General features: G+C 64.5%; 49 protein-coding genes and 2 pseudogenes (1 of these 51 running past the window's edge). 20 read left to right on the forward strand and 31 right to left on the reverse strand.

Annotated features, from left to right (window positions below):
• Positions 1-235 (forward strand): zinc-ribbon domain-containing protein (locus AC1DD3_RS12070; RefSeq protein WP_476881769.1); only part of this gene is annotated, 235 nt, incomplete at its 5' end.
• A 90-nt stretch (positions 236-325) separates the two neighbouring features.
• On the opposite strand, the gene AC1DD3_RS12075 is transcribed toward AC1DD3_RS12070, so the two are convergent.
• Entirely contained in the window at positions 326-1,411 is a 1,086-nt protein-coding gene (locus AC1DD3_RS12075; protein WP_476881770.1) for an SDR family oxidoreductase, read from the reverse strand.
• Between the two features lie 715 nt (positions 1,412-2,126).
• Positions 2,127-3,007 (reverse strand): annotated as a pseudogene (locus AC1DD3_RS12080) (helix-turn-helix transcriptional regulator).
• 101 nt (positions 3,008-3,108) lie between these two features.
• Between AC1DD3_RS12080 and AC1DD3_RS12085 the strand changes: the two are divergent.
• Complete coding sequence (locus AC1DD3_RS12085; protein ID WP_476881771.1) at positions 3,109-3,945, forward strand: cation:proton antiporter domain-containing protein; 837 nt, start codon at positions 3,109-3,111, stop codon at positions 3,943-3,945.
• Between the two features lie 230 nt (positions 3,946-4,175).
• On the opposite strand, the pseudogene AC1DD3_RS12090 reads toward AC1DD3_RS12085, so the two are convergent.
• The 3 genes and pseudogenes from AC1DD3_RS12090 to AC1DD3_RS12100 all read right to left on the reverse strand — a co-directional run bounded on the left by AC1DD3_RS12090 (position 4,176) and on the right by AC1DD3_RS12100 (position 7,696).
• Positions 4,176-4,989 (reverse strand): annotated as a pseudogene (locus AC1DD3_RS12090) (MBL fold metallo-hydrolase).
• A 126-nt stretch (positions 4,990-5,115) separates the two neighbouring features.
• Positions 5,116-6,564, reverse strand: coding sequence for an SLC13 family permease (locus AC1DD3_RS12095; RefSeq protein ID WP_476881772.1), 1,449 nt, complete (start codon positions 6,562-6,564; stop codon positions 5,116-5,118).
• Between the two features lie 13 nt (positions 6,565-6,577).
• A complete protein-coding gene (locus AC1DD3_RS12100) occupies positions 6,578-7,696 on the reverse strand; it encodes a PrpF domain-containing protein (RefSeq protein ID WP_476881773.1) in 1,119 nt (372 codons plus the stop codon).
• Positions 7,697-7,935: 239 nt separating this feature from the next.
• Here AC1DD3_RS12100 and AC1DD3_RS12105 point away from each other — a divergent pair, with 239 nt between their 5' ends.
• From AC1DD3_RS12105 to AC1DD3_RS12115, 3 genes are all read left to right on the forward strand, one after another.
• Positions 7,936-8,874, forward strand: coding sequence for a LysR substrate-binding domain-containing protein (locus AC1DD3_RS12105; RefSeq protein WP_476881774.1), 939 nt, complete (start codon positions 7,936-7,938; stop codon positions 8,872-8,874).
• 250 nt (positions 8,875-9,124) lie between these two features.
• A complete protein-coding gene (locus AC1DD3_RS12110) occupies positions 9,125-9,775 on the forward strand; it encodes an alpha/beta hydrolase (protein WP_476881775.1) in 651 nt (216 codons plus the stop codon).
• Positions 9,772-10,854 (forward strand): LLM class flavin-dependent oxidoreductase, encoded by a 1,083-nt coding sequence (locus AC1DD3_RS12115; RefSeq protein WP_476881776.1) that lies wholly within the window; start codon positions 9,772-9,774, stop codon positions 10,852-10,854. Before AC1DD3_RS12110 ends, AC1DD3_RS12115 begins: the two co-directional genes overlap by 4 nt.
• A gap of 23 nt (positions 10,855-10,877) precedes the next feature.
• On the opposite strand, the gene AC1DD3_RS12120 is transcribed toward AC1DD3_RS12115, so the two are convergent.
• Together AC1DD3_RS12120 and arfB are read right to left on the reverse strand one after the other, a co-directional pair.
• The gene (locus AC1DD3_RS12120; protein ID WP_230117304.1) at positions 10,878-11,501 is read right to left on the reverse strand and encodes a hypothetical protein; all 624 of its coding nucleotides are present in this window, start codon (positions 11,499-11,501) and stop codon (positions 10,878-10,880) included.
• A gap of 233 nt (positions 11,502-11,734) precedes the next feature.
• On the reverse strand, positions 11,735-12,157 hold the full coding sequence (gene arfB / locus AC1DD3_RS12125) for an alternative ribosome rescue aminoacyl-tRNA hydrolase ArfB (RefSeq protein WP_476881777.1): 423 nt from the start codon (positions 12,155-12,157) through the stop codon (positions 11,735-11,737).
• Between the two features lie 512 nt (positions 12,158-12,669).
• On the opposite strand from arfB, the gene AC1DD3_RS12130 reads away from it, so the two are divergent.
• Positions 12,670-13,305, forward strand: a complete 636-nt coding sequence (locus tag AC1DD3_RS12130) for a dihydrofolate reductase family protein (protein WP_476881778.1) — start codon at positions 12,670-12,672, stop codon at positions 13,303-13,305.
• A gap of 28 nt (positions 13,306-13,333) precedes the next feature.
• Here AC1DD3_RS12130 and AC1DD3_RS12135 read toward each other — a convergent pair whose 3' ends face one another.
• Positions 13,334-14,143 carry an AsnC family transcriptional regulator gene (locus AC1DD3_RS12135; protein ID WP_476881779.1) on the reverse strand — a complete coding sequence of 270 codons (810 nt, stop codon included), beginning with the start codon at positions 14,141-14,143 and terminating at the stop codon, positions 13,334-13,336.
• 83 nt (positions 14,144-14,226) lie between these two features.
• On the opposite strand from AC1DD3_RS12135, the gene AC1DD3_RS12140 reads away from it, so the two are divergent.
• Together AC1DD3_RS12140 and AC1DD3_RS12145 are read left to right on the forward strand one after the other, a co-directional pair.
• A complete protein-coding gene (locus tag AC1DD3_RS12140) occupies positions 14,227-15,645 on the forward strand; it encodes an MFS transporter (RefSeq protein WP_476881780.1) in 1,419 nt (472 codons plus the stop codon).
• Positions 15,642-16,850, forward strand: coding sequence for a M20 family metallopeptidase (locus AC1DD3_RS12145; RefSeq protein WP_476881781.1), 1,209 nt, complete (start codon positions 15,642-15,644; stop codon positions 16,848-16,850). The genes AC1DD3_RS12140 and AC1DD3_RS12145 overlap by 4 nt, the downstream gene beginning before the upstream one ends.
• A 49-nt stretch (positions 16,851-16,899) precedes the next feature.
• Here AC1DD3_RS12145 and AC1DD3_RS12150 read toward each other — a convergent pair whose 3' ends face one another.
• Genes AC1DD3_RS12150 through uriH form a run of 3 tightly spaced genes read right to left on the reverse strand, consistent with a single transcriptional unit; the run spans position 16,900 to position 20,360 of the window.
• Positions 16,900-17,886 carry a ribokinase gene (locus AC1DD3_RS12150; RefSeq protein ID WP_230117299.1) on the reverse strand — a complete coding sequence of 329 codons (987 nt, stop codon included), beginning with the start codon at positions 17,884-17,886 and terminating at the stop codon, positions 16,900-16,902.
• Positions 17,883-19,310, reverse strand: coding sequence for a uridine transporter UriT (uriT, locus tag AC1DD3_RS12155; protein WP_476881782.1), 1,428 nt, complete (start codon positions 19,308-19,310; stop codon positions 17,883-17,885). The genes AC1DD3_RS12150 and uriT overlap by 4 nt, the downstream gene beginning before the upstream one ends.
• Entirely contained in the window at positions 19,311-20,360 is a 1,050-nt protein-coding gene (gene uriH, locus AC1DD3_RS12160; RefSeq protein ID WP_230117297.1) for a uridine-preferring nucleoside hydrolase UriH, read from the reverse strand. It lies immediately after the preceding gene.
• A gap of 287 nt (positions 20,361-20,647) precedes the next feature.
• On the opposite strand from uriH, the gene AC1DD3_RS12165 reads away from it, so the two are divergent.
• Positions 20,648-21,625: a LacI family DNA-binding transcriptional regulator gene (locus AC1DD3_RS12165; RefSeq protein WP_476881830.1), complete on the forward strand. Its 978-nt coding sequence runs from the start codon at positions 20,648-20,650 to the stop codon at positions 21,623-21,625.
• 105 nt (positions 21,626-21,730) lie between these two features.
• On the opposite strand, the gene AC1DD3_RS12170 is transcribed toward AC1DD3_RS12165, so the two are convergent.
• The 12 genes from AC1DD3_RS12170 to AC1DD3_RS12225 form a co-directional block, all read right to left on the reverse strand.
• Positions 21,731-22,501, reverse strand: coding sequence for an MBL fold metallo-hydrolase (locus AC1DD3_RS12170; protein ID WP_476881783.1), 771 nt, complete (start codon positions 22,499-22,501; stop codon positions 21,731-21,733).
• A 3-nt stretch (positions 22,502-22,504) separates the two neighbouring features.
• Positions 22,505-23,341, reverse strand: a complete 837-nt coding sequence (locus AC1DD3_RS12175) for a CHAD domain-containing protein (RefSeq protein ID WP_476881784.1) — start codon at positions 23,339-23,341, stop codon at positions 22,505-22,507.
• Between the two features lie 117 nt (positions 23,342-23,458).
• Positions 23,459-23,893, reverse strand: coding sequence for a cupredoxin domain-containing protein (locus AC1DD3_RS12180; RefSeq protein WP_230117294.1), 435 nt, complete (start codon positions 23,891-23,893; stop codon positions 23,459-23,461).
• Between the two features lie 141 nt (positions 23,894-24,034).
• Positions 24,035-26,107 (reverse strand): RNA polymerase recycling motor ATPase HelR, encoded by a 2,073-nt coding sequence (gene helR, locus AC1DD3_RS12185; protein ID WP_476881831.1) that lies wholly within the window; start codon positions 26,105-26,107, stop codon positions 24,035-24,037.
• Positions 26,108-26,350: 243 nt separating this feature from the next.
• Positions 26,351-27,262 carry an alpha/beta fold hydrolase gene (locus tag AC1DD3_RS12190; RefSeq protein WP_476881785.1) on the reverse strand — a complete coding sequence of 304 codons (912 nt, stop codon included), beginning with the start codon at positions 27,260-27,262 and terminating at the stop codon, positions 26,351-26,353.
• Between the two features lie 80 nt (positions 27,263-27,342).
• The gene (locus AC1DD3_RS12195; protein ID WP_476881786.1) at positions 27,343-28,524 is read right to left on the reverse strand and encodes a cytochrome P450 family protein; all 1,182 of its coding nucleotides are present in this window, start codon (positions 28,522-28,524) and stop codon (positions 27,343-27,345) included.
• The gene (bioD, locus tag AC1DD3_RS12200) at positions 28,500-29,177 is read right to left on the reverse strand and encodes a dethiobiotin synthase (RefSeq protein WP_230117291.1); all 678 of its coding nucleotides are present in this window, start codon (positions 29,175-29,177) and stop codon (positions 28,500-28,502) included. The genes AC1DD3_RS12195 and bioD overlap by 25 nt, the downstream gene beginning before the upstream one ends.
• Entirely contained in the window at positions 29,174-30,331 is a 1,158-nt protein-coding gene (locus tag AC1DD3_RS12205; RefSeq protein ID WP_476881832.1) for an 8-amino-7-oxononanoate synthase, read from the reverse strand. Before AC1DD3_RS12205 ends, bioD begins: the two co-directional genes overlap by 4 nt.
• Before the next feature lie 8 nt (positions 30,332-30,339).
• Positions 30,340-31,698: an adenosylmethionine--8-amino-7-oxononanoate transaminase gene (locus AC1DD3_RS12210; protein WP_230117289.1), complete on the reverse strand. Its 1,359-nt coding sequence runs from the start codon at positions 31,696-31,698 to the stop codon at positions 30,340-30,342.
• A complete protein-coding gene (bsaP, locus tag AC1DD3_RS12215; RefSeq protein WP_476881787.1) occupies positions 31,695-31,952 on the reverse strand; it encodes a biotin synthase auxiliary protein BsaP in 258 nt (85 codons plus the stop codon). Before bsaP ends, AC1DD3_RS12210 begins: the two co-directional genes overlap by 4 nt.
• The gene (bioB, locus tag AC1DD3_RS12220) at positions 31,949-33,007 is read right to left on the reverse strand and encodes a biotin synthase BioB (protein ID WP_230117287.1); all 1,059 of its coding nucleotides are present in this window, start codon (positions 33,005-33,007) and stop codon (positions 31,949-31,951) included. Before bioB ends, bsaP begins: the two co-directional genes overlap by 4 nt.
• A gap of 152 nt (positions 33,008-33,159) precedes the next feature.
• Positions 33,160-33,981: an NmrA family NAD(P)-binding protein gene (locus tag AC1DD3_RS12225; RefSeq protein WP_476881788.1), complete on the reverse strand. Its 822-nt coding sequence runs from the start codon at positions 33,979-33,981 to the stop codon at positions 33,160-33,162.
• A gap of 374 nt (positions 33,982-34,355) precedes the next feature.
• Between AC1DD3_RS12225 and AC1DD3_RS12230 the strand changes: the two genes are divergently transcribed.
• From AC1DD3_RS12230 to AC1DD3_RS12250, 5 genes are all read left to right on the forward strand, one after another.
• On the forward strand, positions 34,356-34,637 hold the full coding sequence (locus AC1DD3_RS12230; protein WP_476881789.1) for a DUF3311 domain-containing protein: 282 nt from the start codon (positions 34,356-34,358) through the stop codon (positions 34,635-34,637).
• Complete coding sequence (gene mctP, locus AC1DD3_RS12235; protein ID WP_230117284.1) at positions 34,634-36,328, forward strand: monocarboxylate uptake permease MctP; 1,695 nt, start codon at positions 34,634-34,636, stop codon at positions 36,326-36,328. Before AC1DD3_RS12230 ends, mctP begins: the two co-directional genes overlap by 4 nt.
• A gap of 139 nt (positions 36,329-36,467) precedes the next feature.
• Entirely contained in the window at positions 36,468-37,340 is an 873-nt protein-coding gene (locus AC1DD3_RS12240; RefSeq protein ID WP_230117283.1) for an SAM-dependent methyltransferase, read from the forward strand.
• Positions 37,341-37,494: 154 nt separating this feature from the next.
• A complete protein-coding gene (locus AC1DD3_RS12245) occupies positions 37,495-37,797 on the forward strand; it encodes a DUF4193 domain-containing protein (protein ID WP_230117282.1) in 303 nt (100 codons plus the stop codon).
• 57 nt (positions 37,798-37,854) lie between these two features.
• A complete protein-coding gene (locus AC1DD3_RS12250) occupies positions 37,855-38,607 on the forward strand; it encodes a lytic transglycosylase domain-containing protein (RefSeq protein ID WP_476881790.1) in 753 nt (250 codons plus the stop codon).
• A 298-nt stretch (positions 38,608-38,905) separates the two neighbouring features.
• Here the strand turns inward: AC1DD3_RS12250 and AC1DD3_RS12255 are convergent, their stop codons facing one another.
• Complete coding sequence (locus AC1DD3_RS12255; RefSeq protein WP_230117280.1) at positions 38,906-39,529, reverse strand: PAS and ANTAR domain-containing protein; 624 nt, start codon at positions 39,527-39,529, stop codon at positions 38,906-38,908.
• Between the two features lie 219 nt (positions 39,530-39,748).
• On the opposite strand from AC1DD3_RS12255, the gene AC1DD3_RS12260 reads away from it, so the two are divergent.
• From AC1DD3_RS12260 to ggt, 4 genes are all read left to right on the forward strand, one after another.
• A complete protein-coding gene (locus AC1DD3_RS12260; RefSeq protein WP_230117279.1) occupies positions 39,749-40,141 on the forward strand; it encodes a VOC family protein in 393 nt (130 codons plus the stop codon).
• Positions 40,142-40,375: 234 nt separating this feature from the next.
• Positions 40,376-41,515 (forward strand): acyltransferase family protein, encoded by a 1,140-nt coding sequence (locus tag AC1DD3_RS12265; protein WP_230117278.1) that lies wholly within the window; start codon positions 40,376-40,378, stop codon positions 41,513-41,515.
• Positions 41,516-41,642: 127 nt separating this feature from the next.
• The gene (locus AC1DD3_RS12270) at positions 41,643-42,917 is read left to right on the forward strand and encodes an MFS transporter (RefSeq protein WP_230117321.1); all 1,275 of its coding nucleotides are present in this window, start codon (positions 41,643-41,645) and stop codon (positions 42,915-42,917) included.
• A 109-nt stretch (positions 42,918-43,026) separates the two neighbouring features.
• Positions 43,027-44,853: a gamma-glutamyltransferase gene (gene ggt, locus AC1DD3_RS12275; protein ID WP_476881791.1), complete on the forward strand. Its 1,827-nt coding sequence runs from the start codon at positions 43,027-43,029 to the stop codon at positions 44,851-44,853.
• A gap of 56 nt (positions 44,854-44,909) precedes the next feature.
• Here ggt and AC1DD3_RS12280 read toward each other — a convergent pair whose 3' ends face one another.
• On the reverse strand, positions 44,910-45,545 hold the full coding sequence (locus AC1DD3_RS12280) for a LysE family translocator (protein ID WP_476881792.1): 636 nt from the start codon (positions 45,543-45,545) through the stop codon (positions 44,910-44,912).
• Positions 45,546-45,859: 314 nt separating this feature from the next.
• Here AC1DD3_RS12280 and AC1DD3_RS12285 point away from each other — a divergent pair, with 314 nt between their 5' ends.
• Entirely contained in the window at positions 45,860-47,554 is a 1,695-nt protein-coding gene (locus AC1DD3_RS12285) for a multicopper oxidase family protein (RefSeq protein WP_476881793.1), read from the forward strand.
• Between the two features lie 74 nt (positions 47,555-47,628).
• Here the strand turns inward: AC1DD3_RS12285 and AC1DD3_RS12290 are convergent, their stop codons facing one another.
• The 6 genes from AC1DD3_RS12290 to AC1DD3_RS12315 form a co-directional block, all read right to left on the reverse strand.
• Positions 47,629-50,841: an efflux RND transporter permease subunit gene (locus AC1DD3_RS12290; RefSeq protein ID WP_290369709.1), complete on the reverse strand. Its 3,213-nt coding sequence runs from the start codon at positions 50,839-50,841 to the stop codon at positions 47,629-47,631.
• 1 nt (position 50,842) lies between these two features.
• Positions 50,843-51,202 carry a hypothetical protein gene (locus tag AC1DD3_RS12295; protein ID WP_476881794.1) on the reverse strand — a complete coding sequence of 120 codons (360 nt, stop codon included), beginning with the start codon at positions 51,200-51,202 and terminating at the stop codon, positions 50,843-50,845.
• 92 nt (positions 51,203-51,294) lie between these two features.
• The gene (locus AC1DD3_RS12300) at positions 51,295-54,450 is read right to left on the reverse strand and encodes an efflux RND transporter permease subunit (protein WP_476881833.1); all 3,156 of its coding nucleotides are present in this window, start codon (positions 54,448-54,450) and stop codon (positions 51,295-51,297) included.
• 371 nt (positions 54,451-54,821) lie between these two features.
• On the reverse strand, positions 54,822-54,962 hold the full coding sequence (locus AC1DD3_RS12305) for a hypothetical protein (RefSeq protein WP_230117273.1): 141 nt from the start codon (positions 54,960-54,962) through the stop codon (positions 54,822-54,824).
• Positions 54,963-55,311: 349 nt separating this feature from the next.
• Positions 55,312-56,319, reverse strand: coding sequence for a sugar phosphate isomerase/epimerase family protein (locus tag AC1DD3_RS12310; RefSeq protein ID WP_476881795.1), 1,008 nt, complete (start codon positions 56,317-56,319; stop codon positions 55,312-55,314).
• Positions 56,316-57,494 (reverse strand): Gfo/Idh/MocA family protein, encoded by a 1,179-nt coding sequence (locus tag AC1DD3_RS12315; RefSeq protein WP_476881796.1) that lies wholly within the window; start codon positions 57,492-57,494, stop codon positions 56,316-56,318. The genes AC1DD3_RS12310 and AC1DD3_RS12315 overlap by 4 nt, the downstream gene beginning before the upstream one ends.
• 153 nt (positions 57,495-57,647) lie before the next feature.
• Here AC1DD3_RS12315 and AC1DD3_RS12320 point away from each other — a divergent pair, with 153 nt between their 5' ends.
• A protein-coding gene (locus AC1DD3_RS12320) for a LacI family DNA-binding transcriptional regulator (protein WP_230117270.1) crosses the window boundary here: on the forward strand, positions 57,648-57,671 show its 5' portion. It continues 987 nt past the right edge of the window; 24 of the gene's 1,011 nt are visible here — the first part of the coding sequence; its start codon is at positions 57,648-57,650; its stop codon lies beyond the right edge, outside the window.

A 57,671-nucleotide genomic window follows, 5' to 3' on the forward strand; every position in this document is an offset into this window, starting at 1 on the left:
AACAATGCTTCTGCTCTTTGGTCTCAAAACCGTCCTGCGCTCCTTGCCTGGCCGGGTTGCCACCTGCCAGTCCTGCGGGCTCTCCGTCCACCACCACCTCGAAGAACGCGCCACCAAATTCACGCTGTTCTTCATACCCCTCTTCACCATGTCCAGGTCCTACCGCATCACCTGCTCGAACTGCGGACAGATGTCAACGATCAACTCCCGCCAGAAAAACGCGCTGACCCGCTGACAGCGGAAGCACCAGTCCGGAATTGCTGGCTATCGGTGGCCAACCACACGTGTGAGAAGGGTCAGCGACCCGGTGGTCTCATGGGGGCGGTCAGGGGATGATTTTTTCGCTGCGGTAGCGGTCAAACAGCTGGCGGAAGGAGTCATCCGTCCTCCGGTATCCGGTGAAACCAGCCACGCGGCTTTTGCCCATGTCCGCGAGCACCTCGAGGTGGCGTCCAAGATCGGCGTCCGTGTGCCACCACGATGCAATCTTTGATAAGTCTGCCTCCGCCAGGCCATGATTGGCGGCAATCTGGGACCACACGGATTCCATGCCTTGCATCTGTTCCTCCAGCGGACGCGGGGAGCCCTCAAAACCTTCTGCTTCGACGCCAAAATAGGCAGCTATTTGCGGCCACATCCAGCGCCATCGGAAGACGTCGCCGTTGACCACGTTGTAGGCCTGATTGTGTGCTTCATCGGTGGTGGCTGCCCATATCATGTGCTCGGCAAGGAGGTCAGCGTCGGTCATGTCCGTGAGGCTGTTCCATTGAGTCTCGGAGCCTGGAAACACGAAGGGGCGGCCCAGCTCTTTGCAGATGGAAGCTTGTGCCGCCAAAGTCAGTCCCATATTCATTGCGTTGCCGACGGCGTGGCCGATTACGGTGTGTGATCGGTGCACGGACCAACGGAATCCCTGCCTTTCTGCTGCCGCCCACAGCTCGTCTTCTTGCGCGTAGTAGAAGTTCGGGGCCGGGAGCCGTGGTGCTTCTTCACGAAAGGGGGTCTCCGGAATCGGGCCCGCTCCGTAGGTCTCAAACGGGCCCAGGTAGTGCTTCAGACCAGTCATCAGAGCCACGTGTTCGACCGGGGCGTGCTCCAGGGCAGCGAGAAGGTCTCGGAGCATGGCCGCATTGACGCGGATATTCTCTTGCTCGGTACTCTGCCTGGACCAGGCGGTGAAGAAGATGTGCGTTGGTTTCTCATCGCTGAGTGCCTGGGCGAGGCTGTCTGTGGATAGGAGATCGGCGGATACGTGTCTAGGCTGCCCACCGGAAACGGGGTTCCGGGACAACGTAAGGACGGTCCAGCCATCGTTTTCACCCAGTTTTTCGACGATTGCTGAACCGGCGATGCCGCTTGCACCTACAACCAGCGCTGTCTTGTTGTGGTTTTTGTCGGCGTTGAGGGCCACGGACGTCACTGTGCCTGACTTTCTTGGTGAGGGCCTCGTACCGGAATGGCCGGGGGCTCACCGGTTCGGCGGGTTTTATTGCCATCCTGCAGCCTATGGCGCCGGACGGGAACGCGCCGGGGAGGCCCCATGGTACTAGTGGGCTTCCTTCCGGAAAATAACGCTGCCTATGAAAGACTACGCCGCCTTAATTCCGGCGATGTGTGACTCTACGACAATAATCACGGTCCAGCTTTACGTAAGTTCAGGGCCAGCCGCCGGAAACCGCCGAGCAGCCGTGCGGACGCAGTCCGTCCGAGGCTTTCCTGCTGAGGGAACTCGATTCGGAGGAGACCACTGCACACCTGCGTTGGACACTTACAGCCTTGACCAGGGAGGAGGCGCTGGCTCCTTGACCTCTCGGCGGATTCTGCGGAACACCGGCCTTCACCTGTTGTGCAAGGCCGGTGCCGTGGCTCCTAGTACTTGCATGCTTGTGAACAGGCATCCGTCGGCAGCCCGGACCCGTCGAAGCTGTCGGGCGCTCAAGTGTTCACGCTCGCGGACGGGTCAGGTCGCCGATCACCAAGTCCACCCCTTCGGGAAGAATGCGGACTGCGGCCTGGTCACCTACGAGTGCCGGACCGCCTATCCCTGCTACCGTGCTTCGGCCACAGCGTAGCGGCCGATGCTGCCGGTGGCTCCGACGACCAGGACAGCGGAGGCACGGTCTCGTCTATTTCTTGTCCATGACTGCGGCCTCTGCGGTGTTCCGCTGGGTAACGGCCCAACTGGCGAGGACTTTCAACGCGTCCTCGGATGGTGTCCCGGGATCTGCTGTGTAGACGTTGATGCGCAGTCCCGGGTCTGCGGGCAGTTCAAGCGCTTCGAAGCTCAAGTCCAAGTCGCCAACAATCGGGTGGTGGAGCCGTTTGCGGCCAGCTCGGTGGTACTTCACGTCGTGACGGGCCTACCGGGTGCGGAACTCCTCGCTGCGGGTTGAGAGTTCACCGATCAGGTCCGTGAGGTCCTTGTCGTACGGGTTTTTCCCGGCCGTGGAGCGCAGGACTGCGACGACGTCGTCCGCTGCGCGTTCCCAATCGGCGAAGAACCCCCGCGCTTTCGGATTCAGGAAGGTGAAGCGAGCGCTGTTCGGCGGAGTAAGCCCCTCTGCCATCATGTCCAGATAAAGGGCACGGCCCAGTTCGTTGGCGGCGAGTACATCCCCGCGGTCGTTGCGGACCCAGGCCGGCGCCGTCGTGATCGCATCGATGACGCGTTGCACGCTCGGCCGTACCGTCTGCGGGCTGCGCTTGCGCCGCACCCGGGGGGAGGCGGTGGCGGCGCGGGCAAGGTCAAAAGGTGGGCCGTTTCGGCGTCGTCGAGCTTCAGGGCACGCCCGAGTGCTTCAAGGACGCTGTCCGAGGCGCCGGAGAGGTTTCCCCGCTCAAGGCGTATGTAGTAATCGATGCTCATCCCGGCGAGCATGGCGACTTCCTCGCGGCGCAGCCCGGTAACGCGCCGGTTGCCGCCATAGACCGGCAGGCCGGCCTCCTCGGGCGTGATCCTTGCACGCCGGGAGGTCAGGAATTTCCGCACGTCGTCGCTGTGTGTCATGGCGTCCACGCTACGCGCGGTCGGCGGGACGAGGGAGGCGCTGGCGTTACCCGAACGGCCGTGACTCCCGGCCCGTAAGGAATCACGGTTGCATTGAAAGCATGAAACCTGAACGCGCAACCGCTCCTCACCCGGCAGCGATCCTGGCGATCATCCTCGTCAGCTACTTCATGATCCTTCTGGACAACTCGGTCATCTTGCAGGCTGCCGTGCACGAAATCAACCCCCAGGACGTGGGACGGCTCCTGCTAACCACGGTTGCCGTTTGGCTGGTTCTCATCATCATCCGGTTCGTGTTCCAGACCGTGAGCGTCGCCGTCATCCGAATTCTGGACAGGCGCCCCTCCCAACGCCCGCGCCGGATGACCTACCGGGCCCGGGTCGTGAGCTCCATTGCTGGCTTCCGCGGGGCGGTTTCCCTCGCTATCGCGCTGTCCGTGCCATCGGCACTTAATGACGGCACCCCGCTCTCTGGACGCGAGGACATCATCTTCATCAGCGCCGCCGTCATAGTGCTGACCATGCTCGTCCAAGGCCCTCTGCTGCCCGCCGTAGTCCGCTGGGCCAAGCTTCCCGATGAACCTGAAGAGGAGGAACTCCGCCTGGCCGAACTGGGCATTGCTGCCGCCGCCGTCTCCGCCGTTGACGAACTCGCCCACGAACTCAGGACCAGCGCAGAAGTCCACGGCCGCGTCGCGGACGAATATCGATCCCATCTGTCGGTCATACAGGCTCTGAAAGGTGGTTCCGTTCCCGAGACCACCATGCAACCACATCAGGAAGAAATCACGCTCCGCCGAGCCCTACTCGACAGGAAACGCGAAGCACTTCTGGGGCTCCGCCTCGCTGGCACGGTCGATGACAGCGTCGCCCGGCGACTTCAGACCAGGCTTGATGTCGAAGAACAACGCCTGACCGGCGTCGAAACATACGACTGACAGTCCTCGGAACTGGTCGCAGCCTCATCACGGTAGCCGTGCTCACCGCTGGCGGAAACACCAGCAAGTAAGGAAATCATGAACATCGAACCCAATGCGCCGACAACCAAAAACCCGCCGGCCCAATTCGCTGGCGATGTGTGACGGGATCCAATCGCTGTGCCGCACGAGAGATTTGAGTCCTCCGCCGCCTTCGATCCCAAACTAACGCTCAAGGGGAAATGGACGGTTCAGGTCAAATGGTCGAAGTCTCCTCGCGCCCACGCAGCGTGCCGTTGGGCGGAATCGTGCAGAACGGCCTTGGCTACCGACGCGATTACATTGTTGAAGTTGCCGTAGATCCGGTCGAAGTTGAGCTCTTCCAGCTGCGCGGCGATTCGCAACGCCACTGCGCCGGAAAGCGGCAAGCGATTCGGGTAGCTGCGCATGAATGCGATGGAGCGACGGTCTGGGTTCGGAAACACGCTGTCACCGGTCAGCAGAACTCCTCTGCCGCCCGCTCCTGCAGCCCAGTGCACCACCGCGCTGCCCGGGAAGTGCCCTCCGGTTTGGTGCAGTGTCAACCCTTCGGCGATGGTTTGACTGCCGGACCAGTATTCGATGACCGGATCGTTGCGCCCCAGCCATCGCCGGTCTGCGTCCGCCACAAGTACAGGGACGCCACCGAGCCGATGCGACCATTCGACCTGCACACCGAACATGTGCGGATGGCTAGCGGCGATCGCCAGAACCGGGCCGCGCTCGAGCGCTGCCTGCACAGCGTTGTCATCGACATATCCGACCGGATCCCACAGCAGCGAACCCTCCTGTGTCACCACAAGCTGAGCGGTCTGGCCGATCCCAACTTTTGGCTCCGTCTCGATCCCGACAAGTCCCGGCTCATTCTGCTTCAACAATGTCTGCTGGCCCTCCTGCGCCAGCCCGTCCAGCGTGAGCCACTTTTGTCCGTCCTTGGGCCACATACTGCCGCTCATCGCTGCAGATCGGGCAGACCCCGGGGGCAGGTTCGTCGCGTTCGACACCGCAGGTTGCGCAGATCAGCATGGTCGATCCCTTCTAAGCGTCGTGTGCTTCCCGCCTTCGGCCGCAGGCTGGCGTGCCCAGACTATGGCACGCGAAAGTGTCCTAGGAAGAGAGGTCGTTGCGGTATCAATTGAGTTGGTGCACGGGTCACATGATTCCAGTCGGAACCAACAGGGCCCATGCCAGCGCGGGGGCAACCAGGACCACTCCACCCGCGTACATCATCAGCTGCTTGTAGACGCGTTGGCGGTCGTTCTCCCGGGCGTTGGCGACAACGAGGGCACCGTCGGTGGAGAAGGGAGAGACATCCACCACTGTCGCGGCGATTGCGAGCGCGGCGACGGTTCCCGAAGCGCTCAGCGAACTGGACGCCAAGAGGGGACCGGCCAGGGGGATGAATGCGGTCAGCAATGCCGTGGAGGAGGCGAAGGCTGAGCCGACGCCAATCACGTAGCAAAGGACCAGAGCGATCAGCAGGGGCGCACCCAGGGCGAGGGCTTGTTGGGCGAGGGTGTCGATGACGCCGACGTGCTGGAGCAGTGAGACGTAGGTGATCATGCCGGCCACCAGCAGGACGGTAGACCAGGAGATGCCGCTGATGAAGGTCCGGTGTTCTTTGATGTTGATCAGTGCCAGGAGGAGGCCGGCGGAGAGGGCGACAAAGCCGATCGGCATGTGGAAGCCCAGGGTGCAGACGAGCATCGCAGCGATCAGCACCAGCGTGAGGATTTGCTGGCCGTGCGGACGCGTGGTGCGGGGCGCGTCAGCGTCGACATGCTGGGTGCCTTCACCGTCGCGCAGTTTGCCCAGAAGGGCAAACAGTACGACCGTCAGGGCCGAAAGGATGAGATTGAGGGCGAAGCTGGCGGCAAAGAGTCCGCCCTGGGAGATGGGGAAGCCGTTTTTCAGCGCGATGTCGTGTACCAGCACGCCGGCAACGGACAGTGGGGAGAACCCGCCCGCGTGGGCTCCGTTGATGATGAACGCGCCCATGAGTACGGGGTGAATGCGCGATTCGTAGGCGAAGCCGATGGCTGCAGGTGCGAGAAGTGCGACGGCGGCGGGGGAGAAGGTGCCTAAAGAGGTCAGCGCAGCAGCCATAAGAAAGAACACCCATGGGAGCAGCAGTGTCTTGCCCCTGACGAGGCGCACACAGGTCTGCACGATGATGTCGATGGTCCCGTTCCGCTGGGCCATGCTGAAGAAGTAGGTGACGCCGATGATCGTCAGAACGATGCTGGCCGGGAATTCCTGAAGGATCTCCTTGTCGCTCATTCCGAGCATGAAGTAGCCGACGCCGAACGACGCCACCAGCCCCATCACCCCGATGTTCAGTGGCCATTTCGTGGCGACGACGAACATCACGACAAGTATGACGAGCGGGATGATCTGGGTAGCGGTCATGGGCGACTCCGATTCCGGGGTGGCCGCGGGGTTGAAAATGGCTCCCCCGAACACGAGGGCAACCAGACCGAGGATCGCGATCGCGGCTACCGATATCAGCAGGATACGGCGGCGACGGTTGGGGCGCTTGGGACGGTCTTCCCGGATTCTGCTCTCTGCCTCGGGAGCAGGCTCGTAAATAGTCTTAGTCATGATCGGTGGCTCCTCATTGAGTGGCTGATGCTAGTGAGGCTTCGGCAGCGCTGCCGAGAGCCTCCGGGAGGTGGATGATGGTGGTGGCAATGGTGCGGGCCGTTCGGTCGACGCCGACCAGCAGGGTCCCGTCGCGCTCCTCGCTCCAGGTCTCGATCACCCCTGCAGGAGTGCGTAGTCTCAGCGTGGGCCGCGGAGTGTCGCCCGTGATGCTGTTTAGTACGGTGCCCGGGGTGCCGGCGGCGAGGGTCAAGGCGATGCTGCCGGTGATGGCCAGCGCCGGGTGGGGCTTGCCCATCGAGAGCATCATGACGTTGACGTCGCTGTCCGCGTCCGGCTGGGTAGGGGAGGCGACAATCGCGAGCTTGGGGATGGCTCGGGCAGCTTCTGCCGTTGTTTGTACCAGCCCCATCCGGACGGCGGCCTGTCGACGGATATGCTCCAAAGTTTCCAGCTGCAATTCCACCCCGGCGACCCAGCTGTCGTACCGGGCGGGATCCAGGCCGAGCTCTTCAGCACGGACCATCACAACCGGCGCTCCGGCGTCGACCATTGAAACAGTCCAGCGTGTTCCACCAGCGGTTATCGTGTCTGTCGCTGCACCGGTGGGCAGCAATTCTCCTGTGGTCTTGCCCGCTGGATCCTGGAAGCCGAGACCGACCCGGTAGCCGGGAAACGCAACCCCGGGCATCTGAGCTTCCGGAACGATGGGCAGGGCCCCTGCGGGAGTGGCGACCCGCTGGACGATGATCTGGCCGGTGTTGGTGTTGCGGGTGACGATCCGGGTGACGTCTCCGTGGGGAATCACCCATCCCTTTTCGATCGCGTAAAGGCCGACAACCGCGGAGCAGTTCCCGCAGTTGCTCCCCCAGTCCACTGCCGCCTCTTCGATGCCGACCTGAGCGAAGGTGAACTCGACGTCAACATCCTTGTCGGACGGACGACGAAGGATCATCGCTTTGCTGGTTGTCGAAGTTGCTCCGCCGACACCGTCAATCTGTCTGGGGTCGGGACTTCCGAACAGCCGGGGAAGCAGATCGTCCAAGCTGGTGCGGGTTTCGTCCAGGTGCTCCGTTTCGAAGACCCAGCACTTGCTGGTGCCTCCGCGCATCCATTCAGCTTCTATCTTCATCGTGTTTCCTACATCTCTCCGTGCCGCGCTTTGGTCAGGGGCCTGATAAAAGAATGAGCCGGATCACAAATGAAGACAATGTTCAATTTTTGAGGGGGGATGTAGAGATACTTAACTCATTGGCATTCAACGCCCAAAGTTCCATTTTCCGGCCCTTCTTGGACGAGATGTGTCCCCGCTGTCACGCAGATTTCCTCGTGATTGCATAGAATGAACTAAACGAACAGAAGGGTGAACCATTGCTTAACGATGAAGGACACAATTTGTTCGACATCCGTCGTTTGGCCCTGCTGGTGGAGGTCGTCGAGCAGGGATCGATTACTGCTGCGGCTGAGTTGATGATGTACACCCCGTCGGCAGTTTCCCAGCAGCTGCGGAAACTCGAACAGGAGGTGGGGCAGCCGCTGCTCAACCGCCGCTCCCGTGGGGTTGTGCCTACCGAGGCTGGCCAGGTGCTGGCTGGGCACGCCCGCAAGATCGTTGGGCAGATGCGGGCGGCACAGTCCGACCTGGACCAGATCGCCGGTCTCAGACGCGGCTCTTTGACCGTCGGTACGTTTCCGACGTTGGCAGGGTCTTTCCTGCCCGTTGTTATCCGCGCCTTTAAGAAGAGATACCCGGCAATCGGACTCTCGGTGCGCAGCGCGCGCTTTGACGAACTTGTGTCGGACCTCGAGGCAGGAGTCACCGGACTGTGCCTGCTCTGGGACTATTCCTGGAATCGGTTCCAAGACGATTCCATCCGGGTAACGGAAGTCTTCCAGGAAAGCACTGTAATCCTGGTAGCCCGCGGGCACCCACTCGCCGACCGGGATGAGGTGAAGATGGAGGACCTGCGAAAGGAGTCGTGGATAGTTCGCGCGGAGGCCCACCCGGTGGTGGAGGTCCTTCAACGTTCCGCCCACGATGCCGGGTTCGAGCCGACCATTGGCTTCCTGGCCAACGATTACCAAGAGGCACAGGCCATGGTCAGCGTTGGAATGGGCGTGGCCATGGTGCCCAAAACTGCCGTGGCCCTCCAGCACCCTGACGTCAAGGTGCTCAGTCTCGGTCCTGCCGCCCCACTGCGACGGGTATTGCTGGCCCAACGCCAAGACAAGGTCTACGCCCCGTCAGAGGTCGCATTCCACACCACGCTCCTGGAAATTGCCCGCGAGCGAGCCAGCGATTATCTCTAATCGCATGGCATGGGGCTCGATGCCGGCAGACTGCTTGCCCCGTGGTTGCGGACAACCTGGACAGCCGTCCGATCCGGTTCATTTAGTTGAAGCTGCAAGTAATCGGGTGTATCGTTGAAGGCGGTCAACTGCCCGCTACCGTGCCTGTGGCCGGTGATGGCCGTTCGTTCCATACCTCCCGCGGATCCGGGCGGCGCCCGAGCCGCACGCCGATTCCGGATCCCCTTAGCCCCAGGAGCTGATCCTCAGAATGAACACCACACTGCGCGACGTGCGCTCGCACGGCTGGACCACCAATCCGGTTCCCGAAGCGGTCGCACTCTTTCTGCATGGATTCGGCTCCAACGAGCACGATTTGGGCTCGCTGGCGCCGGTGCTTGGGCTGAACCTGCCCTGGGCATCCCTGCGGGCACCGATTGAGCTCGGCAACGGCGGGGCGGCATGGTTCTCGATCACCACGCCCGGAAACCCCGAGTCCGGGCCGGTGGAGAAAGCAACCGACGCCATCTGGGCCTGGGTCGAGACAAACGTGGACCCCGGCACCCGCCTCGTGCCCATCGGGTTCTCGCAGGGAGGGCTCATGGCAAGCCAGCTGCTGCGCGCGCGGCCCGAACGGGTGGTGGCCCCCGTCGTGCTGGGCGGATTCGTGCTGGGCGCACCACAGCCGGGCGACGAGACGCTGCGCGGCAGTCGCCCGAGCCTGTTCTGGGGCCGAGGCTCCGAAGACAGGGTCATCGCCCCCGTGGCGATCACGCGCAGCAGCGAGTACCTTCCACAGCACACCTCGCTGATCGAGCGGGTCTATCCGGGACTGGCTCATGGCATCAACGCAACCGAGCTTGACGACGTGCGTGACTTCCTCGCCGCCGAGGTCGGTCCCCAGGCGGTGGCCCGAGCATGAGCGCCGCCACCCCGTTCGAGATCGGCATCTTCACCTTCGGCGAGCTCACCCGCAACGCCGAGGGAAAGCCGATGGATGCCGGTGCGCGCACCCGCGACATCCTTGAATGGGCGCGGGTCGCCGACCAGGCCGGGCTGGATGTCTTCGGCGTCGGCGAGCACCACCGGGAGGATTTCGCGGTGTCCTCGCCCCCGGTCCTGCTGGCCGCAGCGGCCGCGCAGACCACGCGAATCCGCCTGACCAGCACAGTCACCGTACTCTCAAGCGCCGATCCCGTCCGCGTCTTCGAAGACTTCGCGACGCTCGATCTCATCAGCGCCGGACGCGCCGAAATCACCGCCGGACGCGGCGCCTATCTGGAATCCTTCCCGCTCTTCGGCCAGCCGCTGGAGCGCTACGACGAGTACTTCGAGGACCGGCTCGAGCTGCTGCTGCGGATCCGCGACGAAAACCCCGTCACCTGGAACGGAACCACCCGTCCGCCGCTGAAAGATGCAGGAATCTGGCCGCGACCGGCCCAGGCAGCTCTGCCGATCTGGGCTGCGGTCGGCGGGACGCCTGCCTCGGCGGTGCGTGCCGGAAAGCTGGGGCTGCCGTTGTACCTGGCGATCCTCGGCGGACCGGAGCGGTTCGCACCCCTGGCCGAACTGTATCGGCGCTCCGCCGCAGAGGCAGGCCAGATGCCTGGTCAGATCGGAGTGACCTCGCACTTCTACGTCGAGGAGACCTCGCAGGGAGCGAAGGACACGTTCTTCCCGCACTATTCGTCATACATCGGCCAGAACATGCCGCGCAGGGGGCGGCTCGATCGTGCAGGCTTCGAGGCCTGGGCGGGCCCGCGCGGCGCGCTATTCGCTGGCAGCCCGGCCGAAATCATCGACAAGATCCTTTGGGAGCACGAGATTCTGGGCCATACTCGCTTCCTCGCGCAGGTCGGTCTGGGCGGCTTGTCGCAGGCGGCGACCCTGCGCTCCATCGGGCTGCTGGCGACCGAGGTGCTGCCCGCTGTCCGGGCGGCGCTGAAGCCCAAACCGTTAAGCAACGTTAAGCAGGGAATCCAGCCCTGTCCCCAGACATAGACCAGGCTGGCCAGTCACGGCGCTCAATTTACCAATTGGAGCTTCGATGTGAGATGTTCTTCTGCCTCCGGCGATAGGTCGGTGCTAACAATCACGTATAGGGCACGCGCCTTGTTCTCCGGTGAGATAAAAGCCATCACCTTAATGACGTCCGAGTCCAAAGTCGGAGGCCAGGTGATGACGAGCTTCCCGTTCTCGAAATCCAGCTTGCCCGATACAGCCCACGCGTCATTCCGTTGGAGCGAGACTGGCCCAGGGTTGTCCCAGTGGAAAACTCCGAAATGCTTGTCGCCCCCGACTTCAGTTGTGTAGTGGAGCTTTCCCTTTGTGCCAGTCAGTAGGCCGGAATCCTTTGTCAAACATCCGGCCAGCTGCCACGCGTCAATCTGGGCAGGGGGTAGGACATTGTGCCCGAGACCTGGGTCGTCCGCCCATTTGCCTTGCTTGTGCGCTTCTTTCGTCAGTAGGAACGAGTAGTTCGTCAAGTTCGCCATGCGTATCGCGACCGTGTCATCGGTGTCGACCGCCTCGTAGACCGCCTTCAATGTCTTTTCAACCTCTTGCGCGGCCGAAGCAACCTTCTTTGCGGTTTCATCGACGGCAGCAGCGATGTCTCCGACGTACTCAATTGCCTGAACGATTGCCATTGGGGATTCCTATCGAAGAGCTCAGGGGAGAGCTTGGCCAACAAGCAGGTGTGTGCGTATTGGCGGTCCGCATATCACCTCCGCGGGCCCGCCGGCTCGGCTCCTCAGGTGCGGTGACTCAATATTGGACTCAGGCCGGTGGCCGGTCAAGGTGCTTGCGTTCCCGTAAGGCTTAGGGCTCCTGGTAACACGCTCCCGCTGCCCCCGTGGCCGAAATTGTGAACTGGACGGTGCTATTCGGCGGACGGCCGCTGTCGTTGCCGTTTCGTCGCCGCACGCTGTTCCTTTGCAGCGAGGCGCCGACGGTTCGAGCCCCGGGTGGGTTTTGTTGCCCGGCGGAGGGCCGCTCCTGGAGCAAGACCCTCTGCCACGAGGTCTGAGAGCTTGGCCAGGGCGATCTCGCGATTGCGCAGCTGAGAGCGCTGCTCGGATGCGGTCACGGTGATCACGCCGGCGATGAGTCGTCGCCCGAGACGTGTGACCAGCAGCTGCCGTTTGTCGTCAGACAGCGCCACAGAGTTGCCGACGTCCCACGAGAGCTCGACGCGGCTGTCCGAGGTGTTGACATGTTGACCGCCTGGCCCGGACGAACGCGAGAACCGCCAGCGCAGTTCCGACGCGGGAATCATAAGCGCGGGCGACACTTTCAGATCCATGCAACCAGCGTTGCACAACTTGGGCGAATACACCGCCGTAGGGGTGTCCGTTGCGACGGCAAACCGGGGGAGCGGCGCCCGCGATTTGGAAACTAAGCCTACTGACGATAATTTGGTTGCAGTGTCTCCGCGTTCCCCCATTCGCAGAGGCATTGACCTAGAAGGACCCCGCATCGCTGACTCGTGCTGCGGGGTCCTTCGCTGTCCGGGCCCGGTTCCTGCGGAAGCCGCAGTCCTGACTCGTCAGTTCCGCCCGAGGATGGTGCTCTTGGGCGGGGATCGCGTGGGCAGCCTGTCCGTGGCGCTCCACAGACCTTCCCTGGGTCAACGCGGTCTCTTGAACGTCTGATCGCTGCAGGGATAGCATTACCGGCACGGGCGCGTCGAGGACGCACCTGGACAGCGTGGTGTCCGTGAGGGACTCGGCCTGGCTTGGTTAGACCCGGACGGGAACCGGCCGTCCTGGCCGGGGCCCAGCGGACATTGACGTCGATCAGATCGAGGAGCCGGCCATGGGCGAGACAACTGCGGAGGCGCCATCAGCGGAACTGATGGTCGACCTGATCATTTCCCTGGATGGGTATGCCTCGGCCGAGGGGTGGCCCGGCTGGTGGGGCCTGGAGGGGCCGGAATACCTGGCTTGGCTCGAGCAGGAGGGGGAGAAGGACTACACCTTCATTCTCGGGGCGAACACATATCGGCTGATGTCCGGCATGTCACAGGAGGCGGCGGCCGGGGGCTCCGGGTTCTCCAAGGATGAGGGCACCGCCTTGACTGGCCTTGCCGCCGTGCCGAAGGTCGTCTTCTCTTCCACCTTGCAGGGTCCCCTGACGTGGCCGAACTCGAAGCTGGTCACCGGTGACGCGGTGGAGGCCGTGACGGAGATGAAACGGGCCGGTGCCGGGCCCTTGAGCACCCTCGGCAGCCTCAGCCTCTCCCGGTCGATGCTGGCCGCTGGCCTCGTGGACAGGTTCCGGGTGGTCGTCTTCCCGGTGATCACGGGGCGCACCGGGCGGGAGCGGATCTACGACGGCTATCCGGACATTTCGCTCGAGATGGTGGACAGCCGGACCTTCGACGGCCGGCTCCAGCTGCTCGAGTACGTCCCCACCGTGCTCAGCGGTCCGCCGGGCGGCGGCAGCAAGTGACGGGGGAATCAACTCGAGTTGGTCCGCCTTAAAGACCTTCCGTCCACAGCGGCAGCGGCACCACGCTGCGGCTGCAGCCTGATTCATCCAGGACGTGGCCCATGCGCTTGAATGTCCGCACGACGGCCTGTCGGGAGATGACTGCACTTCCTGGAGCCCGATCGGCCAGTTCGCGCTCGTAGGCCTGGACCTCCAGGTAGTCACGGACCCACAGGGTAACCAGCAGATTCTGCGCGCCGAGAACTTGAGCGCTGAGGCGGCAGTCGCTGAGTGCCGCGAAGTAGCGGCCGACGTCGTCAACGTGGTGCGCGGGGACGTTCAGAACCAAGGTGACTTCCCGCAGTCCCTGTTGGGCCGCCGTCGACGTATCGCAGCGCAGCGCTATGTAACCTGTGGCCAGGAACCGTTCCACGCGTCGTCGTGCTGTTTGGGGCGAGACGCCGCATGCGGCACCCAGCTCCGCCCAACTGGCCCGCCCATCATTGGCGAGCTCTTCCAACAGTGCCGCATCCAGCCGGTCCGGAGAGTACGCGGGCTGCTCAGGCAGTGGTTCCGCCGACACGAGCCGGGCGCGTGCAGGTTCCAGCGTCCCGCTGCGCCATTCTGATGCTTGCCGGTACAGCTTTGTGACGAAAACAACCTCGCGATGCGTGACGCCAGGCAACCCCGGAAACGAACCGGTGACTAAGTCCATCAGTTCGTCGTGGCTGGACGCAAAGCAGTCCACAAAGAGGTCGTGCGAGCCAGTGACCAGCGAGACAGTGCCGAACGCCGGCTGGGCGAACAGGCGCTCGATGAGCGCCTCACCCTCGCTGGGCCTCAAGTGGGTTTCGAACAATCTCAAAGTCAGTGTAAACGGGAGGCATAGCGTTGTGACTCGCATCACCACTGGCGAATACGCCCTGGACCACAAGGAATCATATGGCAAGCAAGACAGCACCTCCTGCGGTGGCAGTCACAACGCGCAGGACCATTGCGGGAGTGATCCTGGCAATGGCACTCATTGAGTCGCTCAGCGGGGTCACACAGGGATACCTGAATCCCATCCTGCCCGCGCTGGGACCCGTCTTCGAAATTGACGACCCCACCATCAACGGCATCTTCCTCATCTCCAATGTCAGCTTTGCCGTCCTCACGCCGATCATTTCAAGGCTCGGCGACAGCTACGGATACCGGCTGGTGCTGCGCTGGTCCACCGGTGTTGTGACGGTCGGCGTGCTTCAAATGGCGCTCTGGCCGTCGCTGTGGACTGTGACGGCGGGCGTGGTCATGCTCACCTGTGTGGTGGGCTTCATTCCACTCATGATGGGAATCCTGCGGGTCAGCGCCCCGGCCCACACGCGTACCGGCGTGAGCGTCATGATCGGCATGCTGATGATCATGGTGGGAGCCGGCGGGCTGTTCGGCGGCATCATCGGTGTCACCGACCCGACGCTCGGCTTCTGGGTGGCGGTACCGTTCGCCGTGGTCGCCTTCGCGTGCTCGTTCGTACTGCCCGACGCCGGGATCCCGACGCGTGAGGGCATCGCCCTGGCGCCGCTCGCGGCTTGCTCGCTCGGGCTGATTGGTTTTGTCGTTGCGCTCTCGATGGCGCCTGAATGGGGTTGGCTCGACGCCAGGACTCCGGCGGCCGGCGTGGCAGGGATTGCCCTGCTGGCGTACTGGGCCAAGCGGGACTTCAGCGCCACCGAGGGCCGCAGGTTTATGGACCTGCGGATGCTGGTGAATCCGCGGATCCGCACCGTCTCGCTCGCCACATTTTTCTTCGGCTTCGCGTCCATCAGCTACTTCGGTACCAACGGCATTTTCCTGCATTCCAACCCGGACAAGACCGGTTACGGATTCGGCCTGAGCCCGCTGACGATAGCGATTGTCCTTGCATTGGCCTCGGTTCTTTCCCTGGCTTCCTCACTGCTGACGGCCAAGGCGCTCAGGAAGTTCGGCGAACGCGCCACCCTCGTCTTCGCCGGTGTCCTGCTGGCCGGTGGCTTCCTGGTGATGGTGGTGGCCCACGGATCGCTCCCGGGCTACTGCGTCGGCTTCGCCATGTTCAACCTGAGCCTGGGGATGTACCAGGCGGGAACCCGTGCGCTGTCCGTCGAAGGCGTCCCTGTGGGGGAGACCTCGACGGCGGCCGGGCTCAATGAGTTGGCATTGTCCGTCGGCATCGCGGTGGGGGCTGCGGTGGTCAAGCTGATCTCCTCAGCCTCGGCCGAGTCCGGGCACATCACAGAAACCGGACTATTGTCCATCTGGGGTGCCCTGGCAGCGGCGGCTTTGATCGCCGCCGCCGCGAGTGCACGCTACCCCAAGCGCCAGCCTGCCGGGGTGGCGTCATGACCACTGGACTTAACAGCGACAGGCGAGGGGCCGCCGTCGTTCCCGTATCCCGGGGCGACATCGAAACCGCCCTCGAGGCCGCCGTGAAGCGCCGGAAGCCGGAGATCCTGGATCTGAGCCACGCCATCCATGCGGATCCGGAGCTTGGTGCCCACGAATTCCGTGCTGCCAAGCGCGTGAGGCGTGTACTGCGGATGGCCGGGTTCAGCTTCGATGCCCCGCAGCCTGCGCAGCCCACGGCATTCAGCGCGCGTTTCGGATCCGGCGAGCTTGTGGTGGCACTCTGCGTTGAGTACGACGCGTTGCCCGCCATCGGTCATGCCTGCGGGCACAACGTGAACGCGGCCAGCGCGGTGGGGGCAGCGCTGGCGCTGGCGGCCGTGGCCGACGAACTGGGCCTCACCGTCAAAGTGCTCGGAACGCCCGCGGAAGAGACCACCGGCGGCAAAGTGGACTTGATAGACGAGGGCTTCTATGGCGACGTATCGCTGGCCATGATGGCGCACGCTGCGGCAACGGACGTGGTGGGTGGTTCGTCCTTGGCCATGTGCATGTGGGACGTGCTTTTCGAGGGTCGTCCCGCCCATGCCGCCGCGGCTCCTTCGGAAGGTGTCAATGCCCTCGATGCGCTCGTAGTCGCGCAGACCGCCATTGCCCTGGCCCGGCAGCAACTCCCTTATGGTTCGATCGTTTCGCTGATCGTGACGGAAGGCGGGAGCGCCGTCAATGTCATCCCAGAGCGGGCCCGGGCCAACATTGAAATGCGGGCCGCCAGCATCGACAACCTGCGGCTGATCCAGGACAAGGTGAGGCGCTGCCTTGAAGCCGGTGCCCATGCGAGCGGCAGCACCCTTCAGGTCACACCCACGGGCAACGACTACGCAGAACTCCGTCAGGACGCGTTCCTGTCAGAGGCCTACCGGGCGGCTATGACGGTCAAGGGCAGGGAAGTTGCATTCAACGCCCAGCCAGTGGCCTCCACGGACATGGGAAACGTGTCGCAGCTCGTGCCGAGCATTCACCCCATGATCCGCTACGACGTGCGGGGCGCCGCACACCACACCGCAGAGTTCGCCGCCTTCGGCGCTTCGGCGGGTGCGGATAAGGCTGTCATTGACGGCGCGTTCGGCCTGGCCGCTGCTGCGTGTGCTGCGGCCCTGGACCCGGAGCAGAGGGAGCGGCTGCTCCGACGAACGGAGGTGTAGGGATCTCTGGTCCAGTCACGGCCCAGGCCATTTGTACAGAGGCGGAGCATCAGCTCCTGCGGGCGTGGCTGCCGCGCCGGAGCTCTACCTCAGCGGTGTCCGGATAGGCGGCCTGGGTGCCCTTCTTGGTGGCGGCCAAGGCCGCAGCAACGGAGGCAAACGCGGCCGCCTCGGCCAATGATTCCCCGCCTGCCAGCCGCGCTGCTACTGCGCCCGTGAAAGCGTCGCCGGCTCCGGTGGTGTCAACGGCTACGACCTTGGTAGGCGGGATGAGCGTGATTTGTTGTGTGCAGGCGGCTAGGGAATCCAGCACGACGGAACCGTGGGCACCCAGCGTCACCAGTACCCGCTGCAAGCCACGGTCAGCAAACTGCTTGCGAACCGGCTCCCATTCAGCCGCGTCCAGGTTGGAACCGGGCATAGCCTCCTTCCCCAGGAACAAGGAAGCCTCATGCGCATTCACCAGCAACACATCGGTCAACCCGACAAGAGCTCCCGGTACCTCGGCATAGGGAGAGAGGTTCAGCAGAACCGTTGCGCCGGCGTCGTGACCTGCCTGGGCGGCGGCCGCAACAGTGTCGAGGCCGACCTCCAGGCAGAGGCAGACCACTGCGGCGTCGTTGAAAACGTCCGCGGCGCCCTGGACGTCTGCCGAGGTCAGGGTGCCGTTGGCGCCGGCCGAGATGATGATGCTGTTCTCGCCGACGGCATCGACCGAGATGACGGCGACGCCGGTGGCGGCATCGGCCGCGCGGCGGACGCGCGAGACGTCCACCCCGGCTCGTGCCGTCGACTCAAGGAGCATGGCGCCGTTCGGGTCGTCGCCAATGGCGCCCACCAGGCTGACCTGGCCGCCCAGTTTGCTGGCAGCCACCGCCTGGTTGGCGCTTTTGCCGCCCGGATTGACGGCGAAGCTGTTCCCGTGGACCGTCTCGCCCGGCTGGGGGAGACGGTCGCAGTAGATGGTGAGGTCGGCGTTGAGGGAACCAACGACGACGATCCTGGACGCCGCGCGCCCGCTGGCTTGTGTGCTCATTCGGTGACCTCGGCGTCGGCGGGCTTGGGGATCAGAAGGGACGCGGCGAAGGCTGCCGTGGTGATGGCAAGGCCCACGACCACAACGGTCAGGTATGACGCCCTCGCGTCCCCCACGGACGATGTCGCGACCAGGACTGCCGGGAGGACCAGGAAGCTCAGCCCCGCGCCGAGGTTGAAGGCGCCGGCGTTCATGCCAGGCAGGAAGCCGGGATTGCCGTGCGGCGAGAGAACCACGCCAAGCCCGTTCAGCATGATGTTGGCCGTACCGGCGTACATGATCCCCAGCAAAGCCGTGCCCAGCATCATCATCGGCAGGTTGTTCAGGCCGAGGAACGCGATGATCGCCAGGGCAGCGAGGCTGCCCAGCAGCCCGATGCGCAGGACCTTCGTGTAGCCCAGGACGGGAGCCAGACGGCCGCTGATCGGACCGAAGATCCAGCCCAGGAGGGCGTACGGCGTGAGGATGAGCAGGGCCATTTCGGTGGGGCCGACGCCGAAGCCCGGGTCGGCTGCCTGAACGTATGCCGGGACGATGCCGTTGATGACGGCGAAAATTCCGGTCATGGTGAGCGTGGTGGTGAGCAGCGGTGCCCAGGTTGAGCGCTGGCGAAGGTGCGCAGTTTCCACCATGGGCGACTTGGCACGTTTCTCCACCATCCAGAACGCGAAGAACGCGACGGCGGCCACCACGACCAGGCCGATGGCGAGTATCAAGGTACCCGCAGAGAAGGCCGCAGCGAGCCTGGAGCCTTCGTTCAGTGCAGTCAGGAGTGCTCCCACCGCGATCACGATGAAGAATACGCCCAGCCAGTCCATGGTGGTGCCTGCAGCCGGCTTGCTCTCGCCGGCCAGGACGGCAATCAGAACCGTCGCGGCAACAGCCAGGACAACCATGAGCCAGAAAATGCTGCGGAAACCGAAGTGCTCGGCAAAGTAGCCGCCAACAAACGAGTCAACGCCGGCCACGCCGCCGTTGACCGCAGTGATGAGGCCCATGAGGGCACCGTATTTACGCGGGTTGCTGACCGCAGAGCGGAGCATGATGAGGCAAAGGGGGACGGTCGGGCCACTGACGCCCTGGATGATGCGGCCCACGAAGAGCCACGTGACGTCGGGAGCGAGGGCGGCGATGACCGAGCCCGCGGCCATCAGCAGCATCATGCCCAGAAGGATCTTCTTTCGCCCCACGATGTCACTGAGGCGCGGCAGGAAGAGCGAGAACAAGGCCGCGGCCGTGAAGAACCAGGTTTGGGACAGCCCGATGACGGCCTGATCCGTGTGAAGCTCGTTGCCCATCGTGACCAGTGCCGGGCTGAGCATGGAGGCGTTGAGCTGGAAGGCCACGCAGGCGGCCAGCAATGCGACCACGAGCGCGGTGACGTTGCCGCGGGTGGACTTGGTGTCGGAGATGAGGGTGGTCATTTACTTGGCCCCTCCTGCAATGACACCTGCGGTAACGGCACCTGAAGCGGTGACGTCGCCTGCCAGGGTGGCCGGAGCGCCGCCGTCGGGCTCTCCGATCCGGACGATCGCGTCTGTGACGAGATCCCAGAACTTCTTATGGTCAAGGTCCACGGCAACGGACGTGTGGCAGTCGTCCGGGGCCGGCACGCGGAAGTCGGCGACGGTCATGCCGAGCGTCAGCTTGCCCTGCAACTCAATGTCCACCGGGACCTTGCGGGTGGACATCACGGTGGGGTCAATGACGTAGGCCACTGCGCACGGATCGTGGACGGGCGGGTAGTCGAAGCCCTGCGCGTCCTTGTAGGCCTTGGTGAAGAACTCCATCAGTTCCATGACGAACCTGGCCGGCTTGGTGCCGATGGCTGCGATCCGGTCGACAATCTCCGGGGTGGCCAACGCCTGGTGCGTGAGGTCGAGGCCAACCATCACCACCGGCCACTTTTCGTTGAACACGATGTGTGCGGCTTCGGGGTCGATGATGATGTTGAATTCAGCCACGGCACTCCAATTGCCCACGTGGTAACCGCCGCCCATGAGGACAACTTCCTTGACGCGCTCCACGATGCGCGGTTCCTTCCGGACCGCCATGGCGATGTTGGTCAGTCCGGCGGTGGGGACCAGGGTGACCGTGCCCGGCTCATGCGCCATCACGGTTTCGATGATCAGGTCGACGGCGTGGCGCGGGTCCAGGTCGATGGTGGACTGGGGCTGGTCGGGGCCGTCCATGCCGGTCTCGCCGTGGATGCTGGGGGCGGTTTCGATGGTGCGGACCAAGGGGCGGTCGCAGCCTGCGGCGAACGGAACGCCGGTGATGCCCGCAATCGTGCCTATCGAGAGTGCGTTGCGGGTGACCTTTTCCAGGGTCTGATTGCCCACCACGGTGGTGACGGCGAGCAGTTCGATATCCGGGTTGCCGTGAGCCAGCAGCAATGCCACGGCGTCGTCATGTCCAGGGTCGCAGTCAAGAATGATCTTCTTGCGCGCCGGTGTTATGGGCTGGGTTTCCATTGTTGTCTCCACGTCATTGGGGCCTGCCGGTGCCGGGCAACCGAGTCCGACGGCGGGCTGAACCTTTTTGGTGCTTTGCCGCGTGGGGATTGGGTGCCTCGCCCAAGCAGGGCGCTAAGCATTCACAGGAATTCTGACATCGTTCACTGCCATACGTCAAGCGCTTAACGTGAATTTCGTCAAGCGCTTGATGCCAAGTGATGCCTGAACCGTGAAACCTTGGCTACGATCGATACATGGACACCATCGACCGGCCCAGCGGCAGGGCACCCCGCGTCACGGCGGCGATGGTGGCCCAGCGCGCCGGCGTTTCCACCGCCACGGTGTCCCTGGTGGCCAACGGGAAAACCCGGGGGCGCGTGTCCGAGGACAACATTTCGCGCGTGCGGGAGGCCATCTCCGAGCTGGGCTATGTGGTGGACGGCATTGGGAGCTCGCTGGCCAAAGGCGTGAGTTCGATCGTCATCCTGGTGGCGCCGGACATCTCCAACCCCTTTTTCGCCAAGGTGATCGCCGGGGTCCGGGAGACCCTTGGCGCCGACTACCAGCTGCTGCTGTCCGTCACCGACGCCGGCGAGTTTCCCCAGGCCGAGGACGTCCGGAAGCTCATGGCGCTCCGGCCCGCCGGCCTCCTGGTGGATGCCCCCAACGCCGGCTTCCTCGAAGAACTGTCTGCAGCCGGGCCCCTGGTGCTGCTTGATGCACCCGGACTGGAGGCCTACGCCGCCTCCGTAAACCTGGACGTCGCGCACGGCGCACGTGAGCTGGCGACGCACCTGGCCGATTCAGGGCACACGCGTGCGGCATACGTCGACAGCGTGACAGGCACGGCCACCTTCGATGTGCGGCGCAACGCATTCCTCGAGGAGGCCAAGGCGCGCGGAATATCGGTGCCGCCCGACTGCATCATCAGCACCACGATCGATGTCGGCGCGGCCGCCGAGGCGTTCGCCCTGGCCTGGCCGCAGTGGCAGCGTTCCGGAGTCACCGCCGTCGTGTGCGGTACCGACACGCACGCCTACGGTGTTCTGCAGGAAGCGCGTGTGGCCGGAGTCCTCATTCCGCAGGAACTGGCCGTGGCAGGCTTCGACGACCTGCCTTATTCGGCAACCAGCAACCCCGGCCTGACCAGTGTGCATCTGCCGGCCATGCCGCTTGGGCGCAAAGCGGGCCAGCAGCTCCGCGGGCTCATGGCAGGACTGGAGCTCGAGGAACCGCATGTGACGCTTGACAGCTCGTTGGTGGTCCGGGGTTCGACCGGCTGACCGGCTTGCCCCTTCTGGACGCCTTCCACGCGTTCGCTTGACCAGCCTCTCGCGAAGGGTGCCGGGACCGGTTTTTTGCCCTGTCCCTGAGCCGGGAGTGGGAGCTCAGCTTCGGCTTCGCAACGCCGCCAAGGCCTCAGCCAAGGGCATGCGCAATGCGGGGCCATGGCCGGGAAGTATCACTGCGGCGTTAATCCCGTCCAGGCGGTGCGTTGCCGCCAGCGCCGCAGCGGGGTCGGTGTGATACATCCGGTGGAGCATCTGCGGCCCCGTCTTCCGGCTTAGCGGATGGCCACTGACAAACGAGTCCCCGACGGCGATTGCGCCGGCTTGGGGAAGAAGGATCGAGACGCTGCCTGGCGTGTGGCCCGGAATCAGGATGGCTTCCGGATGGCCGGGAAGTCCCAAGAGTTTCTCGGTGCTCCATGCTTGAGCTTGCGTCGCGGGCTTCGCCGTAAGGGACCCTGCCTTGATCACGTGAATCATCCAGCGGAGGACGCGGGGGCGCCATGCCCGGACGATGACCTGTCCGAAGGTGACTTGGTGCTTTTCTTTGCCCTGGACGTGGGCCAGCTCTTCCGGGGCGCACAGGACCGGCGTTCCGAAGGTGCTGGAGAAGTAGGCGGCGGAGCCGGTGTGATCGACATGGCCGTGCGTGATGAGCAGGGCCCGTGCGTCGGCTGGACGCAAGCACAAATGGCGGATGGACTCGAGGACAAGGGCACGGTCAGAGGGATAACCGCTGTCAATGAGCATGTAACCAGACTCGTCGCGGACCACGATCCAGTTGGAGGCCGGTCCTTGGACGAAAAAGACGCCCGGCGCCTGCTCTGATACAGCGGACCAGGGATGCCATTCATCGGATCGGGGGTGCACCCGCTACATAGTAGCCCTCGGCCCAGCGTCCACTCCCCACGTCGGGACGACACCGGGTCGTCCGTTGCTGCCGGGGCTCCTACGCCGTGCCTTTCTCACCGGCGGAGCGGAACAAAACAGCTGGAGATCGGCGATCAACCGGTAGTACCGGTCGGATTCGAGGGCAATAAGTGCCGTGTTGTACGCCGCAACGTAGGCGGTTTCCGGTGCGGTGCCCCGGCGTCCGTAGGCCTGGGCGGTTTCATTGGGCCACGGCTCTTGGACGTTCGGCCGGGCCTGTTCCTGCGCAGGCGTGGAGTGGCTGAGTGGGGTCATGGCCTCGGTGAGCCATGCTAGCTCTGCACGGAGCTCCTTCACGGCGGTCTTGTTGAACAGACGGCGGTGATTGCCGAGGGCTGAGTCGACCCGATGCGCTGCGGTTGTCATGGCGCGTGAGGCATCCTGTGCACCGGATCGGACGGCGGGGTCGTAACGGAGTAGCGCCGCCACCTGATCGAAAAGGAAGGATGACGGTATCGGCTCGAATTGGTGCTGCTGCAGCTTCCAGCTGCTGGACCGGTATCCCGGCAGTTGAGGGCTTCCGTGCTGAGCGTAGGGCCCAGGTTCCCGCCCTGAGCGGCCGGCGCCGTCGAAAATGTGGTGAGTTTTCTCTAGGGTTTTCAAGGTTACATCTCCCGCTGATGGACTGCAGGGTCGAGGGTGCTTGAAGCGCCGGTAGGGGCGGGAGTCATCAGCATCTCCTCTTCCGCTTGTCCTGATGCCGGGGTCCCTAAGAAGGGCCCGGATCATTTCGTCGTCTCGGACACCTTCCATGCTGGACTGCGGACCTGAGGCAGCCATGAGAAGCCTGTGAGGGTCTTCTCATGCGCGCTTTCGCTCCGGTTGAAGCTCAATTGAGGTTCAGGCGGATGAAGCATGACCACCATCGTGGCACGTCCACGGAGCGGGTCCCTTCGCTCATTTGACGGTCAGCGTCCCATGCATGTTCACGTGGTAGGTGCAGTGGAAGGGATAGGTGCCGGGTTTGGACGGCGCGGTGAACGTGGCGGTTCCGGAGCTCGTCACCTCGACATCGAACGCCGATCCTTCGTCGGCAGTCACGGTGTGTTCGGCGGTATCCGTGTTCGTCACCGTCACCGTGGCACCGGGGGACACGGACGGGGGCGTCTGATAGGCGAAATCCTTGATCGTGATCGCCGCAGGTGATGCCGCCGGAGCGGAGCCGGTGGCCGTGCCGGCTGAAGTCGTCGACGTCGGCGACGGTCCAACGGACGTAGTCGAAGCCGTCGGGTTCCCCGTCGCTGGGGGAGTGCTGCTGCCGGCGCCGCACCCCGCCGTTCCGGACAGAATCACCGCCAGTGCGAGAATGCCCAGCGTTGTACCTGTCCTCATGGGGGCACCATCCTCAACAGCACACGAATTCGTTGTGATCCATTGTGCTCCCGCACGGGAGCAAAAGCACCGCCCTGGTCAGCACCGAGCGAGCGCGCAAAAAGGACGCGTCCACTTGAACCAGCTATCGTCGAGTGGCGATCATGGTCTTTGGTCGACGCCAGGGGCTGCGAGGATGGCCAGTTGCTGGGTCGCTCGGGTCATGGCGACATAGCGGTGGACCGCTCCCTCGATGCCCGTGCCGAAAGCCTCCGGGTCGACGAGGACAGCCAGGTCGAACTCGAGCCCCTTCGACTGCTCCGGGGTCAGCGACCTGACGCGGGTCCCCTCCCGGAACGAGCCGTGCACCGTCTCAATCCTGCCGATGACGCAGGCGACTCCCTCGGCATGCGCGGCCAGCCAGGTGTCGAGGATCGAGCTCACCTCCGACGTGGATCCGTGGACGACGGGCATGCCGCTGCTCCGGATGGAGGTCGGGACGTTGGCGTCCGGGAGCACGGCCCTGATGACCGGTTCGGCTTCCGCCATGACCTCCTCCGGCGTTCGGTAATTGATGCTTAGGGTCGCCAAGTTCACGTTGCTCAATCCGACCCGCTCGAGCCGTTCCAGCCAGGACTCCGCGAACCCGTGCCTGGCCTGGGCGCGGTCCCCGACGATAGTGAAGCTCCGGGACGGGCAACGGAGCAGCAGCATCTGCCACTCGGCGTCGGTCAGCTCTTGCGCCTCGTCCACGACGACGTGGGCGAACGGGCCGGCAAGGTAGTCCGGGTCGGCGGTCGGCGCGGCACCCTCGTCACCCAACTTTTCCTGCAGGTCTTGCCCGCGCAGCATCGACATCACCAGCAGTTCGGAGTCGTCGGCCGCGATCAGATCGTCGACTACCCGGTCCATGAGCTCTCGCTCGGCGGCCAGCGCGGCGTCCTGCCTACGCTTGCGGCGTGACGTCTCGGGGTCGCCGAGGCGTTGCCGGGCCGCGTCCAGGAGCGGCAGGTCGGACACGGTCCAGGCCCGGGGATCCTGGCGCTGCAGCTTTTTGACGCCGTCAGGGTTGAGCCAGGGGGCGCACATGCGCAGGTAGGCGGGCACCGTCCAAAGGTCGCCGACAAGGTCGGTGTAATCGAGCAGCGGCCACGCTCGGCCGAACGCGTCCACCAACTCCGCGTTCCGCGCCAACGCCCTGTGGAGCAACTCCTCCGGGACGTCATCGCCGTCGAACTTGTCTACGAGAATTGTGAGCAGCTCCTCCCAGACCTCGTCCCGCGCCTCGTTGTGCGGAGTGCCAAGGCTCGGTGACTCGAACGCCTCGGCCCAGGCGTCGGCGCTCAGCCAGATATCGGCCCAGGGCGTCTCGACCTCCATCCCATTGGTGGGCGGCTGTTCGTAGAACCTGATTGCGGGCTCGATCGCTTTCACCATGGCCGCTGACGACTTCAGGAGGGCCACGTTCGGGTCGCTCTCAATCGCTGCTGTGGCTCCTTCGGGGAGGAGGTTCCGCAGGGTGCATGTTTGCACGCCCTCCTCACCGAGGCTGGGGAGGACGTCGGCGATGTAGTTCAGGTATGGCTGATGTGGGCCGATGAACAGCACACTGCTTTTGCTGTGGGCACCACGGTGACCAAGGCGGGGGTCGGAGTAGAGGAGGTAGGCGGAGCGGTGCAGTGCGACAACGGTCTTCCCCGTCCCTGGACCGCGGTCGACGACAAGAGCGCCGCGGGATCCCGCGCGGATGATTGCGTTTTGGTCGGCCTGGATGGTGCCGAGCACGTCCTGCATCCGGGCAGACCGGCTGCTGCCCAGACTGGCGATAAAGGCAGAAAGGTCCTCGAGGGCGGCGTGCCCTTCGTACGCGTCCGACGTGAACACCTCGTCCCAGTAGTCGCTAATCCGACCGCGGGTCCACCGATACCTGCGGCGGCTTGCCAGGCCCATCGGGTTGGCGTAGGTCGCCCCGAAGAACGGCTCAGCCGCAGGGGAACGCCAGTCAATGAGCAGGCGGCGCCCCTCGCTGTCCGTGAGGCCAAGCCGTCCGACGTACACCGGCTCGGAGTTGTCTGCGCGGACCATCTGTCCGAGGCACACGTCCAAACCGAAGCGACGCAGGGCGCGCAGGCGGGCGGTCAGCCTGCGGATCTCCACATCCTTCTCCAGCGCCTCCTGGCCTAAGCGGCCGGGTGCCCTGCGCGTAGCGTCGAACCGGTCGGACAGGTCGGTGATCGGCTGCTCGAGCTTTCCGCGATGGCCGCGAAGTGCAGCTCGTCATCACCTCCTTTCCGGGCTCCTGGCTTAGGTTCTCAATTTTGGCGCACAACCCGGAGCTTGCGGCAAGCCCCCCTGCGCGCTATAGATTGAAAGTAGGGAGGAGCGTGCCGCTTCCGTGTCCCGCCACCCCAGACCGTACTTCCCAACCCAGACCGTACTTCCCAACCCAGACCGTACTGGCCAACCGCCGTGGATACTTCACGGGCACCGCAGGTCATCGAGGAGCCCTTGCAATTGCTCCGGCCGCTCGATGTTGGCGAAGTGGCCGCAGCGCGGGATCGTCACCATCTGGACGTGCGGGACTATGCCAGCCAACCGGATCAGGTCCGACGGTGGCGTGAACACATCGTTGTCCCCGCGGATTGCCAGCACCGGGCAGAGGATGCCGCGCCACCGGTCAAAATCGTAGTGCGACGCCGCCCGGGCAGCAGCGGAGAAGCTGGCCGGCCGGGCGTCATTGCCGAGCCTGCGGACCTCACTCGGGGAAATGACTGCGGGTTCTGCGAAGAACGGGGACATCAGCGGTCCCATCACAGGGGTGGTCCCGATTGCTCGGATCAGCGCTGACCCCGCGGGACCGAGGGCCGCCATGGAGCGCATTACGAGCAGCATCCCCACGAACGCCGGGAACCTGAACAGCCGGCGCAGTGGCTGCCTGGTCGCCTCGGACACGCCGAATGTGGTGGCCGAAATGGCGGCTACGCTGGCGGTCCGCTCCGGCCACGCGGCGGCAATGTGCAATGCCAGGAAGCCCCCCATGGAGTGGCCCACCAGGTTCCACCGCCGGTAGCCGAGCGAGAGCAGTACACCAGTGACGGCCCGTGCCATCGCGTCGATGCTGAAATGTTCCAGCCGGGCATCCGTGGTGGATTCACCCCAGCCGGGCAGGTCAATCAGCACTCGGTCGTGGGCCGGCACCCCGGAAAGCAGCGTCTGGAAGGTAGTCCAGGTTCCCGCGGCGCCGTGAAGGTAGACATCCGGTGTGCCGGAGTCGGGAGACCGGCCTACGGTGCCTTTCTGGACACGCACCGTGCAGGCACCCAGCTCCGTGGGAAGCACCACCCGCCCCAGCGTGGCCCCTCCCGAGTTGGTTTCCTGCTGAACACTCATGGTCATCCTCTGCTCATGATCTCTGAAACTGATTCGGAGCCGCAGGGGTGCCGGATGGGCCACTGGAACAATCCGGAGTGTCAGCTGGGCCCAGGCATCACCATGACCGTTCCTGGGGCCTGGAAAGATAGAAGCCTGATCCATTCGGTCCCGTGGTCCAGCAGCTTGACTCGAGGAAGCGCCGCGGCGGTTTCCTGGACGGTGACGGCCGCCTCGAGTTCTGCGAGTTTGGCTCCGAGGCAGCGGTGGATGCCGGAGCCGAACACCAGGCCATGGCCGGTGGGTTGACCGTCCCGGGCCGGCTGCGCAGGTGCCGCCCGCGCAGGCAGGCTCTCGGGTCCGGCCGGTGACGTGATGCGGTTGCCGCTCAGTTCGAGGAGGATTTCGGTGCCGGCGGGGATCAGGCCGCCGGCGAGGTTTGTGTCGTACGCTGCGATGCGGCGCCAGGTGGGGACGGATGATTCGTTGGCAAGTACGTGCCGGACCACCTTCCTGGAGCCTGCTTCGGAGGCCGCGTCGTTCCAGCCCACGGGCGCGGACCTCTCCAGGAGGCGGAAGAGGGTGGTGCTGATTAGCTGGGTGGTTGTTTCCTGCCCGGCGATCAGCAGGAAGTAGCCGAGAGAGCATATTTCTGGCGTGGACAGGCCGTGTTCGGCAAGGGATTTGAACAGGTTGCGTCCGGGGGCCGTCCTGGAATCCGCCACGAGCTTGCGCAGCCAGACGTAGAAATCGGCGGCGCTGTGGGCCAGTTCGAGTTGCCGTTCCTCGTCCGGCCACCCCCAGAACAGTTCCATGGAGTTAAGGCCCCACCGCTTCAGGGCCGCAAGATCCCGGACGGGCAGCCCAAGGAGTTCGAGCATCACGACTGCCGGTGGAAACGCCGCCACGCACTGCACGAGGTCCGCTTGGCCGGATGAATCGAGCTGCTCCGCGGCGTTCCGTGCCGCTTCACGCGCCAGTTCCCGGATCCGCGGCTCCATGGCGGCGACCGTGGCGGGTGTGAAGAAGCCTGCCACGACCTTGCGGATCCCGGCGTGCGTGGCCGTGTCGTTGCTGGCCAGAACGGGAGGCAACGCGAAGCCCACGCGCTGCAGCACGCGCAGCGCTGGCCCCGCCAGGGTGGTCACGGCGACGAGCGCGTTCGCGGGGCTGAAGTCGGCAGGCCGGTGCAGGACATCACGGACCACGTCCGGGTCCCGCACCACAAGGTACGGGCAGCGCGCCGTCAACGCCGGGTTCATGCGGGCAAGCCGTTCAGCCATGCAGCTGCTTCGGCGCGGAAGGCAGCCGGGGACAGTTCCGATGCTTGCTCGGGCAGGGCGCCAAGGAAGGGCGCCGGCAGTGTTCCGAGCACCTGCCGGTTGCTGCGGTGCACCAATTCAGGGTTGCCGGGCCAGCTTCCCAGCACCACACCAAGAACCTGGAGATCCCGCGCAGCCAGCGCCTCGAGGGTCAGGGCGGTGTGGTTCAGCGTGCCGAGGGCCGGCCGGGCGACGAGCACGAATGCCGCCGCCAGGAGCGATCCGAGGTCCGCCAGGGTGCAGCCGGCGGAATCAAGCTCCACCAGCAGGCCTCCTGCACCCTCCACCAGGACGTGGTCGTGGGAGGCGGCGAGCTCGCGGACGCGGCCGGCGTGCGCCGCCACGCCGGGCAGCGGCGTTCCGTCGACGGCGGCAGCGGCGACGGGCGCCAGTGGCTCCTGCAGAACGACTCCGGTTGCTGCCGTCACGGGGCCGGCGAGACGGACAATCTCCGCCGCGTCGGAATCGCCGTCGGCGGCGCCTGACTGGCAGGGCTTGTACACCGCGACGCTGCGTCCCGTTCCGTGGAGGACGGCGGCGAAGGCCGCCGTCGTCATGGTTTTGCCGACGCCGGTGTCCGTTCCGGTGATCAGGATGATGCCGGGCAGGTTCATGGAAGTTCCTCCAAAATGCCGCGCAGCACTGCGCAGCTGTCTTCGATTTCCTCGGTGGTCAGGGTGGCGCGGGCGGTGAGCCGCAGCCGCGAAATCCCGTCTGGAACGGACGGCGGGCGGAAGCAGCCGATCCGGACGCCGGCGGTGCGCGCGGCCCCGGCGGCCGCCAGGGCCGATTCGGCGGAAGGCATGGCAATGGACTGCACGGCCCCCGCTGCCCGGTCGACGGCGGCGCCGCGGGCTGCAAGGGCCGGGGCGAGCCCGGCGGCCAGCGCCGCACCGTTGCTTTGGACGGATCCGGCCCGCCAGGGTTCGTCGCGGATGATCCGCACCCCGGCGAGGGCTGCCGCTGCGGACGCAGGTGCCAGACCGGTGTCGAAGATGAAGCTGCGGGCCCGGTTGATGAGGTGGTCGCGCAGCAGGAGGGACCCCAGGACGGCTCCGCCCTGGCTGCCCAGGGCCTTTGACAGCGTCGCGGTCACGATCACGTTGGGATGCCCGGCAAGGGCTGTCCCGGCCACCGAGCCGCGGCCCTGAAAGTCTCCGGTGCCGGTGACTCCGAGGCTGTGGGCCTCGTCGATGAGCAGCACGGCGTCGTATTCCTCGGCCAGGGCCAGCAGGCCAGCGAGCGGTGCCTCGTCGCCCAGGACGCTGTAGAGGGATTCGACGGCGATCAGCGCGCGCGGCTCCGGCCGGTCAGCGAGCAGCCGGCCGGCGTGCTCCACGCTGTTGTGGGGGAACGATTCGGTGCGGGAGCGGCTGAGCCGGAATCCGTCGATCATCGATGCGTGGCAGTGTTCATCCGCGACGATCAGGGTCCCGGGGCCGCCGAGCGCGGCGATCACGCCGATGTTGGCCAGGTAGCCGGAGGAGAACACCAGTGCCGTTTCCATGCCGGCCAGTCTGGCCAGTTCCTGCTCGAGGTCCAGGTGCAGCCTGGTGGTTCCGGCCACCAGGCGTGAGGACGTGGCACCCGCGCCCCACAGCGACGTCGCCGCCGCGGCTGCCTCGGCAACGCGCGGGTCCGCCGCGAGGCCCAGATAGTCGTTGCTGGCCAGGTCGATGAACTGTTCGTCCGCGGCGCGGGGGAGCGGGCGGCGGACCAATCCACGGCGGTCCCGGACGGCGGCCTGCCGCTCGAGCCACTGGGTCATGGAGTTGCTCATACCGCGCCTCCGGACCGTGCCGGGACTCGCTCGTGGACTTCGGCGACCGCAGCGATCATGCCCGCGGTGATCTGGTCAACATCCGCTGCCGTACTGATGTACGGGGGCATGGTGTAGACGAGGTTCCGGAATGGCCGGACCCAGACCCCGTGCCGGATGGCAGCGGTGGTAACGGCGGTGACGTCGACGGGGCCCTTCAGCTCGATGACTCCGACGGCGCCGATGGTGCGGACATCCCGGACGGCCTCCAATTCCAGGGCGGGCGTCAGCCCCGATTCCAGGCCCAGGCCGATCCGGGCGACGTCGGCCCGCCAGCAGCCGTCGGCGATGATGCCCAGGCTGGCATTGGCCACCGCACACGCCAGCGGGTTGCCCATGAAGGTGGGTCCGTGCAGCAGCGCCCCGGCCTGACCGCCCGAAACCGTCGACGCAATCTCCCCGGTGCAGAGCATGGCGGCGAGGGTCACGTATCCGCCGGTCAGGGCCTTGCCCACACACATGATGTCCGGCACGACGCCGGCGTGATCGGCTGCGAACAGTTCGCCGGTCCGCCCAAAACCGGTGGCGATCTCATCGAAGATGAGCAGCAGACCGTGCCGGTCAGCCACCTGCCGCAGCGCGGTCAGGCATTCGGCCGGGTAGGCGTGCATGCCGCCGGCACCCTGGAGGACCGGCTCGACGATGATCGCTGCCAGCTCCCCGGAATGATTGGCCGCAATGTCCTGGAGCTCCAATGCCCACGCCTGCACGGATTCGGGGGTGGCTGACGCCGCCGCCGGGGGACGGGGCGCAAACACGTTGCCGGCCAGCAGGCCCGGGAAGGCGGAGTGCATGCCGTCGACGGGATCGCAGACCCCCATCGCCGCGAAGGTGTCGCCGTGGTATCCGCCGCGGATGCTCAGGAACCGCTGCCTCGATGGCCTGCCGGAAGCGGTCTGGAACTGCACCGCCAGCTTCAGCGCAACCTCCACGGCCACCGAACCCGAGTCCGCGAGGAACACCCGCTCCAAACCCGGCCGCCCGGGCGCGGTGGGGGCCATCCCCACCAGCCACTCGGCCAGTTCCACGGCCGGGGCATGCGTGAGGCCGCCGAACATCACATGGCTGAAACTCTCCAACTGCCGCCTTGCAGCGGCGTCCAGCACCGGGTGCCGGTAGCCATGGATCGCTGACCACCACGAGGACATCGCATCAACTACCTCATGGCAGGTGCCGTCCTCGTCCCGGAGCCGCAGCCGCACGCCGTCGGCCGCCCCGACCTCCCACAGCGGAAGGTCCGGGGACGCCGGTGCGTACGGGTGCCACAACCGCGCGCGGTCCCGTTCGATCAGGCCCGTCGGCGCCACACCTGTCATGGAACAAGCACCCCGTGGCGGGAGCATTCAGCCGACCAGCCCAGCGGTGTGACCTGGACTTTCATCCGGCGCCGGCAGGCGGCGCAGTACCGCGGCGGTTCCATCGCGAAGCGTTCGCCGCAGCGGCGGTGAACGTCCGACGTCGGGCGGGCGCCGCCGTCGGACGGCTCACCGCAGTGCCCGCAGAACTCAGCGGTGGTTGAGCCCGTCGAAACCCCGGTGGTTGAGCGGTTGGGGAAAGAAACACCGTTCATAGCGTCTTCTGGAGTTCCTTGATGGGCATGTTCAGCTCGACCAGCAGGTTGAGGTCGGCCGTCGCGGGCCGGCCCAGGGTGGTGAGGTAGTTGCCGACGATGACGGCGTTGATGCCGCCGAGCAGGCCCTCGCGGGTGCCGAGGTCGCCGAGGGTCAGTTCGCGGCCGCCGGCGTAGCGCAGCACCGTGCGGGGCATGGCGAGCCGGAACGCGGCGATCGCGCGGAGGGCGTCTTTGCCGTCCATGATGCCCTGGTTTTCCAGCGGTGTGCCGGGGCGGGGGTTGAGGAAGTTCAGCGGGACCTCGTGGGGTTCGAGGGCTGCGAGCTGGGCGGCGAGCTCGGCCCGCTGTTCGAGGGATTCGCCCATGCCGATCAGGGCGCCGCAGCACAGCTCCATGCCCGCGGCCTTGACCATGTTGCAGGTGTCCAGGCGTTCCTCGTAGCTGTGCGTGGTGACCACTTCGGGGAAGTAGCTGCGGGCCGTTTCAAGGTTGTGGTTGTACCGGTGCACGCCCCATTCGGCGAGCTGGTCGACCTGGCGCTGGGTGAGCATGCCCAGGGAGCAGGCGATATTGATGTCGACGGCTTCGTTGATGCGGTCGATCGCGAACTTGATCTGGTTCATCAGCTTGATGTCCGGACCGCGGACCGCGGCGACGATGCAGAACTCCGTGGCGCCGGTGGCCGCGGTTTCCTTCGCGGCCTTGACGAGCTCCGGGATGTCCAGCCACACGCCGCGCACAGGGGAGTCGAACAGTCCTGACTGGCTGCAGAAGTGGCAGTCCTCGGGGCACCCGCCGGTCTTGATGGAGATGATGCCTTCCACCTCGACGTCCTCGCCGCAGTGCCGCAGCCGGACCTCGTGGGAGAGCTGCAGGGCTGCTGGAAGTGCTTCATCCGGGAGCTCAAGAACCTCCACCAACTGGCTTTCGGTCAGGCCGATGCCGTCTTCGAGGACCTGCCGGCGGGCGGTTTCCAGGATTTCGTATTTTGTGCCGGGGATGATTGCGTCGTTTGCTTTGTCGCCCGTGGCGACGTTTGCCTGAATCGTCATTGATGGGTCCTTTGCGCTTGCTGGCTGCGGATATGCCTCACAGCAGACGCTAGTTTCCTGCCGACGACAGGATTTTGTCGGGTATCTACAAGCAGGCGCCCTGGACTTTGGTTCTGCCTGGCTGGTCCTGGAAGGTGATGCGTTCAGTGCGCCTAATGTTTGACCGTGTGTCCGAGGCTCGTGACGAGGCGGGCTATGGCGTTCTCGGCGGTTGGCGCCGCGCCGAAGACTTCGCGTTGCCGGGTGGTGTCGGCGACGTATTGGCCGGACTGAAACCAGCCGGCCATCGCGCCCATGTCCTTGACCATGGGGTTAATGGGTCCGAGCACAGTGCCCACGGCTTGGATCAGTCCGCTGGGGATGGTTCGGACCCGGATCCGGTTGCCGAGGATCCTGCCGGAAATCTCAGCGACTTCCTGCATGCTGACAGGTCGATCCCAGCCGATGTCGATGCGCTGCCCGTCGATGCCCTCTGTGTCTGTCGCGGCAGCCAGGTAGACAGCCAGGTCGGCTGTGAGGACGAACGTCAACGGAATGTGCGAGGACCCGAGCCACGTGAGGCGCCCTTTGCTGAAGGGGTCGCCACCGAAACGGGTCACCTGGTCCAGGAATGCCCCCGGACGCAGCGCCACGAACGGGACGCCGAGTTCCTCGAGCCGGTCCTCGGCCAGCTTCTTGTGCCAGAAGTGGGGAACTTCCGGGGTCTGGTCGCAGGTGAGGATGCTTGTCAGCACGAATCTGCGAACGTGGGTGCGGCTGGCGGCTTCGGCGAGGTTGCTGTTGCCTACGGTGTCGATTTGAGGAGTGTCGCCTTTGCTGTGCCGCGTACAGCCTGCCGCCGTGGTGATCACGCTGTCGGCGCCGTCCATCGCGCGGACCAACGAGTCAAGGTCCATCATGTCGCCACGGGCGATGGTGGCCCCGGCGGCTTCCAGCCGCGTGGCGTCGGAACCCGGGCGCACCAGTGCACGCACGTGTTTTCCTCGCGCTAGGAGCCCGCCACCACCTGGCTTCCCAGCATGCCGGTGCCGCCCACAACCAGGACGGTGCCATCGCCAGACATCGTCGCCTCCAGTGCAGTCGAACGCGTGGACACCCTGCGTTAAGCAAATCTACTCATCCGGGCGGAAGCCGCAAGCCGCTGCCATCGCCACGTGGTCAAAGCTTTGATTTCTAAACAGACTCCTCCAGAACCGCCACTAAACACGGGGCGCATTTGCCCTGTCGGAGAATAAATCCGGTGTCTATCCTGTTTGTAAAGACCGTTGCGACACGCGGTCCACAGGCCGCCGGCATGTCCCGGGGAAGCCTTCCCGCTCCGGGGGCCCGTCTCGATGAGGAGGCGTCGATGTCCAGTCCTGATGTGCCAACGCGAGCGCCGGCAAGATACGGTCCATACATCATCTCCGGAATTCTGTTGGCTATCGCCGTTGTGGTTCCGTTGTTTGTTCCTGCGTATTCCGTCGATGAGCCGCGCTTGGGCGGTATGCCGTTCTTCTACTGGTACCAGATGTCGTGGATTCCGGTCACCGCGTGCCTAGTGGGGATCTCCTACTGGCTGGTTAGCAAGGAGGATCGCCGCCGTCGCGAATCGGCGCGCGGCATGACCACCGCCGAGGAGGAGCCATGATCGGGGCCAGCGTGCCGTTGGCGGTTGGGGACCGGCCCATTAACGGCGTTGCACTCACCATTGTCATCATTCTCTTCGTCGTGGTGGCGGCCTTGGGGTTCGTTGCTGCGCGGTGGCGGCGGGAAGAAGCGACAGGGCTGCACAGCCTGGACGAGTGGGGCCTCGGGGGCCGCGGTTTTGGAACGTGGGTGACCTGGTTCCTGCTCGGCGGCGACCTGTATACGGCCTACACTTTTGTGGCCGTTCCGGCTGCAATGTGGGCCACCGGAGCCGTAAGCGGTTTTTTCGCGGTGCCGTACACGATCGTTCTGTACCCGATCGTGTTCCTCCTGATGAGCCGGTTGTGGTCCGTCTCGCACCGGCATGGGTTCGTCACGCCGGCCGACTTCGTTGGCGGCCGCTATGGCAGCAAGGCGCTAACCGTCGCCGTGGCGGTCACCGGCATCGTCGCGACCATGCCTTACATCGCGCTGCAGCTAGTCGGCATAAAGGCCGTGCTCACCGTGCTGGGTCTCGGTAGTGCGGAGAACGTGCTGCTGACGGACCTGCCGCTGATCATCGCGTTCGTGGTCCTGGCCGCCTATACGTACACGTCGGGCCTGCGGGCTCCGGCCCTGATCGCCGTTGTGAAGGATCTGCTGATCTATCTGGCGGTGATCGTTGCGGTAATCTACCTGCCGATCAAGTTCGGCGGGTGGGGAACCATCTTCGACGCCGCTGAGGCGAAACTCGGTGCGGTCAACCCGGCCACGGGTAAACCCGCTGGAGTTTTCATTCCGGGCGCGGGCAGTTACTCCGCATACTGGACGCTGGCTCTGGGCTCGGCGTTGGCGCTGTTCATGTACCCGCACTCGATCACGGGCGTCCTGGCGACGAAGAGCAGGAATACGATCCGTAAGAATGCGGCGGTACTGCCGCTGTACTCGTTGATGCTGGGGTTCCTGGCGCTGCTGGGCTATGCGGCTATCTACGCCGGCACTAAGCCCATCGACTTGAACGGCGCCGTCAACCCGCAACTGGTAGTGCCGCAGCTGTTTTTGGATCACTTCCCGGACTGGTTTGCCGGCATTGCCCTGGCCGCCATCGCCATCGGTGCTCTGGTCCCGGCGGCGATCATGTCAATAGCCGCGGCGAACCTGTTCACGCGTAACATTTACCGCGACCTGATCAGGCCCGACGCCAAACCCCGGCAGGAAGCGAAGGTCTCCAAGATCGCATCGCTTGTGGTGAAATTCGGCGCACTGATTTTCGTCATTGCCATGGACCAGTCGGCGGCCATCAATATGCAGCTCCTCGGCGGTATCTGGATCCTGCAGACCTTCCCGGCGATCGTGGCAGGCCTTTATACCCGCTGGTTCCACCGGTGGGCGCTTTTCGGCGGCTGGGCAGCCGGCATCATCTACGGCACTGTAGCGGCCTACAACGTGGTCAACCCCGTCACGAAAGCGAATTTTGGCGGCTCAATCGCGGCGATCCCCGGCACCGACTTGCAGGTCTACATCGCTGTCGTGGCGTTTGCCATAAACCTTATTGTTGCCGCGGTCCTGTCTCTGGCCTTCCGCGCGATGAAGCTCCCTGACGGGAAGGACATCACCCGGAGCTCAGATTACGGCGCCGACGAGGACGATCCGAAGGTCGCCGAGATCCAGCGCGAGTATCCGCTCGGCGAACCCGGAGCCCCCGCGTTCTGAGTCCCTGGGGCCGCGACAGAGAACGCCACGTTGGTCCTGAGGGGGTTGATGGCACGATCCACGCCGGCGCGCATGCGACGATGGCTTCCTGACGGGGGAGGCTGAACAATTGACAGGTCTTGAAGGTGAAGGGCTGCCCATGACGGCTCTTGCCGTTGCCGCCGGCCGCGCTGTCGAGACGACCCGGCCGGATGCACTTGCTGCCGATCCTTTTGCTGCTGCTCTCGTGGCCGGTGCCCGGTCGAACCTGGACCTGCCCACGGTGTGGCCTGCAGACCCGACGGCTGCCCCTGCACTGCAGCAGCCGCTCCTGCTTGCTTCCACCTACATCGGGCTGCGGACCCGCTTCATCGACGACTTTCTCCAGTCGGAGCCTCAAGACCTCCAGACCGTGATCCTCGGCGCGGGACTGGACACCCGCGTCTACCGGCTCAAGTGGCCACCCGGCTCGCGGGTTCTGGAACTCGACCACGCCAACGTCCTCGAGTTCAAAGCCGCCGTGATGGAAGGGCTGTCCGCCAAACCGGCCTGCCACCTGATCACGGTGCCCACCGACCTGGCCCAGCCTTGGGAAAATGCTCTCCTCACCGCCGGCTATGACCGACAGCAGCCGACCACCTGGATCATCGAGGGCCTGCTGCCGTACCTGAGCGCCGACGCCCAGCTAGCGACGCTGCAAGAAGTGGCGGCGTTATCGCCGTCGGGCTCACGGGCGGTGATCGAGCGGGCCGTCCCCCTGCCGGCCACCGAAGAAGTGGAAGCGAAGCTGCGCGAGTTCAGCGCCCAGACCGGCCTGCCGATGAGCGAACTGCTGGCACGGGCGAATCCGCCTGATCCGGTCCGGTTGCTCGAAGCAGCCGGCTGGGAGTGCAGGGAACATCCGATCCCGGAGCTGTGCGCGCGCTACGGCCGCGCTATCTCGCTCACGACCCCAGACGGGCTCGCGAGCGACGGCAGCCATGATCGCTCCCGCGGCGGATTCGTGACCGCGTGGCTGCCGCGCCGCGCCTGACTGGCGCGCACGACGGACTTCTCGGGCAGGGAATTGGTGGGACTTCCTGAGCCTCAGCCACACACCCATCTGCCGTCGTGACAGGGGAATGCCGGTGAAATGGTGTAAGTTGCATTCCCGTCAGACAAGAACGTCAGAGAAGAGAATGAACCAAGTGGCAACCGATTACGACGAAGTACGATCCGACGTCAAAGAATCTCAGGACAACTCCCTGGAGGCGCTTCAGTCCGCGAACGCCCCGGACGCCCGCAGCGTCGTCCGCGAGCTGGACGAGGCTGACGCCTTGGACGACGCCGTCACCCCGGGCGGAGAGTTCGTCGCCGAGGAACTGGTCGTCCAAGTCGTACCCCAGGCGCAGGACGAATTCACCTGCTACTCCTGTTTCCTGGTCCGGCACCGCTCCCAAATCGCACGCGAGAAGGACGGCCACGCTTACTGCACCGAATGTGAAGGCTAGGCAATGCCGCGGATCGGGCTGCCGGCGCGGTCTTCAGCACTCCGGTATGGGTAGCCCGTGCTCCGTCTGAAGCGACTTGCAGTTTTCAGCGTTTTCGCATTCTGCCTCGCTTCCGGATTCTCCTTCTGGGCGCTCCGCGTGTTCGGCGGGGAGACCGCCCAGGCACAGCCCGCACCGCCACAATCAGAGGCGAAACTCGAGGTGCTGTCCACGAACAGCACTCCTGCCGTCAACATCACCAAGAGCACGATTGACGCCCAGTGGCTCGCCCGGACTGCGGCGGAAACCGGAATACCGGCCCGGGCCCTTCAGGCCTATGCGGCTGCCGCCAGCGGTGCCAACACCACTGCCCCGACGTGCGGGATCGGCTGGAATACGGTGGCAGCCATCGGATTCGTCGAGTCCGCGCACGGAAGTCACGGAGGCGGACGTTTGACGACCACCGGGCAGGCGAGCCGGCCCATTATTGGTCCCAGCCTCAACGGCGATGGTTTCGCCGCCATCGCCGACACAGACGCCGGCGTCCTGGACGGCGACGCTCTCTGGGACCATGCCGTCGGACCGATGCAGTTCATTCCCTCCACCTGGCAGCTGGCAGGGCGCGACGGGAACGGAGACGGCGAAGCCGACCCCCTGAACATCGACGACGCCGCCCTGACTGCCGCTTCGTACCTCTGCGCCGGCGGCCGTGACCTCACCACCGGCCAAGGCTGGACAGACGCCGTCCTCTCTTACAACCAGTCGGATGCCTACGTGCGCCAAGTGAGGGAGCAGGCCAACGCATACGCCACACGGTCGGACCCCCCCTAGATGAACCTTGGAGTCATCCCCTCCATTCGGGGCAGTACCGAGACCACCCTCCGTGCTCGGCTCCGCGCTTATCCCAAGATGCACCCGTAAGACTGTGAGTGTCCTGGAGTTGAAGGTACCGCGACCGGAGAACCCCAGAACCGCCGGGTCCGGCGCACTCCCCCCAGTTGCACCGGACCCGGCATCCAAGGACCCGCGCCAGGCTGGGTGGCATGGCGGGCAGCTGGATCGCAGTGGCCGAGAAGATGCCGGTCCTTTCAGTGAGACGTGGTCATCGACGGGCGGTGGGGCTTTCCATCTACGACGGGATGCCCCACCGACGCAGTGTCCGCAGCAGAGCTCCGTGGCCGGCGGCTTGGGTGAGTTCGGATGCGACGGCGGCGAGCTTGGTGTTGGTGTGCTGGCTTCGGGTCGCAAGGATGGAGAAGGCCTTGTCCGACTGGACGTCCAGCAGGCCCATGATGATTCCTTTCGCCTGTTCTATGACAGCCCTGCTGGCGTAGGCGCCGGCGACAGCTGCGCTGGCTGCACGTCCTGCTTCCGCATCCACCGACCTGGTCAGGTCGATCGTGACTCCGTGAATCGGCGTGATCGGCTCACGGCCTTCATATGCTTGTGCCACGGTGAGAACACGGTGCTCGTTCCCCGTGCTGTCGAGGATCCGGTGGAAGGTCGCGCCCTGACCGCCGTAGGAAGAGATGTCCGAGATCAGCCGGCGGACAGGCTCGCGGTCCTCCGCATGTGTGTGCGCCAGGGCCAGCTCGACGGTGGGGACAATCTCCCCGCGCGTGTAGCCGTGGATGGCATACAGGCCGTCAGTCCAGTCGCAGCGCCCGGTGGACACGTCCAGGACGAACGTTCCCGACGGGCATTCGCTCCCTGGTCCGAGTGAAAAGGAGTAGGTCTCCCGTTTGTGCTCCATGCCGACTCTCCAATAGGTGATGGAACCGCCGGGCCCCTGCAGAGGACGGAGGGCCCGGCGCCTGGTCGATCAGTTCATGCGGTGCGCTTCCCGACCAGATACTGAGAGTCTGGTGGGAGGAACCTAGAGATAACCGGTAAACCTTGGAGGCCGCCCTGCCGACAGTTCCCGCCGCGTGATCATCGCCCCTGCGTGGCAGTCTCGGGTACTGTGAGGCTCATGGAGATGAGCCTCGAGGTCGTACAAGTACCGGTTACTGACGTGGACAAAGCTAAGTCGTTCTACACAGACCAGCTCGGTTTCGCCCTGGACCACGATGTTGAATACATACCCGGCATCAGGGTTGTCCAGCTCACGCCACCCGGCTCCGCCACGTCCATAGTCATCGGCACGGGAATGACCAGCATGGCCGCAGGCAGCCTGGAAGGCCTGCAGCTCGTGGTCGCCGATATGGAATCGACACGGGCTGAGCTACTCCGGCGGGGAGCGGTAATCAGCGACGTTCAGGACATGGGCGGTATCGCCTTCGCGTTCTTCAGTGACCCTGATGGCAACCGCTGGGTCATTCAGGAAAAGACGCCGCCGGACGTTAAGGAAGCCTTCCAGCGCTAGGCGCAGGGTTCTTACGTGGCGACGACGGCCGCCTTGGACTCCACCGAAGACCGCTGCGTGCGCAGCCATGGTCGATGACTTGACGGGGGTCAGGGTTCGTCCAGCGACATCGGGGATGCTTGGAAGAGGCGCGGGACTGGCGTCTTCAATCACAGTCACGTCAGGAGACAGGGCCGGATGGTGCCTCGGTCCGGCTGAAGGTGGAACCGGCAGGCTAGAGGCTCCGGAGGCTATATGACGTTGCTACGTGGAGGAACGGCCGCGGCGGCCACCCAGCGAGGTGCAGAGCGCCCGAGGCTGGAGGGCCTGGACGTTCTTCGCGGTGCCGCAGTTGGTGCCGTTCTGTTTGGACACTCGTGGCCCGGTGTGTTTGAAGGTGCCGGCATCGTCGGTGTCATTGTCTTCTTCGTGCTGAGCGGCTACCTGATCACGGGCGTGCTGGTCAGGGATGTCGAACGGCATCGCAAAATCCGTTACGGCCGCTTTTACGCACACCGGGCCTTCCGCCTGTTGCCGGCGCTCATAGCCTTCCTGAGCGTCTACGCCATCGTGGAACTCACGGCAGACGTGCTTGGGGACCGGTCCAAAGGAATCATCGGCTATACCCTCCTCACCGGTTTCGGCTATCTCAAGGACTTACCGCTGCCCTTCGATGTCAGCATGGCCATCGGACCGCTTTGGACGCTGGCCGTGGAAGAACAGTTCTATCTGGTCTGGCCGGCTCTGCTGGTGTTCGCCCTGCGGCGTAACCGCCAGGGCCGGCTGATCGGCTGGTCTGCCGCCGTCGTCGTTTCCGTCATGACGGCGAGTGTGCTGGCGATGCTGGTCCTGGCTCCGCAGCTTCACTCCTTGGTCTACGCGCTGCCGACGACGTGGGGTCTCGGGCTTATCGTTGGTTCGGCGCTGCGCCTGTACAGGGTGCATGTCTTTCGCTGGTTCTCCGGCCGCAGGCTCAGGCTGGCGGCCCTGCTCGTCGCGGTCCTTGTCCTGGCGCTGCTGATGTTCTTCTCCAAGGCCAACGAAACGCCAGCCTTCTTCTTCGTCGGGGGCCCGCTGGCCATGGCCGGCGCGGCCGTCCTCGTGGTGCTGGCCGCCTCCCGTACCCGTGCGATGCCGACGTGGACGCGCGCATTGCAAGGGCTGGGCACAGTTTCCTACGCCGCGTACCTGTGGAACTATGTCGTCATTCTCTGGCTCAATGGCGGATCGACAGCCAACCTCCCGCCGTTGGTGGCTGTGTCGGCGATCCTGCTGACCCTGCTGCTCGCGGTCGTCAGCTGGCACACCGTCGAAAGGCTGGGACGCATCGCGCGAGATCGCTTCGACAGCCACTATCCGGACAGCTGCGGCGGCGTCGAGGACCGACTCGGCTAGGACCGAGGCCTTGGACTGGACGAGCACCACCATCGCCCCTGCGCTTGCATCCGCTCTGGCGGGCTCCGACAATCGAGACGAGAATGGATTCGTGCTCCCCCCTCGCCCTGGCGGGGACGGCGACGCGATGAACGCCGGCGCCCGCAAGACTCAGCGCGTCTACCTCACGCTGACGCTGGGCAACACCCTTGCGGCCTCCTTCATCTGGGGAATCAACACGCTTTTCCTGCTGGATGCAGGACTTAGCAACCTCGAAGCCTTTGCCGCCAACGCCTTTTTCACAGCTGGCATGGTGCTGTTCGAGGTGCCCACCGGCGTGGTTGCCGATGGGTGGGGGCGACGCGTTTCATTCCTGCTCGGCACGGTGACACTGGCCATCTCGACCTACCTGTACTACCTGCTCTGGCAGGTCTCCGCCCCATTCTGGTGGTGGGCTGTGGTGTCGGTCCTGCTAGGCCTGGGCTTCACGTTCTTTTCGGGTGCGGTCGAGGCCTGGCTCGTCGACGCGTTGCGCTTCTCAGGGTACGAAGGCGGGCTGGAGACGGTGCTTGGGCGCGGGCAGATGGTGTCGGGGGTCGCGATGCTCGCCGGTTCGGTGGCAGGCGGTGTGATCGCGCAGGCCACCAACCTGGGCGTGCCGTTTCTGCTGCGCGTGGGGGTGCTGGCGGCCATGTTCGCCGTGGCCTTTTGGCTCATGCACGATATCGGGTTCACGCCCGAACGCTCGACCCATCCTCTCCAGGCCACCCGTGCCGTGCTCTCCGCCTCGATTGAAAGCGGTCTAAAGAATCCCCCAGTGCGTTACGTGATGCTGGCCGCGCCGTTCAGCGCCGGCGTCGGTATCTACGTGTTCTACGCCCTCCAGCCGTTCCTGCTTGAGCTCTTCGGCGACCCGCACGCGTACTCCGTGGCGGGTCTGGCGGCGGCAATCGTGGCTGGAGGGCAGGTACTAGGCGGTTGGATGGCGCCCCACATCCGCCGCCTCGTGCGCAAACGCACGACCGTTCTGATTCTGAGCAGCATCCTTGGCGCATTGATTCTGGTCGTGCTCGGGTTCACCCAGGTGTTCTGGGTCGCCCTGGCGCTGTTGGCACTTTGGGCTGTGGTCGCCTCGGCGGGCACGCCGGTGCGGCAGGCCTACCTGAACGACATGATCGCCTCGAAGCAGCGGGCAACGGTACTTAGCTTCGACTCGCTCATGGGATCAAGCGGCGGCGTGGTGGTGCAGCCGCTGCTCGGCCGGGCGGCAGATGTGTACGGCTACGCCGCCTCGTTGGCGATCGGCGGCGTTGTCGAGTTGATCGCGGTGCCGTTCCTGCTGGCGAGCCGTCAGCAGCATCCCCAGGCCGACCAGTCCGCAGACTCGACCAGCGCGTCGACAGCGGAATCCCCGCCGTCGTAGAACCTCGGAAGTTGCCAGTTCCGCGGCCCACCGCGGTGTTGAGTGTCACTCCCCGGCGGAGTAGCGTTGCAGTACCGTCAACTCGCATCACCCTGACTTGGGAGACACCATGCCCTATGTGAGCCGTCGACTGGCTGCCCTCACGGCGGCCTTGGCAATGACAGTGACAAGCGGCGCCGTCACCAGCCCCGCGTTCGCCGATCCGCGGCAGACCGACAAGACCGCGACCGCCACCGGGTACGGCGGCGCGGTGAGCACCGTGGACCCGGAGGCATCTGCCGCGGCGATCGAGGTCCTCCGCGAGGGCGGCAACGCGGCGGACGCCGCCGTCGCAGCCGCCGCGACGCTTGGCGTGACCGAGCCCTACAGCGCCGGGATCGGCGGGGGCGGCTACTTCGTGTTCTACAACGCCAAGACCGGCCGTGTGGGCACGATTGACGGCCGCGAGACCGCACCGGCAGCGATGCCGCACAACGCGTTCATCGACCCCAAGACCGGCAAGCCCTACAATTTCACGCCCGAACTCGTCACGAGTGGCGTCTCTGTCGGCGTCCCCGGCACACCGGCCACGTGGGAGCGCGCACTCGACCGCTGGGGCACTTTGGACCTGGACGATGCCCTCAAGCCCGCCATCAAGGTCGCGACCCGCGGCTTCGTCGTCGACGACACGTTCCGCCAGCAGACTCTCGACAACAAGCTCCGCTTCAACGCGTTCACCTCGACGCGCAGCCTCTTCCTCCCCGGCGGCGACGCGCCCGCCGTCGGCAGTGTCTTCAAGAACCCCGACCTCGCCCGGACGTACCGGTTCCTCGCGGACAAGGGGATGCGGGGCTTCTACCGCGGCCCGCTCGCCGCGGAAATCGCGGCCACAGTGCAGGCTCCGCCGAAGACGGCGGCCACGAAGCTGCCCATCCCGGCCGGCCACATGACGACGGCGGATCTCGCAGCCTACCGCGCCCTGGACCAGGCGCCCACGCACGTGGAATACCGCGACCTGGACGTCTACGGCATGGCGCCGTCGAGCAGCGGAGGCACGACGGTCGGCGAGGCGCTGAACATCCTGGAGCCCTTCAACCTTGCGGGGATGTCCACGCCCGACGCCCTCCACCACTATCTCGAGGCGAGTGCACTCGCCTTCGCGGACCGCGGCAAGTATGTGGGGGACCCGGCGTTTACCGACGTTCCTACTGCCGCCCTCACTGACCCGCTTTTCGGCAAGGAGCGCGCGTGCCGGATCAACCCGAAGAAAGCGGCCGCGAAGCCCGTCGCGGCAGGTGACGTGTCCACGTACGACGGCGTGTGCCCGGCTGCCGCCGCGGCCCTCGCTGACGATAAGGACACCGAGAACATCTCGACAACCAACATGACGGTCGCCGACAAGTGGGGCAACGTGGTCGAGTACACCCTCACGATCGAGCAGACCGGCGGGTCCGGGATCGTGGTGCCCGGACGCGGATTCCTGCTCAACAACGAGCTGACCGACTTCTCGACCGTGTATGACCCGAAGGACCCGAACCGGATTGAGGCGGGAAAGCGTCCTCGCTCTTCGATGTCCCCGACCATCATCCTCGAGGACGGCGAGCCATTCCTCGCGCTCGGCTCGCCCGGCGGATCGACGATCATCACTACGGTCCTTCAGACCATCCTGAACAGGGTTGATCTGCACATGAGCATCGCCGGGGCCATCGCGGCACCGCGCGCCTCGCAGCGGAACACGGCCCAGGTTACGGCCGAGCCGCAGTTCATCACCGCCTACGGAAAGCAGCTGAAACCCTACGGTCATCAGCTCACAAAGTCTGGTGACGCGTTCACCTCGGCAGCAGAGATCGGCGCGGCGACCGCCATCGAATTCAAACCCGACGGGAGAATGGTCGCCGCGGCTGAGCCCGTTAGGCGCGGGGGCGGCTCGGCGATGGTGCTCAAACCCTCGAGGTGAGGTCCGCGCGGTACCAAGGTGAAGCCCGGACCACTCGGCGGGTTCTGGGGTCGGAGCTATCCCTTGGTGCCGGTCAGGGCCAGGGTGCCCCCGAGGCCGATCATGATCACTCCGCCGGTGGTGCTGACCGCGGCGACTCGGCGCGGCGAGCGCGCGAACCATTGCCTGGCCGTGCCGGCGGCGACGGCCCAGATGCTGTCCGAGACGAGGGCGATCGCCAGGAACGTGGCGCCGAGCATGGCGAGCTGGAGCGGGATGGCGCCCGCGGCATGGTCCACGAACTGAGGGAGTACCGCGACGAAGAACACGACCGATTTGGGGTTGGTGGCTCCCACGAGGAAGCCTTCCCGAAGGATTCGCCGGGTGGAGGCGGAACGTAATGGATCCGGCCCGGCCGACCGTCCCCGGCGTTTCCTGACCGCTTGGATGCCGAGGTAAACGAGGTATGCAGCTCCGGCCAATTTGATGACCGTGAAAAGGACCAGCGACTGCGCCAGCACCACGCCGAGGCCCAGCGCCACGGTTGCGACCTGCAGAAGTTCACCGGCGGCGTTGCCCAGGACGCTGAGCAGGCCGCCGCGCCTACCCAAAGCAAGCGACCGTCCAATGACAAACAGGACACTCGGGCCGGGGACGGCAATCAGCAGCGCGGCGACAACGGCAAAGGCCAGCAGATTCGTCACAGGGACCATGCCTGATCTTAACTCCGGGTGGCGTCACGCAACCAGCCACCATCCCTGGCGGGTGCGGGCATCAGGCGCGGAGGCAGCGACACTCTCCGTCCCGTGCCCACATGGATGCTGCCGTGCCGGTTCGTCAACGCCTCATTTGGGTTGACGCGCAGTCACGAACGCCAACGCTTCCATGGTTTTCCCAACGTGTCCGGCGAACACTTGAGTCGTTGCAACTCAGGTCTCTGCACCTCCAGGGGGAAGGCGGACTCGTGGCTTTCGGTCGCGGGCCCGCTGTATGTCAAGACATATAATCCCAATGTCTGGAGGAGACGATGACGTCTCGCAGGGAAGTACTGAGGCTGGGGGTGGTGGGCGCTGCGGCCATGACCGGGGCAGCGTCGGCTGGCGGGGCTGAGCCGGCGGCGACCACACAGGATATCAACCGGAGCCAGCTCGCACCGCAGAACACGCCAGTCCCGTATAGGGCAACCTTCCGGCGGCCGCCCGAGCTCGTGCCTTTTCAGCGGGGCTTCGACGGCGGCGACCCCAAGCGACCTTTCGAGCGCTACGCTCTCACCCAGAAGCTCGGACAGGCTCACATGCTGCCGGGCCTCACCAGCACTGTGGCCGGGTACAACGGAATCTTCCCGGGTCCCACCATCCGGGCCAAGCAGGGCACCCGGATCGAGGTGCGGATCCGCAATGCGTTCCCGCAGCAGGGGCTGCTCCAACCGGGGACATTCAGCACCTCCACGCACCTGCACGGCTCGGCTTCCCTGCCCCAGTACGACGGCTATGCGAATGACATCACCGTTCCCGGTTTCTTCAAGAATTACCACTATCCCAACAGGCAGGCGGCCCGCACGCTTTGGTACCACGACCACAAGCACCACATCACTGCCCAGAATGTGTATTCAGGACTGGCCGCGTTCTACCCGCTGACGGACCGTTTTGAGCGGGCGCAGCTGCCGCAAGGTGAGTTCGACGTGCCGCTGATGCTTTCCGACGCACTGTTCCAGTCGGACGGCTCGCTCGGGTACAACGACAACGGCCAAACGGGGCTGTGGGGTGACGTAATCCTGGTCAACGGGGTGCCGTGGCCGACCATGAAGGTCAAGCCGCGCATTTACCGTTTCCGCGTGCTCGACGCATCGATCTCACGCTCCTACCGGCCGACCCTCTCCAACGGTGAACCCGTCCACATCGTTGCCACCGATGCCGGCATGACGCCGGTGGTCCAGGCCGTTGCGTCATGGCGAATGGGTACTGCGGAGCGCACCGAAATCCTGATCGACTTCCGCAAGTACAGGCCCGGGCAGACGGTTGACCTGCGCAACCTCAGCAACAAGAACAACATCGACTTTGCCAACACGGGCAAGATCATGCGGTTCCAGGTGGTGGCCGATTCGGGCTCCCGGGCAGGGTCCATCTCGTCCATCCCGTCGAGGCTCGACGGCGGGGGGTCACCCACCGCGTCCCGGGGCGGCATCGACACGATGAGCCTGACCCCGCAGATGGCCACGGTGAAGAGGCAGCTCAGGTTCGAGCGCCAGAACGGCCAGTGGAGCATCAACGGGGTCCTGTGGGACGACGTGGAAAGGTCCGGATTCACCAAGTTGTTCGGCAACCCGCAGCCCTTCGCCGTCGAGCAATGGACCATCATTAACCAATCCGGAGGATGGTTCCACCCGGTACACATCCATCTGATTGACGCCAAAATCATCGCCCGCAACACCAACGGCGGCAAACCCTTCGCCTGGGAAGGCGGCCCCAAGGACGTCTTCTACGCCGGCGAGAACGAGTCCATCACCACGCTGATGCAGTTCGACGCCACCGCGCAGGAGGGAGGGCGGTACATGATCCACTGCCACAACCTGGTACACGAGGACCACGACATGATGTTTCAGTACGCGGTGGCTAATTTGCGGACCAACGACCCAATCACCGCTGACCCGCCCAAGCATGACCCCCTGCCCGCGAACGCCTTCCCACCGGTGTACCGGCCGCTGTTTCCGGCAGGGACATGAGTTAAATCCATGGCTGGGAGTTCGCTCCCGCGTCCGGAGTGGTCTGAGTTGACCACTCCGTACGCCGGGATGCACTAACCGGACGTGCCGGGTTGATCCGGATTCTCCACACCGACAGTAGCTACGCGTCGGGACCTCAGGAAGGGCAGCGCCGACACCTTCGTTCCGTCCCGCCGGGTGCCACCGTGGCTTGGCCGTGCCTTGGCGAAGCGGAGATAAAGGGATGGAACGATGAACAGGTTGAGGAGGGTGGAGGTAAGGAGGCCGCCAAGGATGACGACGGCCATGGGATGTTCGATTTCGTGGCCGGGGATGTTGCCCATGACGACCAGGGGCACCAGTGCCAACCCGGTGGCGAGGGTGGTCATGAGGATCGGTGAGAGTCTTTCTCCTGCGCCGCGCAGCACGAGCGCCCGGCTGAATGCTTCGCCCTCGTTCCGTTCCAGATGCTGGCAGTGGCTGATGAGCAGGATGCCGTTTCGCGCTGCGATGCCCATCACGGTAAGGAAGCCAACGAGCGATCCGAGTGAGAGGACACCGCCCGTGAAGTATGCGGCGAACACTCCGCCGACGAGCGCTATTGGAAGGGTCAGAAGGGCGAGTACGGCCAGCCGCCAGCTCCGGAAGGAGGTCTGCAGAAACAGGAGGATCAGCAGGATCGCGGCGATGGCGAAAATCGTCAGTCGTTCGGTGGCCGCCTGTCGTTCAGTGTATTCACCGAGCAGCTGGATGCTGTAGCCGGCCGGCAGGTCAAGGCCCTGCAGGCGGTCCTGCAACTGGGTGACGACCTGTCCCAGGTCTGCTCCGCTGTCGATGAATGATCCGACCTCGACCCGGCGGGATCCGTTGGTGCGGTCGATGAGGTTCGGGGTCGGCTGCACGCTGACCGCTGCGACGTCGGCCAGTCGGACGTGCGACCCGGCAGGTGTATCGATCGGGAGGTCCTGAATGCTGGTGACGCTGGCGCGGGTTTCGGGGGTGCTCCAGACCTGGACGTCGTAGGCCCTGCCATCCCGGAAGACGTCGCCGACTTCCTCTCCGGCTACGAGGGTCGCGGCCGCGCGTCTGACGTCGCCGGGTTTCAGGCCGTACTTCTTGGCTGCTTCGAGATTTACCTTGACGGTAATCTGCGGAACTTCGACTTCCAGGGAGACATGGGGTTCGTCGGTTCCCTGAATTCCGTCCATCAGCTCCTTGATCTTTTGGGCTTGTTCGCGCAGCACGTTGAGGTCATCGCCATAGACACGGACGAGGATGGGTTCGCTGGCGCCGGTGATGACCTCTTCGATTCTCTCCTTCAGATATGTCTGCACGTCACGGTGAAGGCCAGGGTAACCGTCAACAACTTCTTGGACTGCTGCAACCGTCTTTTCATAGTCGGCGTGGCGGTCGATGCTGATCCAGTTTTCACCGGCGTTGACGCCGACTATTTCGTCTGCCTGGAATGCCTGTCCAATGTGTGATCCACAATTAAGCACCCCGGGTACTTTAAGCAATGCATCGCAGCCCCTTTGAGCGATCCGGTATTCCTCTGCCACCGAGGTGCCGGGCTCGGCGACCCAGTGCATCAGGAAGTCCCGTTCCTTGAATGTGGGGAACAAGGACTGGCCCAGCAAGGGAGCGATCGCCAGTCCCGTGAGCGCCAGGGCACCGAAACCCGCATAGCCGTAGCGGGGCCGGTTCATGATCCGGGACAGGACCGTGTGGTATCCGCGCTTGAGTACGCGGACCAGCGGCGGTTCGCGCTCCTCTAGTTTGGCCCTGCCCAACAGAATCAGGGCCAGCGCCGGGGTGACAGTCAGCGCGACCAGCATTGAAGCCAGGACCGCGAGTGTGTAGGAGACGGCCAGCGGCCTGAAGAAGACGCCGGTCAGTCCGTTCAGGAAGAAGATGGGTAGGGAAGCCACAACAATGATCAAGGTTGCGTAGACAATGGGACTGCGCATTTCAAGCGAGGCTTTCAGGACCACGGAAGCCGTTGGTTCGTCGCTGCCGCGGGCGCGGTGCTGTCGTAGCCGGCGCATGATGTTTTCGACGTCGATGATCGCGTCGTCGACGACAACTCCGACGGCGATGACCAGCCCGGCGAGGACCATGGTGTTGATCGCACTGGCTGTGAAGTAGAGGACGAGTGCCGCCGTCAGCAAGGAGAGGGGAATGGCGACAAGGCTGATCAGGGCGGTGCGCCATTGGAAGAGGAACGCGCTGAGAATCATCACCACCAACAGACAGCCAAGGAGCAGGGCGAGGCTGAGGTTGGAAATAGCCTCCTCGATAAAGCTCGCCGGCCGGAAGATGGTGGTGTCAAAGCTGATGCCGCTCATGCCTGGTTGGAGCTCGTGAAGGGCTTCCTCGACTCCCTTGGTCACATCCAGGGTGTTCCCCCAGGGAAGCTTTTCGACGATGAGCATGAGTCCGTGGCCGTTGTTGATGACGGCGTCACCGATAAGCGGCTGGTGATCTTCGACGACCCGGGCAACATCACTCAGGTGCAGCGCGACGCCGTCCTTCTCGCGGATGGTGATCCGGGCCAGATCAGCGGGGCTGGTGATCGGCTGGACATGCCGGACGCTCATCCGCTGATTTGGGGTGCCGACGAAGCCGCCCGTCCCGATGAATTTCCCGGGGGAGTATTGGAGCAGCCCCGCGTCCACGGCCCCCGCAGTGACTTCCATGACTTGGTTGAGAGTGACTTTTTCGGCCTTGAGCCGCTCCGGTTGGACCTGGACCTGGAGCATCTGGAGTCGTTCGCCCCAGATGGCGACGTTGGCTACGCCCGGGACCCGGAGTATCCGCGCCCGGATGTCCCAGTAAGAGAGCATGGACATTTCGATCAAGGACCGGCTGGAGGAGGTCATGCCGATTTTCATGACGCGGCTCGTCGAAGAAAGCGGCTGCAGCATTACCGGGGGGGCGGCCCATGTCGGCAGCGCTGAGGTCACCGCGGCCATGCGCTCGGCTACCAGTTGGCGCGCGTTGAGCAGGTCGGTGCCCTGTTTGAAGACCAGCAGAATCGAGGACAGCTGGGGCACGGATTTCGACCGCAGTTCGTCCAGGCCGGGCATGCCGCTGAGGGAGGCCTCGATGGGCACGCTGACCAGTTCTTCAACTTCTTGCGCGGTCAAACCCAGGCAGGCAGTCTGAATTTCGACACGTGGAGGCGCGAATTCAGGAAAGACATCTATGGACGCTCCGCTTAGCTGGAGGGAACCCAGCAGCATGATGACGCTGGCCAAGGCAACGACTATTGTCCTGAATTTGAGGCTGATTCCTATGATCCACCTCATGCTAGTGGGCCGTATCCAACTCTGCGCCGAACAGTTCCTCGGCTCCCAAGGTGACTACGGTAGTGCCGGGCGCCGGGCCGTCAGCCAGCCGGGCGATCTGCCCGTCGATGCGCTCGACGGTCACGGAGCCGCGAACGTAGACCAGGGGCTCGGGATTCGTGTAGACCCAGGTCTTTCCCTGGCTGTCATACAGGATCGCCTCGTAGGGGACACTGAGCTTCTTGCTCTTCGGGTCGGCACTCACCGTGCTCGTCTCCAGCCCGATGTTCCTGACGGCTTGCTCAGTCAGAGTGACCTTGCTGAGGTCTGTTCCCGGCACAGTTTCCAGGCGCGCAGCGGCGTCCCCGGTCGCAGTCTCCACCGGCGGCTGGCTGCAGCCCGGCAAACATAATGCCACGAGGACCAAGATGATCAGAACGAAAAGGCTGCGCTCACGAGGAGCATTTAATGGACTCATGATGCATTCCGGCTTTCAGGCCTCGACAGGGGGTTGCCGTTGATCCGGCGGCTCACTGCGCGATCAGGCGCGAAGCGTAGCAGCACGGCGGGCAGGACAAAGAGAACGAAGAGCGTCGTTGTCAGCAGCCCGCCCCAGATGATGACGGCTAGCGGCAGCATGATCTCCGCGCCGGTCGTACCACCGAACAGAACCAGCGGAAGGACAGCCAGACCCGTCATCAAGGCAGACCCGAGGGTCGGCCGTAGCCGGTCCCGCGCTGCCCGGACGACCAGTTCAGCCCCCGTGGCGGTCTCGCGCCCGGACTGAAGTTGTCGGACCCTGGCTGCGAGAAGAAGAGAGCTCCGGGCCGCAATTCCGAGGACTGCCGAGAATGCGACGAGCGAAATCAAGGAGTTGATCCCGCCGGCAGCGAAGGCCGCAAGGACGCCTCCGGAGAGGGAAACGATCAGTCCCAGGAAGACAGCAGCTGCGAGCCGCCACCCTCCCAGAGCTGTCTGGAGCAGGACCAGGATGCCGAAGGCAGCGATTGCCGCCAGCAGCCCCAGCCAACGGAAATTGTTTTGCTGCTGTTCGTACTGGGTGAGGATCTCGGCATGGTAGGACAGCGGGAACTGGATCTGCTGCAAGCTCCTGTTAATGTCCTGTTGCACGTCATTCAACCCGCGCCCCTGAATGTCAGCCTTCACGTCTACGCGCCGGGACGTGCCGTCGTGGAGTATCACCGCTTCGTTTCCCACAACACTGACCTTGGCTACGTCGCCCAGACGCACATGTCCGCCCTTGGGGGTATCGATCAGCAGCTCGCGGACGCTCGTCAGGCTGTTCCGGGTCGACGGCGTTCCTTTCACCACTACAGAGAAGACCTTCTGCTGTTCATAGACGTTGCCCACGTCGATGCCCTGAAGCAAAGCGGCAGCCGCACGTCGCACTTCCCCGGGTATCACGCCCGCCTTCTGTGCTGCGGCAAGATCAACCTTGACCTCGACGATTGGCTGTTCGTTGGGGGCGTCGATATGCGGATTCACTACACCAGCGGTGCGCGCGAGGATCTGCCGCACCTCCTCTGCCTTCTGACGGATGGTAGTTATGTCCACCCCGTACACCCGGACCGCGAAGCCGGAATCAGCGGCTTCCCGGATCTGGTCAATTTTCTGCTGGGTGTAGGTCGAGACTTTGGCCGTAAGACCCGGATACCCCTCGACAATCTTCTGGACCGTGTCTGCCGTGTCACGGTAGGACGCGTCCGGAGCCACCGTCACCCAAAGTTCCCCGGAACCGACGTCCCCCACCTGGTCTGAAGTAATAGCCCGTCCGACCTCTGCTCCGACGTTTGAGACTCCAGGCAGCGCCCTGAGTTCACGCACGGCCGTCTCAGTGATCCGGCTCATTTCCTGGTCCGATGTGCCCGACAAAGCGTTCCACTGAACCACCAGTGTCTTGTCCGCGAGCACCGGCACCACAGGCTGGTTCGAGGCCAGCTGCGGGGCTAGTGCAAGCCCCGCCACAGCAATCACCGCGGCAGCTACGAACACCCACCCGGTTTTGCCCGCCCCTCGCGACAGAAGACGGCCGTACCGAATACGAAGACGCTTCATCGCCGGCCCTTCCCGTCTCGGGGAGGAGCCGATCGGCAGGACGAACACCAGTGCAGCGGTAACAGTCAGCGCCAACACCATGGCGACCGCCAGAGCGAGCAGATAGGAAAGGACAAGGGGTCCGAACATCGCACCGTTCTCGCCTGGCACAAAGAGCGCCGGGATGACACTCAGTACCATAATCAACAACGAGTAGAGCAGAGGCGTGCGAACTGCCTGCAATGAACCTGCCACCAAGGCGTCACGCGCTTCTCCGGCATCGGCTCCACCGGACATCCGGTAGGCCTGGATGGTGCCACTAAGGTCTTCAGCGATATCTCCCACAATGACCGCCAAGGCGAGGATCATGCCGGCCAGGACCATGGTGTTCAACCCGGCGCCGCGCAGGGAGAGCAGCAGAGCCGCGGCGGTCAGTGACACTGGAATAGTGATCAGGCTGATGAGCGCTGTGCGCCAGGATCGGAAGAACGCGCCAAACATTGCAGCTATCAGCACTAGCGTGATCAATAGCGCGACGCCGAGGGTGCCGACCTCCTCCTGGATAAATGAAGCCTGCCGGTACACTGTGGTGTCGATCGTAACGCCGGGCAAACCGGGCTGGAGTGCGTGCAGTGTCTCATCGACGCCGCGGGTGACGTCCATCGTGTTCGTTTCCGGGAACTTCTCGATCACCAGCAGAAGTTCGGCATCCTGGCCAGGCTCCGCGTCACCGATCAACGGTTGATGATCCGTCTCGACCCGGGCGACATCCCCAAGAAGCAGTTTTCCGGACGGGCCCTGGAGACTGACTTTCCCCAGGTCCAAGGGAGTCGTTATGGGCAGGACATGCTGGACTCCGAGGCGCTGGTGCCCCGTCTCCAGGAAACCGCCTGTGCCCGGTGTCGAAGCTTCCAGGAAGGTTAAAGGGGACACCCACACGGAGTTACCGGTGGTCCGGATCACTTGGTCGAGTGTCACGCCCTTGGCCTGAAGCTTCTCGGGATCCACCAGGACCTGCAACTGCTGGTCGCGCAGGCCCCAGATGGAGACGTTTGCAACCCCGGGTACGGCCAGGAGCCCGGGCTTCATCGTCCACCGGGCCAGGACGGACATCTCGATGGCAGACATCTGCTTAGACGTGAGACGAACCATCATGACACGGCTAGTGGATGACAGTGGCTGCATCAGGACAGGAGCCGCCGAGACGTTCGGCAGGGCCCGCGCTTGGGTTAAACGCTCCGCGACGAGCTGACGCGCCCTGAAGATGTCGGTCCCGGGCTGGAAGACCATTTGGATCGAGGAAAGACCCGGAACCGACTTGGACCGGATTGCCTCCACCCAGGCCACACCGTTCAGCAAGTCGGCCTCCATGGGGGAGGTGATCAGCTGCTCAACCTCGGCAGCAGACAACCCCAGGGCTTCCGTCTGAATCTCAACCTGCGGTGGGGCGAATTCCGGGAATGCATCCACCGACATGGCTGGCAAACTTGTGAATCCAAAACCCAGGATTCCCGCTGCCAGAACGAGGACCAATAGCCGGAACTGCAGTACCCAACGGAGCACGGCGGCCATCATGACCGGCACGCTGCTGACTCTGGGGCCGGACCTTGGACAGACTTGCGGCGGCGTCTATGGTGTCGTCGGCAATCAGGCTGAACCGGACCTATGAATCGTCGTGTTTGAGCATTCAGAATTCCGCTCAAACCGGATGTGGGGAAATCCCCGCAGACTGGTGCTGTGAAACTGTAGCTGGCCACGGCGCGGCTCCTTTGCCTAAATGCCTAGCGCCCCCAGCCGTCGTCTAGGAGAATAATGGCCCTGTAGCACGCCGGCGTCAATCCCTTGGCGAGCTTGCCGATACCACAAGCGGTGAACCTTGGTCCGAGGCCCCGTGATGCCAGCAATTACTGCGGCAGTTGACGTGCCGAAGGGCTCCAGCCGATCGGCTAAGGCTCGTTGCCGCTGATCGAAAAGCCGCTGTCCCCTTCGCCGTCATCCTTGGAGACATAGGCAGTGAAGTCCGCAAGCGACATGAAGCAGTAAAAGTCACTGTAGCGGTACTTCGATTTCTCTGCTGTCGTGGCCACTTTGGCTACCTTCACTTTCACAGTCCGTTGGTTAGCTGCCTCTTTGTGCCAATATTCCGTTGCCCCGATCAAGGTTTGCGGCAGATATCTGCAATGTTTGGGCAGAACTTCGATGCTAAAAAGTGAGAAAGGAACTGACCCCCGCGGCGCGGCAGCAGTTATCGGCGCCGGCGTATTCACTGCTCGAGTTTTTTGGAGTCAACGATCGGGCGAATGACTATGCGGAACTTGATCTTGGGGATCGAAAGATCAAGCTGATCCCGACGCGATGACGCCGCCTCCGTGGACTGGTCACCCCACTGCCGAGGAGCGTTCCGCGTTAGGCCGCCGTGACGGCGGCCCAACGTTCCTACGCCGAGATGCTCAGAGCGGAGTCAGCCTCCTTCAGAACCTTGGCTGCGACTTCGAGGCCTTCGATGCGGCCGAGCTCGACGTCTTCGTGTTCGATGTTGACAAGCATGTCCGGGTCCACCTCGTGGAGGGCGCGGAGGAATTCGGTCCAATAGGCGACGTCGTGTCCCTTGCCGAGGGCAACGAAGTCCCACGCGGCCGGCTTGGGCCATTCGTTGGCCCACTCGTCGCCGCCGAGGTTGGTGCGGTTCTCTGCGGGGGACAGGCGGCGGAAGCGGTTGTCGAGGACGCCGTAGACGGCCGCTGTTGCGGTGTTGACGCGCACGTCCTTTGCCGCTGCCTGGAACACCAGGGGGCCGAGTTCGCGGATCACGGCCACGGGGTCCATTTGCTGCCAGAAAAGGTGTGAGGCGTCGAGCTCAACGCCCACGTGGGTGGCTCCGGTGAGGTCCACGAGCCTGTACACGTCAGCCGGGTTGAACACGAGGTTCTGGGGGTGCAGCTCCAAGGCGACCTTGACGTCCAGGTCGCGGGCAAGCCGGTCAGTTTCTTTCCAGAACTCTGCGGCGACGCCCCACTGGTAGTCGAGGACATCCAGCGCCGCTGAGTTCCAGGCGTTCACGATCCAGTTCGGCACGGTTGCCCCGGGCTCGCCACCCGGGAGACCGGACATCGTGACCACCCGGTCCTGTCCGAGGCGGTGGGCGAGGCGGATGGAGCGGCGGATGTCTTCGGCGTGCTTGTCCCCGATGATGCGGTTGGGGTGCAGGGGATTGCCGTTGCAGTTCAGCCCGGCGATCGCCACGCCTGTGCCTTCGAAGATGGCGAGGTAGTCATCGCGCGCTGCGTCGCTTTCGAGGATCTGGTCGAAGGTGGGGATGTGAACCGGGGGCAGGAACCCGCCAGAATTGACTTCGATACCCGTCAGTCCCAGGTCAGCGATGACTTTCAGGGCTTCGGGGAGCGGGCGGTCGTGCAGGACTGCGTTGTAGACGCCGAGTTTCACAGGGTTACCTTCTTTCCGGAGCCGAGGGCCGACTCTGCGACTGCGCCGAGCAGTTCCATGTTGTGCACGCCTTCATCGAAAGTGGCGCAGCGCGGAAGGGACGAAGCCTCGTCGAGGCCTGCGACTTCATCGAGGAAGGCTCTGGCCTGGTAGCCGAAGGCATCGTTCTGGCCGAAGCCGACGCTGGGGGCGTCCATGGCGAGGCCGCCGGCGAGGTAGGGGTGTTCGGGGCCGAGGATGACCTGGCGGTAGCCGTTTTGGGATGAGGGGCCGGAGTTGAGGAAGAGTTCGATTTCAGCCGGGCGGCGCTGGTCGAACCTGGCGGCTCCGTTTTCACAGAAGACTTCGAAGATGAGGCTGTTTGCGTGCCCGGCGGCGACACGCGAGACCTCGAAACCGCCGGAGCCGTGGTCGAACTCGGCGGAGAAGGCTGCATAGTCGTCGTTTTCGACGGCCTCGTAGGTGTCGCTGACAGCGGCGTGGTCGTGTCCCATGACGGCGCCGAGGGGGAGGGGACGCTTGCCGATGGCGGTGCTGAAGCGTCCGCCGCTGATCGAGCGGATGTCGCCGCAGAGGAATTCGGCGACGTACGCCAGGTGGGAGCCGACGTCGGCCAGGGCGCCGGAACCCGGGCCGCCTTTGTAGCGCCAGCTCATCGGTGCATCGGGGCTGAAGCCGTAGTCCGTCCAGTAGCGGCCGCTGAAGTGCAGCACGTTGCCGAGGGTTCCGTTCCGTATCAGGTCGCGGATGTACGCGATACCGGGAGTGCGGCGGAAGGTGAATCCGATCCGGGCAATGGACGAAGCGTTGCGGGCTGCTTCGGCCATTGCCCGGGCATCTTCCAGGGTGTCGCTCAGCGGCTTCTCGCAGAGCACGTGCTTTCCGGCGGCGAGGAGGCCCTCGACGACTTCGCGGTGCAGCGAGTTGGCGATGACGACGCTGACGACGTCGATATCATCGGCTTCTGCGATGGCCTGCCACGACGTGTCGTTGCGTTCGTAGCCGAACCGCTGTGCTGCGATTGACCCAAACTCGGGATTGACGTCACCGATGGAGACCAGCCGGACGGGCGGAAGGACGGGGTTGTAGAGCGTGGAGGCGGTGCGGAAGGCGGCGGCGTGAGCCTTGCCGGCCATGCCTGCACCTATGACGGCGATGCCGAGATCTTTGGGCATTAACTTCTCCTTCGAAACTTAGCCGGGGCGTTGCCCGGCTCAGCCGCTACGACAGTATGGAATCAAAAAGGGAGCGCTCCAGAAACACGATAGGACCGGAACTTTGTCCTGTCAATCTATCGAATGTCCTGTGTCATGGGTGACAATGGCAGGGTGACGCAGGAAACCGGTGCCAGA

The sequence above is a fragment of the Arthrobacter sp. 05T444 genome, assembly GCF_056395905.1.

Coding starts and splice junctions, on each gene's coding strand:
- AC1DD3_RS12145 (WP_476881781.1), top strand. CDS start 15,642: ATGACCACTGGACTTAACAGCGACAGGCGAGGGGCCGCCGTCGTTCCC.
- AC1DD3_RS12190 (WP_476881785.1), bottom strand. CDS start 27,262: ATGAGTGTTCAGCAGGAAACCAACTCGGGAGGGGCCACGCTGGGGCGG.
- uriT (WP_476881782.1), bottom strand. CDS start 19,310: ATGACCACCCTCATCTCCGACACCAAGTCCACCCGCGGCAACGTCACC.
- bioD (WP_230117291.1), bottom strand. CDS start 29,177: ATGAACCTGCCCGGCATCATCCTGATCACCGGAACGGACACCGGCGTC.
- mctP (WP_230117284.1), top strand. CDS start 34,634: ATGATCGGGGCCAGCGTGCCGTTGGCGGTTGGGGACCGGCCCATTAAC.
- arfB (WP_476881777.1), bottom strand. CDS start 12,157: ATGGATCTGAAAGTGTCGCCCGCGCTTATGATTCCCGCGTCGGAACTG.
- AC1DD3_RS12270 (WP_230117321.1), top strand. CDS start 41,643: ATGAACGCCGGCGCCCGCAAGACTCAGCGCGTCTACCTCACGCTGACG.
- AC1DD3_RS12290 (WP_290369709.1), bottom strand. CDS start 50,841: ATGAGGTGGATCATAGGAATCAGCCTCAAATTCAGGACAATAGTCGTT.
- AC1DD3_RS12095 (WP_476881772.1), bottom strand. CDS start 6,564: ATGACTAAGACTATTTACGAGCCTGCTCCCGAGGCAGAGAGCAGAATC.
- AC1DD3_RS12255 (WP_230117280.1), bottom strand. CDS start 39,529: ATGGAGCACAAACGGGAGACCTACTCCTTTTCACTCGGACCAGGGAGC.
- AC1DD3_RS12195 (WP_476881786.1), bottom strand. CDS start 28,524: ATGGCTGAACGGCTTGCCCGCATGAACCCGGCGTTGACGGCGCGCTGC.
- AC1DD3_RS12100 (WP_476881773.1), bottom strand. CDS start 7,696: ATGAAGATAGAAGCTGAATGGATGCGCGGAGGCACCAGCAAGTGCTGG.
- AC1DD3_RS12120 (WP_230117304.1), bottom strand. CDS start 11,501: ATGGCAATCGTTCAGGCAATTGAGTACGTCGGAGACATCGCTGCTGCC.
- AC1DD3_RS12150 (WP_230117299.1), bottom strand. CDS start 17,886: ATGAGCACACAAGCCAGCGGGCGCGCGGCGTCCAGGATCGTCGTCGTT.
- AC1DD3_RS12300 (WP_476881833.1), bottom strand. CDS start 54,450: ATGATGGCCGCCGTGCTCCGTTGGGTACTGCAGTTCCGGCTATTGGTC.
- bioB (WP_230117287.1), bottom strand. CDS start 33,007: ATGACGATTCAGGCAAACGTCGCCACGGGCGACAAAGCAAACGACGCA.
- bsaP (WP_476881787.1), bottom strand. CDS start 31,952: ATGAACGGTGTTTCTTTCCCCAACCGCTCAACCACCGGGGTTTCGACG.
- AC1DD3_RS12240 (WP_230117283.1), top strand. CDS start 36,468: ATGACGGCTCTTGCCGTTGCCGCCGGCCGCGCTGTCGAGACGACCCGG.
- AC1DD3_RS12280 (WP_476881792.1), bottom strand. CDS start 45,545: ATGGTCCCTGTGACGAATCTGCTGGCCTTTGCCGTTGTCGCCGCGCTG.
- AC1DD3_RS12085 (WP_476881771.1), top strand. CDS start 3,109: ATGAAACCTGAACGCGCAACCGCTCCTCACCCGGCAGCGATCCTGGCG.
- AC1DD3_RS12130 (WP_476881778.1), top strand. CDS start 12,670: ATGGGCGAGACAACTGCGGAGGCGCCATCAGCGGAACTGATGGTCGAC.
- AC1DD3_RS12165 (WP_476881830.1), top strand. CDS start 20,648: ATGGTGGCCCAGCGCGCCGGCGTTTCCACCGCCACGGTGTCCCTGGTG.
- AC1DD3_RS12180 (WP_230117294.1), bottom strand. CDS start 23,893: ATGAGGACAGGTACAACGCTGGGCATTCTCGCACTGGCGGTGATTCTG.
- AC1DD3_RS12260 (WP_230117279.1), top strand. CDS start 39,749: ATGGAGATGAGCCTCGAGGTCGTACAAGTACCGGTTACTGACGTGGAC.
- AC1DD3_RS12205 (WP_476881832.1), bottom strand. CDS start 30,331: ATGACCCAGTGGCTCGAGCGGCAGGCCGCCGTCCGGGACCGCCGTGGA.
- AC1DD3_RS12110 (WP_476881775.1), top strand. CDS start 9,125: ATGAACACCACACTGCGCGACGTGCGCTCGCACGGCTGGACCACCAAT.
- ggt (WP_476881791.1), top strand. CDS start 43,027: ATGCCCTATGTGAGCCGTCGACTGGCTGCCCTCACGGCGGCCTTGGCA.
- AC1DD3_RS12315 (WP_476881796.1), bottom strand. CDS start 57,494: ATGCCCAAAGATCTCGGCATCGCCGTCATAGGTGCAGGCATGGCCGGC.
- uriH (WP_230117297.1), bottom strand. CDS start 20,360: ATGGAAACCCAGCCCATAACACCGGCGCGCAAGAAGATCATTCTTGAC.
- AC1DD3_RS12265 (WP_230117278.1), top strand. CDS start 40,376: ATGACGTTGCTACGTGGAGGAACGGCCGCGGCGGCCACCCAGCGAGGT.
- AC1DD3_RS12175 (WP_476881784.1), bottom strand. CDS start 23,341: ATGGCTGCCTCAGGTCCGCAGTCCAGCATGGAAGGTGTCCGAGACGAC.
- AC1DD3_RS12140 (WP_476881780.1), top strand. CDS start 14,227: ATGGCAAGCAAGACAGCACCTCCTGCGGTGGCAGTCACAACGCGCAGG.
- AC1DD3_RS12285 (WP_476881793.1), top strand. CDS start 45,860: ATGACGTCTCGCAGGGAAGTACTGAGGCTGGGGGTGGTGGGCGCTGCG.
- AC1DD3_RS12115 (WP_476881776.1), top strand. CDS start 9,772: ATGAGCGCCGCCACCCCGTTCGAGATCGGCATCTTCACCTTCGGCGAG.
- AC1DD3_RS12210 (WP_230117289.1), bottom strand. CDS start 31,698: ATGACAGGTGTGGCGCCGACGGGCCTGATCGAACGGGACCGCGCGCGG.
- AC1DD3_RS12230 (WP_476881789.1), top strand. CDS start 34,356: ATGTCCAGTCCTGATGTGCCAACGCGAGCGCCGGCAAGATACGGTCCA.